The 50,918-nt window shown below is 34.6% G+C and carries 44 protein-coding genes and 1 pseudogene; 35 read left to right on the plus strand and 10 right to left on the minus strand.

Annotated features, from left to right (window positions below; all coding sequences use genetic code 11):
- The first annotated feature begins 199 nt into the window (after positions 1-199).
- The 5 genes from porK (at position 200) to ACFX5E_RS02690 (ending at position 5,989) form a co-directional block, all read left to right on the plus strand.
- The gene (gene porK / locus ACFX5E_RS02670; RefSeq protein WP_379853615.1) at positions 200-1,606 is read left to right on the plus strand and encodes a T9SS ring complex lipoprotein PorK/GldK; all 1,407 of its coding nucleotides are present in this window, start codon (positions 200-202) and stop codon (positions 1,604-1,606) included.
- A 49-nt stretch (positions 1,607-1,655) separates the two neighbouring features.
- Entirely contained in the window at positions 1,656-2,306 is a 651-nt protein-coding gene (gene porL, locus ACFX5E_RS02675) for a type IX secretion system motor protein PorL/GldL (RefSeq protein WP_379853616.1), read from the plus strand.
- Positions 2,307-2,351: 45 nt separating this feature from the next.
- A complete protein-coding gene (gene porM / locus ACFX5E_RS02680; protein ID WP_379853617.1) occupies positions 2,352-3,899 on the plus strand; it encodes a type IX secretion system motor protein PorM/GldM in 1,548 nt (515 codons plus the stop codon).
- A 50-nt stretch (positions 3,900-3,949) separates the two neighbouring features.
- On the plus strand, positions 3,950-4,840 hold the full coding sequence (porN, locus tag ACFX5E_RS02685) for a type IX secretion system ring subunit PorN/GldN (protein ID WP_379853664.1): 891 nt from the start codon (positions 3,950-3,952) through the stop codon (positions 4,838-4,840).
- 99 nt (positions 4,841-4,939) lie between these two features.
- A complete protein-coding gene (locus tag ACFX5E_RS02690; RefSeq protein ID WP_379853618.1) occupies positions 4,940-5,989 on the plus strand; it encodes an NAD(P)/FAD-dependent oxidoreductase in 1,050 nt (349 codons plus the stop codon).
- Between the two features lie 5 nt (positions 5,990-5,994).
- On the opposite strand, the gene ACFX5E_RS02695 is transcribed toward ACFX5E_RS02690, so the two are convergent.
- Entirely contained in the window at positions 5,995-6,378 is a 384-nt protein-coding gene (locus ACFX5E_RS02695; RefSeq protein WP_379853619.1) for a DUF983 domain-containing protein, read from the minus strand.
- Between the two features lie 65 nt (positions 6,379-6,443).
- Here ACFX5E_RS02695 and ACFX5E_RS02700 point away from each other — a divergent pair, with 65 nt between their 5' ends.
- Positions 6,444-8,354: an ABC-F family ATP-binding cassette domain-containing protein gene (locus ACFX5E_RS02700; RefSeq protein WP_379853620.1), complete on the plus strand. Its 1,911-nt coding sequence runs from the start codon at positions 6,444-6,446 to the stop codon at positions 8,352-8,354.
- Between the two features lie 167 nt (positions 8,355-8,521).
- Here ACFX5E_RS02700 and ACFX5E_RS02705 read toward each other — a convergent pair whose 3' ends face one another.
- Positions 8,522-9,487, minus strand: a complete 966-nt coding sequence (locus ACFX5E_RS02705; protein WP_379853621.1) for an App1 family protein — start codon at positions 9,485-9,487, stop codon at positions 8,522-8,524.
- 62 nt (positions 9,488-9,549) lie between these two features.
- Here ACFX5E_RS02705 and ACFX5E_RS02710 point away from each other — a divergent pair, with 62 nt between their 5' ends.
- Positions 9,550-10,419: a diacylglycerol/lipid kinase family protein gene (locus ACFX5E_RS02710; RefSeq protein ID WP_379853622.1), complete on the plus strand. Its 870-nt coding sequence runs from the start codon at positions 9,550-9,552 to the stop codon at positions 10,417-10,419.
- 15 nt (positions 10,420-10,434) lie between these two features.
- Here the strand turns inward: ACFX5E_RS02710 and ACFX5E_RS02715 are convergent, their stop codons facing one another.
- Entirely contained in the window at positions 10,435-11,583 is a 1,149-nt protein-coding gene (locus tag ACFX5E_RS02715; protein WP_379853623.1) for an 8-amino-7-oxononanoate synthase, read from the minus strand.
- 96 nt (positions 11,584-11,679) lie between these two features.
- Here ACFX5E_RS02715 and ACFX5E_RS02720 point away from each other — a divergent pair, with 96 nt between their 5' ends.
- Positions 11,680-11,958 carry a 4a-hydroxytetrahydrobiopterin dehydratase gene (locus tag ACFX5E_RS02720; RefSeq protein ID WP_379853624.1) on the plus strand — a complete coding sequence of 93 codons (279 nt, stop codon included), beginning with the start codon at positions 11,680-11,682 and terminating at the stop codon, positions 11,956-11,958.
- A 54-nt stretch (positions 11,959-12,012) separates the two neighbouring features.
- Here ACFX5E_RS02720 and ACFX5E_RS02725 read toward each other — a convergent pair whose 3' ends face one another.
- On the minus strand, positions 12,013-12,495 hold the full coding sequence (locus ACFX5E_RS02725; RefSeq protein WP_379853625.1) for a DUF1761 domain-containing protein: 483 nt from the start codon (positions 12,493-12,495) through the stop codon (positions 12,013-12,015).
- Between the two features lie 179 nt (positions 12,496-12,674).
- Between ACFX5E_RS02725 and ACFX5E_RS02730 the strand changes: the two genes are divergently transcribed.
- From ACFX5E_RS02730 to ACFX5E_RS02765, 8 genes and pseudogenes are all read left to right on the plus strand, one after another.
- Positions 12,675-13,529 (plus strand): leucine-rich repeat domain-containing protein, encoded by an 855-nt coding sequence (locus tag ACFX5E_RS02730; RefSeq protein ID WP_379853626.1) that lies wholly within the window; start codon positions 12,675-12,677, stop codon positions 13,527-13,529.
- Positions 13,530-14,608: 1,079 nt separating this feature from the next.
- Positions 14,609-15,037 (plus strand): ABC transporter permease, encoded by a 429-nt coding sequence (locus tag ACFX5E_RS02735; RefSeq protein WP_379853627.1) that lies wholly within the window; start codon positions 14,609-14,611, stop codon positions 15,035-15,037.
- Positions 15,007-15,153 (plus strand): annotated as a pseudogene (locus ACFX5E_RS02740) (ribosome biogenesis GTPase Der); the annotation flags it as partial. The gene ACFX5E_RS02735 and the pseudogene ACFX5E_RS02740, both read left to right, overlap by 31 nt.
- A 192-nt stretch (positions 15,154-15,345) precedes the next feature.
- A complete protein-coding gene (locus ACFX5E_RS02745; RefSeq protein ID WP_379853628.1) occupies positions 15,346-15,501 on the plus strand; it encodes a hypothetical protein in 156 nt (51 codons plus the stop codon).
- A 1,091-nt stretch (positions 15,502-16,592) separates the two neighbouring features.
- Positions 16,593-17,348, plus strand: coding sequence for a hypothetical protein (locus ACFX5E_RS02750; protein WP_379853629.1), 756 nt, complete (start codon positions 16,593-16,595; stop codon positions 17,346-17,348).
- 1 nt (position 17,349) lies between these two features.
- On the plus strand, positions 17,350-17,745 hold the full coding sequence (locus ACFX5E_RS02755) for a DUF5675 family protein (RefSeq protein ID WP_379853630.1): 396 nt from the start codon (positions 17,350-17,352) through the stop codon (positions 17,743-17,745).
- A gap of 11 nt (positions 17,746-17,756) precedes the next feature.
- Complete coding sequence (locus ACFX5E_RS02760; RefSeq protein WP_379853631.1) at positions 17,757-17,996, plus strand: hypothetical protein; 240 nt, start codon at positions 17,757-17,759, stop codon at positions 17,994-17,996.
- On the plus strand, positions 17,983-18,159 hold the full coding sequence (locus tag ACFX5E_RS02765) for a hypothetical protein (protein ID WP_379853632.1): 177 nt from the start codon (positions 17,983-17,985) through the stop codon (positions 18,157-18,159). Before ACFX5E_RS02760 ends, ACFX5E_RS02765 begins: the two co-directional genes overlap by 14 nt.
- A 2,671-nt stretch (positions 18,160-20,830) precedes the next feature.
- Here the strand turns inward: ACFX5E_RS02765 and ACFX5E_RS02770 are convergent.
- From ACFX5E_RS02770 to ACFX5E_RS02780, 3 genes are all read right to left on the minus strand, one after another.
- Positions 20,831-21,019, minus strand: coding sequence for a hypothetical protein (locus tag ACFX5E_RS02770; protein WP_379853633.1), 189 nt, complete (start codon positions 21,017-21,019; stop codon positions 20,831-20,833).
- Positions 21,020-21,128: 109 nt separating this feature from the next.
- A complete protein-coding gene (locus ACFX5E_RS02775; protein WP_379853634.1) occupies positions 21,129-21,449 on the minus strand; it encodes a hypothetical protein in 321 nt (106 codons plus the stop codon).
- Between the two features lie 358 nt (positions 21,450-21,807).
- Positions 21,808-24,261, minus strand: a complete 2,454-nt coding sequence (locus ACFX5E_RS02780) for an aminotransferase class I/II-fold pyridoxal phosphate-dependent enzyme (protein ID WP_379853635.1) — start codon at positions 24,259-24,261, stop codon at positions 21,808-21,810.
- Positions 24,262-24,494: 233 nt separating this feature from the next.
- Here ACFX5E_RS02780 and ACFX5E_RS02785 point away from each other — a divergent pair, with 233 nt between their 5' ends.
- The 6 genes from ACFX5E_RS02785 (at position 24,495) to ACFX5E_RS02810 (ending at position 29,375) form a co-directional block, all read left to right on the plus strand.
- Entirely contained in the window at positions 24,495-24,878 is a 384-nt protein-coding gene (locus ACFX5E_RS02785; RefSeq protein WP_379853636.1) for a DUF7793 family protein, read from the plus strand.
- 34 nt (positions 24,879-24,912) lie between these two features.
- The gene (locus tag ACFX5E_RS02790) at positions 24,913-25,827 is read left to right on the plus strand and encodes a helix-turn-helix domain-containing protein (RefSeq protein ID WP_379853637.1); all 915 of its coding nucleotides are present in this window, start codon (positions 24,913-24,915) and stop codon (positions 25,825-25,827) included.
- A 400-nt stretch (positions 25,828-26,227) separates the two neighbouring features.
- Entirely contained in the window at positions 26,228-27,136 is a 909-nt protein-coding gene (locus ACFX5E_RS02795) for an AraC family transcriptional regulator (protein WP_379853638.1), read from the plus strand.
- A 334-nt stretch (positions 27,137-27,470) separates the two neighbouring features.
- A complete protein-coding gene (locus ACFX5E_RS02800; RefSeq protein WP_379853639.1) occupies positions 27,471-27,926 on the plus strand; it encodes a MauE/DoxX family redox-associated membrane protein in 456 nt (151 codons plus the stop codon).
- Complete coding sequence (locus ACFX5E_RS02805) at positions 27,923-29,023, plus strand: hypothetical protein (protein ID WP_379853640.1); 1,101 nt, start codon at positions 27,923-27,925, stop codon at positions 29,021-29,023. Before ACFX5E_RS02800 ends, ACFX5E_RS02805 begins: the two co-directional genes overlap by 4 nt.
- A 79-nt stretch (positions 29,024-29,102) precedes the next feature.
- Entirely contained in the window at positions 29,103-29,375 is a 273-nt protein-coding gene (locus tag ACFX5E_RS02810) for a hypothetical protein (protein WP_379853641.1), read from the plus strand.
- 64 nt (positions 29,376-29,439) lie between these two features.
- Here ACFX5E_RS02810 and ACFX5E_RS02815 read toward each other — a convergent pair whose 3' ends face one another.
- The 3 genes from ACFX5E_RS02815 to ACFX5E_RS02825 all read right to left on the minus strand — a co-directional run bounded on the left by ACFX5E_RS02815 (position 29,440) and on the right by ACFX5E_RS02825 (position 36,993).
- The gene (locus tag ACFX5E_RS02815; protein ID WP_379853642.1) at positions 29,440-32,058 is read right to left on the minus strand and encodes an alpha/beta hydrolase family protein; all 2,619 of its coding nucleotides are present in this window, start codon (positions 32,056-32,058) and stop codon (positions 29,440-29,442) included.
- The gene (locus ACFX5E_RS02820; protein WP_379853643.1) at positions 32,058-33,482 is read right to left on the minus strand and encodes a RagB/SusD family nutrient uptake outer membrane protein; all 1,425 of its coding nucleotides are present in this window, start codon (positions 33,480-33,482) and stop codon (positions 32,058-32,060) included. The genes ACFX5E_RS02815 and ACFX5E_RS02820 overlap by 1 nt, the downstream gene beginning before the upstream one ends.
- Before the next feature lie 478 nt (positions 33,483-33,960).
- Positions 33,961-36,993, minus strand: coding sequence for a SusC/RagA family TonB-linked outer membrane protein (locus ACFX5E_RS02825; RefSeq protein ID WP_379853644.1), 3,033 nt, complete (start codon positions 36,991-36,993; stop codon positions 33,961-33,963).
- Positions 36,994-37,933: 940 nt separating this feature from the next.
- Between ACFX5E_RS02825 and ACFX5E_RS02830 the strand changes: the two genes are divergently transcribed.
- The 13 genes from ACFX5E_RS02830 to ACFX5E_RS02890 all read left to right on the plus strand — a co-directional run bounded on the left by ACFX5E_RS02830 (position 37,934) and on the right by ACFX5E_RS02890 (position 50,719).
- Entirely contained in the window at positions 37,934-38,212 is a 279-nt protein-coding gene (locus ACFX5E_RS02830; RefSeq protein ID WP_379853645.1) for a helix-turn-helix domain-containing protein, read from the plus strand.
- Positions 38,213-39,246: 1,034 nt separating this feature from the next.
- Complete coding sequence (locus tag ACFX5E_RS02835) at positions 39,247-40,116, plus strand: ABC transporter permease (protein ID WP_379853646.1); 870 nt, start codon at positions 39,247-39,249, stop codon at positions 40,114-40,116.
- Between the two features lie 281 nt (positions 40,117-40,397).
- The gene (locus tag ACFX5E_RS02840; protein ID WP_379853647.1) at positions 40,398-41,666 is read left to right on the plus strand and encodes an ABC transporter ATP-binding protein; all 1,269 of its coding nucleotides are present in this window, start codon (positions 40,398-40,400) and stop codon (positions 41,664-41,666) included.
- Positions 41,667-41,675: 9 nt separating this feature from the next.
- Positions 41,676-42,446 carry an FkbM family methyltransferase gene (locus tag ACFX5E_RS02845; protein ID WP_379853648.1) on the plus strand — a complete coding sequence of 257 codons (771 nt, stop codon included), beginning with the start codon at positions 41,676-41,678 and terminating at the stop codon, positions 42,444-42,446.
- A complete protein-coding gene (locus ACFX5E_RS02850) occupies positions 42,443-43,513 on the plus strand; it encodes a DegT/DnrJ/EryC1/StrS family aminotransferase (RefSeq protein WP_379853649.1) in 1,071 nt (356 codons plus the stop codon). Before ACFX5E_RS02845 ends, ACFX5E_RS02850 begins: the two co-directional genes overlap by 4 nt.
- 5 nt (positions 43,514-43,518) lie before the next feature.
- Entirely contained in the window at positions 43,519-44,223 is a 705-nt protein-coding gene (locus ACFX5E_RS02855) for a WbqC family protein (protein ID WP_379853650.1), read from the plus strand.
- Between the two features lies 1 nt (position 44,224).
- Positions 44,225-44,905, plus strand: coding sequence for an acetyltransferase (locus ACFX5E_RS02860; protein ID WP_379853651.1), 681 nt, complete (start codon positions 44,225-44,227; stop codon positions 44,903-44,905).
- Positions 44,906-44,907: 2 nt separating this feature from the next.
- The gene (locus ACFX5E_RS02865) at positions 44,908-45,837 is read left to right on the plus strand and encodes a hypothetical protein (protein ID WP_379853652.1); all 930 of its coding nucleotides are present in this window, start codon (positions 44,908-44,910) and stop codon (positions 45,835-45,837) included.
- Entirely contained in the window at positions 45,837-46,751 is a 915-nt protein-coding gene (locus tag ACFX5E_RS02870) for a glycosyltransferase family 2 protein (protein ID WP_379853653.1), read from the plus strand. Before ACFX5E_RS02865 ends, ACFX5E_RS02870 begins: the two co-directional genes overlap by 1 nt.
- A gap of 10 nt (positions 46,752-46,761) precedes the next feature.
- A complete protein-coding gene (locus tag ACFX5E_RS02875; RefSeq protein ID WP_379853654.1) occupies positions 46,762-47,652 on the plus strand; it encodes a glycosyltransferase in 891 nt (296 codons plus the stop codon).
- Between the two features lie 9 nt (positions 47,653-47,661).
- Complete coding sequence (locus ACFX5E_RS02880; protein ID WP_379853655.1) at positions 47,662-48,498, plus strand: glycosyltransferase family 2 protein; 837 nt, start codon at positions 47,662-47,664, stop codon at positions 48,496-48,498.
- Positions 48,495-49,439 carry a glycosyltransferase family 2 protein gene (locus ACFX5E_RS02885; RefSeq protein WP_379853656.1) on the plus strand — a complete coding sequence of 315 codons (945 nt, stop codon included), beginning with the start codon at positions 48,495-48,497 and terminating at the stop codon, positions 49,437-49,439. Before ACFX5E_RS02880 ends, ACFX5E_RS02885 begins: the two co-directional genes overlap by 4 nt.
- A 71-nt stretch (positions 49,440-49,510) precedes the next feature.
- Positions 49,511-50,719: a glycosyltransferase family protein gene (locus tag ACFX5E_RS02890; protein WP_379853657.1), complete on the plus strand. Its 1,209-nt coding sequence runs from the start codon at positions 49,511-49,513 to the stop codon at positions 50,717-50,719.
- The last annotated feature ends 199 nt before the right edge of the window (positions 50,720-50,918 follow it).

Raw genomic sequence — 50,918 nt, forward strand, 5'->3', positions numbered from 1 at the left:
CAAAATCTTTAAAAAAATCATTTTTTTTGCATCGTGTCGATTTTTTTTGACACTTTATCGACAAAATGTTTTTTTTGTATTTTATTTAACTTTATTTTTGGGCTTGAATTAATTAAAACAATGAAAAATATTGTTTTATTAATAAATATTAAATAGGTTTACGCAAATTTTAAGACAAGAATAGATAATCCAAATTTATATGAAGAATTTCATTGCATTTACGGCAATTTTAACCTTATTAATTGGCTGTGGTAAATCAAGCGACAAAGGAGAATTAGTTGGTATTAATGGAGGAAAATGGCATCCTGAAAAACCTTATGGGATGGCTTTAGTTCCTGGAGGTGCTTTTATTATGGGTAAATCGGATGACGATTTAGCAGATGTTGAGGATGCTCCTACAAAAACAGTGACTGTTCGTTCTTTTTACATGGATGAGACCGAAATCACTAATAAAGAATACCGTCAATTTGTAGAATGGGTAAAAGATTCTACTATGAGAGTTCGTTTGGCAATTCTTGCTGACGAAAGTGGGCAAAAAGCGGGAGAAGCAAAAGGTAAAGGTAAAAACGCCGGTAGTATTGGTGATTTTGCTTTTAACGATTCAGATCCTGAAAAAATGACTGCCTATGATAAATATATGTATGATAATTATTATAGTATAGGTACTGCTGACGATCCTTATGCCGGAAGAAAATTGAACAAAAAAGTGAAACTGATCAAAGATACTAAATTGTATCCGGATGAGTACTATTCTGAAGTGATGGATTCGATGTATCTGCCAATAGAGGCTTCCTATAATGGATTGCGTACAATTGACGTGAACAAATTAAAATTCCGTTACTCGTGGATGGATATTCAGGCTGCAGCCAAAGCTAAAGTTGGAAAAAGAAAAGATTTTATAAAAACAGAAGAAGTGAATGTGTATCCAGACACAACGGTTTGGATTAAAGATTTTGCTTACTCTTATAATGAGCCTATGCATAATGATTATTTCTGGCATAAAGCATACGGTGACTATCCAGTTGTAGGAGTGAAATGGACACAGGCCAAAGCTTTTTGCGCTTGGAGAACCTTAAATAAAAATACCTACATCAAATCTAAAAAGAAAGGTCGCGATTTGATTAACTCTTTCAGATTACCAACGGAAGCAGAATGGGAATATTCAGCAAGAGGGGGTTTAGAATCAGCTACTTATCCTTGGGGTGGGCCTTATACTAAAAATGACAGGGGTTGTTTTCTGGCTAATTTTAAACCCAACAGAGGTGATTATGCTGCAGATGAAGCTTTGTATACTGTAGAGGCAAAATCGTATGAGCCAAATGGTTATAATTTGTATAACATGGCAGGAAATGTGTCCGAATGGACGGATTCTTCTTATGATCCAAACGCCTACGAATACGTTTCTTCAATGAATCCAAATGTATTAGATGCTTCTAATAAGCGTAAAGTGGTTCGTGGAGGTTCTTGGAAAGATGTTTCTTACTTCTTACAAGTAAGTACGAGAGATTTTGAATATGCTGATTCAGCAAGAAGTTTTATCGGATTTAGAACTGTTCAAGATTACATGGGATTACAGACTACTGGAAACGGTAAAAAAGCAAAATAAAATAAACGGACCGTATCAATCTATCAAATAAACCTTAAAAAAAAATATCATGGGATTACTAAGCAAAAAACAAATGAATTTCGCATACGGAATGGGAGCAGCAGTTGTTATCATTGGAGCATTATTCAAAATAACTCACATAGAATTTGGAGTTATTACAGGGAATTTAATGTTGACGATAGGACTTGTTGTTGAGGCATTGATTTTTGCACTTTCAGCATTTGAACCAGTTGATGACGATTTAGACTGGACTTTAGTATATCCAGAATTAGCAAATGGTGTAAAAGGAACAGCACCAAAGAAAAAAGTAGAAACTCCTTCTGATGCTCAGGGATTGTTATCTCAGAAATTAGATGCGATGTTAAAAGACGCTAAAATTGACGGTGAATTAATGGCTAGTTTAGGAAGCAGCATTAAAAATTTCGAATCAGCTGCAAAAGGAATTGCTCCAACTGTAGATTCTATCAATTCAACTAAAAAATACAGTGAAGAGTTGACTTTGGCAGCAGCCCAAATGGAATCTTTAAATAGTTTGTATAAAATTCAATTGCAAAGTGCTTCAAGAAATGCACAAATAAACGAAGAAGTGGCTGAAAATAATTTAAAATTAAAAGACCAGATGCAGTCTTTGACATCTAACTTGTCATCGCTTAACAATGTATATGGTGGAATGCTTTCTGCAATGAATAACAAAGGATAATTAGTTTCGAACTATAAAAAAATAATAAACTAATTAGTAGAAAATATGGCAGGAGGAAAACTAACCCCTAGACAGAAGATGATTAACCTAATGTACCTGGTTTTTATCGCAATGTTAGCATTAAATATGTCCAAAGAAGTGTTATCAGCTTTTGGAATTTTGAATAACAAAATAGTAGAGTCTAACTCTTTAACAGATACTCGAAATCAATCTTCTTTTGATCAATTAACCCAAAAAGCGGTGGATCAGCCAGGTCAATTTGGCGATAAAAAAGCTAAAGTGGAGAAGATCAGAGCAGTTTCTAAAGAATTTAATGATTACATAGAAAACATTAAAACAGACGTAACTAAAAAATTCGTAAGAGATGCAGAAGGAAATCTGCCTTACGAACAAATGGATAAAGGAGATTTAATTGACAGAATGTTTTTTACAGGAGACAGAGTTTCTAAACAAGGTCAGGAGTTTTTGGATAAAGTAAATAATTATTCTGTTCAAATCAAACAAATTGGAGGAAGCTCAGTAGCGGAATCAGAAATGAAAAAAATCGAAGCTCGGTTTGCTACTAAACCAGTTTATTCTGAAAAAGCGGGTGCAAAATTAGCTTGGATCGATTATAATTACAAAGGATATCCACTTATTGCTACAATCACTAAATTGTCTCAATTGCAAGCGGATATTAAAACTACAGAAAGTGATGTTATGACTGGTATGTTTCAATCAGATTTGGTTGCTGCAGCTTCTCTTACGGCTTACCAACCGATAGTGGTTCTTGAAAAATCTGTTTTCTTTCAAGGTGAAGCTGTTAAAGGAAAAATTATCTTAGGAAAATTTGACCCTTCATTAAAAGCTAAATCTGTAATTGTAAACGGATCAAGTGTTGCGGCTCAAGCAGGTCAGGCTAATTTCTCTTTTGGAGCTGGTAATATTGGAGAACACCCAATAGGAGGTTCTTTTAATTTTGATGAAAACGGTAAAGTTGTAAGTTTGCCTATTAAAGATAAATACGTTGTTGTGGCAAGACCAAAGTCAGCTACAATCTCAGCTGATAAAATGAATGTGGTTTATAGAGGTGTTGTTAATCCTATGACTATTTCTTTTGCAGGGGTTTCAGCGGATAAAGTTTCAGCTTCTGCTCCAGGATTAAGTTCAGCGGGTGGTGGTAAATATAACATGAGTCCAGGCGGAGGAACAGAAACAGTTATTAATGTGACTGCAACACTTCCTGACGGTTCTAAAGTTTCTGATAGAAAATCTTTCAGAATTAAAGGTATTCCCGGTCCTGCTGGAACAATCAGAGGAGAAATGGGAGTGGTAAAAGGTCCTAAATCAAATTTAGAAATCGCAACTATTGGAGCAAAATTAGTTGATTTCGATTTTGAAGTTGGTTTAAATGTTGTTGGATTTAATTTTAAAGTTACTGGTCAGCCTACAGTAGTAGTTCCGGGTAATAAATTAAATGCACAATGTAAAGCGGTTCTTTCTAAAGTAGGAAGAGGTGATCAGGTTACTATTTCTGAAATTAAAACTAAACTGGTAGGTGCGGGTAGTTATTTATTGCCTAGAACTGCTCCGGTAATTTTTGAAATACAATAATAAGTACGTTTTAAGCAAAACATACTTCAATAACTTATTATGATATAATGATGAATGTAAGAAATTTTTTAATAGCTATTATCTCTATCACTTGGAGTTTTGCATCTGTAGCACAATCTAATTTGCTAAATGCCAAAACACCGGATCAAATAGGTCTAAAAACCGCTGCGCAGCTTATTTCGGATAATGACAAGCCTTTGGTATATGGTTATGTTCACGATAGAGACGTATTGATGGGTAAAACAACTTGGGAAATTATTGATTTAGGTGAGAAGATAAATTTCTCCTTGTATTTCCCAATTGATACTGCAAATATTGGCTCAGACAGACGCTCGTTGTATGATGTGCTGACTAAAGCGATGAAGAATGGAAAAATTACTGAAGTGTATACGGATAGTTATTTTAATACCAAAAAATCCATTAAGGATATCCAGGGTTCACTTTCCCGTGTTGATACGACAGATGTGGGTAGAGAACAAATAAATGCCGGGCAAGCAGTAGCGGCTGAAAATATTTTAAAACAAGATCTTACCGCACAAGATGTTACGCAATATAAAATCAAAGGATATTGGTATTTTGATAAACGTCAAAGTGAATTGAAATATCGTTTGCTTGGGATTTGTCCAGTTACACCAGATGTATATACGATGAACAGCGATGAGAAAGATTACATTGAATTGTTTTGGGTCTTTTTCCCATCTGCCAGAGATGTTTTGCATGAAGCGAAAGCTTTCAATGATAAAAATTCTGCAATGCCGGTTTCTTTTGATCAAATTCTAAATTCAAGGCGTTTCAATAGTACCATTTATAAAGAAGAAAATGTTTATGGAGACAGATCAATTGCTGAATACATGAAAGATAATGCTCAGAATCAATTATTAGAATCAGAAAGAGTGAAGGAAAAAATTCGCAACTTCGAACAAGATATGTGGAATTACTAAATTTTATATTTTAGATTACAAAAAACTCTTACTATATCGGTAAGAGTTTTTTTTATTTTAATAAACTACCTTTGTGTTTTTTAAAAGGTACCACAACAGATGATTGATTATTTAATAATAGGTTCGGGATTAGCAGGAATTTCATTTGCAGAAATGGCTTTGCAAAATGATAAATCCATCTATGTATTTGATAATAATTCTCAAAATTCATCAAAGATTGCCGGAGGGTTGTACAATCCTGTTATTTTAAAGCGTTTCAGTGAAGTATGGCTGGCTCAAGAGCAATTGCTTCTTATGAATGAATTCTATACTGTTTTAGAAGAAAAGTTGGAGTGTAAGGTAGATTTTAAGAAGCCAATTTTAAGAAAATTTTTCTCCGTTGAAGAGCAAAATAATTGGTTTGCTGCCTCAGATAAAATGGCGCTGGCTCCTTTTCTTTCCACTGAATTGATTTATAAAAAATACCAAGGAATTGATTCTGCCTATGATTATGGTGAAGTACTGCAAACGGGATATGTAGATACCGCATTGTTGCTGGATAAGTACAAAGAATATCTTATTAAAGAAAAATTATTTCAGCAAGAATCATTTGATTATGATACTTTACAGATAGAAAACGATAGTATTCGATATAAAAATATAGAGGCGAAATATATTATTTTTGCTGAAGGTTTTGGAATGCATTCTAATCCATTTTTCAAAAATTTACCATTAGACGGAACAAAAGGAGAACTTTTTATTATTAAAGCTCCTGGACTTGATTTGGATGTAATCATAAATACGAGTGTGTTTATTTTGCCCCTGGGTAATGATTTATTTAAAGTTGGCGCCACGTACAACTGGAAGGATAAAACGGATTTGCCTACCGAAGAAGGAAAAACAGAATTAATCGAAAGAATTAAAGAAATTATAACCTGCGATTTTGAAATTATGGAGCATTTTGCCGGAGTTCGACCAACAGTCAAAGACAGAAGACCATTGGTGGGAACACATTTCAATCATGACAGAGTTCATATCCTTAATGGTTTGGGAACCAGAGGGGTGATGTTGGGGCCTTCTATGGCCAAAGCGCTATTTGAATTTATCGAATATAAAATGCCCTTAAACAAGGAAATTGATATCAACCGATTTCTTGCTAAAAGAAAGTAAAAATATTATTTTTGATTTGTCTTTGGATCATAAGAAACAAACATATTGATGTAGATATTTCTTGACCATCGTAACACAAACGGGAATAATAATACAAGGGATACAATTATGGCGATAAATGCCACTTTTATGGAAGAACTAAAGATGATATAAGAGATTATAAAAGCGGCAATTCCAATAGCCACATTCAATCCGTAACTTACATACATTGCACCATAAAAAAACGAAGGCTCGATTTGATATTTTAAGCCACAATGACTGCAATTTTCATGCATAGCTAAAATTTTGTTCAGATGTAACGGATTTTTATCCAAATACATACTCTCATTCTGACATTTAGGACAAGTTCCTGTTAAAATGCTATTTAGTTTGGATCCTTTTTTTAACATTTGCAAAAATTTTTAACAAAGGTACAATTTTTGAAAGGGTACCGATGTAACATCAGTCACAAAATATGCTTAATATACACAATTTATCTGTTTCTTTCGGAGGTTCTTATTTGTTTGAAGAAGTCACTTTTCGTTTGGGTGCAGGTGATCGAGTTGGTCTCGTTGGTAAAAACGGTGCTGGAAAATCCACCATGCTTAAAATTTTAGCTAAAGATTTTGCTCCAGACTCTGGAAGCATCGCTCAGGAGAAAGAAGTCCGAATGGGATTCCTGCGTCAGGATATCGATTTTGAGCAAGGTAGAACGGTGCTTGAAGAAGCCTATGAAGCTTTTATTGATATTAAAATTGTAGAAAATAAACTGGCTGAAATTAATCATTTATTGGTCACCCGCACCGATTATGAAAGTGAGGAATACAGCCAAATTATTGAAGATTTATCCGATTACACCCACCGTTTTGAATTATTGGGCGGATACAATTATGTTGGAGACACAGAAAAAATTCTTCTTGGTCTAGGTTTTAAAAGAGAAGTGTTTAACAATCAAACCGAAACTTTCTCGGGAGGTTGGAGAATGCGAATCGAATTAGCTAAGCTTCTATTGCAGGCAAATGATGTTTTGTTGCTCGATGAGCCTACGAATCACTTGGATATCGAGAGTATCATTTGGCTGGAAAGTTTCCTTCGTAATTATCCTGGTGTTGTGGTGATTGTTTCACACGATAAAATGTTCTTGGATAATGTGACCAATAGAACTATCGAAATTTCCCTTGGAAAAGCGTACGATTTCAACAAACCCTATTCTCAATATTTAGAATTGCGCCATGAAATCAGGGAGAAACAATTGGCAACACAAAAAAATCAAGCCAAAAAAATTGAAGAAACCGAGAAATTAATCGAGAAATTCCGTGCCAAAGCTTCTAAAGCTTCGATGGCACAGTCGATGATTAAGAAACTCGATAAAATAGAACGCATCGAAGTTGACGAAGATGACAACTCGGTAATGAATATCACTTTTCCTGTTTCAAAAGAACCGGGTAGAGTAGTTGTCGAAGCTGAAAATGTGACCAAAAGCTATGGTGATAAGACTATCTTGAAAGACATCAATCTGTTAGTGGAGCGTGGGAGCAAAATTGCGTTCGTGGGACAAAACGGTCAGGGAAAATCAACCTTTATCAAAGCAATTGTAGATGAATTTGAATACCAGGGAACGATAAAGTTAGGGCATAATGTGCAGTTGGGTTATTTTGCGCAAAATCAAGCGGAATATCTGGATGGTGAAATTACCTTGTTACAAACCATGGAAGATGCTGCTGCAGATACCAACCGAATGAAAGTACGCGATATGCTGGGTTCTTTCTTGTTTCGTGGCGATGATGTCGATAAAAAGGTAAAGGTGCTTTCTGGGGGCGAAAGAAATCGTTTAGCGCTATGTAAATTGCTTTTGCAACCGATCAATGTTTTGTTGATGGATGAGCCTACCAATCACTTGGATATTAAATCCAAGAATGTTTTGAAAGCAGCTTTGCAAAAATTTGGCGGAACGCTATTGCTGGTTTCTCACGATAGAGATTTCTTGCAAGGCATGTCAAATTTGGTTTACGAATTTAAAGATCAAAAAATAAAAGAATATTTAGGCGACATCAATTATTTCCTGGAACAACGTAATTTGGAGAATATGCGTGAAGTCGAGAAAAAAGATGCGATAAAAGCTTCTGCCCCAAAAGAGAGCAATAAAACTTCCTATGAAGATCAGAAAAAGGGGAAAGCATTGCAAAATAAATTGAGTAAAGTGGAGAGCCAAATCAAGCAATTGGAAAGAGACATTCAGAACGACGATAAAATGTTAGCTTCTAATTATGATAAACATATTGAAGATGCTAAATTTTTCATGGCGTACAACAAGAAAAAAGCAGAATTAGAGAAACTGCTGCTGGATTGGGAAATTGTTCAGGAAGAAATTGATAATTTCAGCTAATCAAGCTTTACGTTTCAATTCCAAGACTTCGGGACTCAAAAAAAAAGTCAGGTTTCTAATGTTCATAAAAGAGTTTCTTTTAGTCGCTTTTTAAGAATAGGAAACCTGACTTTTTGTTAAGTTAAAATAAAATTGTTTTAAGAAATCTTGTTTGTGAATCAATTCTATTAAATCAATCCCATCATTTCTGAATGGGCAATGGCTTCTTTGCTGTTTTTGAAATAACAAACGGAGACTTTTAAACTCTCCAGATTTTTTAATATTACTTCCACTTTTTCTTTTTTATTTATTCCGGTTTGTCGGATATAAACTGCTTTTACGGTAACGGGGAAAATTTTGCAAATGGCCTCGTACAGGAAAGGATCGTGTTGAGAATCATCACCTAATAATACATATTCGAGATTGGGGTAAAATTCTAAAATGTGTTTTATTTTATCAAACTTATGATTGTGATTGCCTCTGCCGGTCATGAAAAAATCGGTGAGACTGGTTTTGATATCTTTCAATAATAAGACGGCTCTTGGCAATTGATGAATTTCGGTAAATTTCACGATGAATCGGTACAAATTCCATTCGCTGCTTGATACATAAAAGAAGGCATTTTGTTCTTCTTTATTATTTCTTCCTGCAGAACTCAACGCTTGGTAATGGGGTACAACATCTTCAAAAACTTTTCGCTTATCAATGTTTTTAAATAACAGAATGTATAATTTAATAAAGGGATTTTCAGTGTTAGATACCAAAAAAGTGTCGTCAATATCCGATATAATCCCTAAATTCCCTTTGTGTGGTCGAATGTAACTTTCGGTAGTTTCTATTGTCTCCTTATTGTGAATGATACTTACCTTGTAATCAATCCAGCCGTATTTTGTGTATTGATCTAGTGGGACGCAAAATTTAAAATAGCCGTCATTCAGCGTCTTTGTATGGATTTTTACATGGTTATGTTCTAAATACACATCAGCGTTTGCCTGTGTTTTTATTCGAAACATTCTGATTACCGAAGCAGCGTTCTTGAAGTTTTTTTTCTGAAAATTATAATCTTTCGTACTTGTTGGTCTGAAAACGTGTCCCATCACAATTAATTCCTGCTCATTTGCATAACCGCGATATAATTTTAAAATAGGCTTCATTTATTGTACTTTTGATGAGAATTATAAAATCAATTTTTTTTATCAATAAATGTAGCTAAATTTTGAGAAACAATGTCATTATGGTTGTAAATCCTATTTCAGGGGATGTTGATAAATCAGAACTGATAGAAGCTGCATTGTTTTTTGCTGAAAAAGAAAACCTGAATCTCGTGATTTATAATACTTCGGGAGTAAATGATGTTGTAAACATAAAAACGCTTTATAAAACATATAAACCAGAAAGAATCATTGTTGCTGGTGGTGACGGAACTATAAAAATGGTTGCGGAGGCAATGGAAAAAGAGGATGTAATCCTTGGGATTTTGCCTGCGGGTTCTTCCAATGGTCTGGCAGTCGATTTAGATTTGATGTTAACTCTTGAGGAAAATCTTAAAATCGCATTTTTGAACGATTATATAGAGATAGATGTTATTACCATAAATGATAAAATCAGTTTGCATTTGAGTGATTTAGGTCTTAATGCAGAACTTATTAAAAACTATGAGAATGCAACAATTCGAGGTAAATTGGGCTATGCTTTACAGGCAGTAAATACGTTAATTGATTTTGAGGGGCCTTTTACCGCAACAATAACGGCCAATAATGAAACTATAAATTGTGTTGCCAGAATGATTGTAATTGCCAATTCCAAAAAGTATGGGACCGGCGTTGTTATTAATCCGCATGGGGTAATGAATGACGGAATGTTTGAATTGGTGATTTTGAAAAACTTAGATTTATACGTTTTTGGACAAATCATAACAGGGAATATGCCCATTGAATCTAATGATGTTGAGATAATAGCAACGAATCAGGCAACTATAAAAACTAATTTTCCGGTTAGTTTTCAAATGGATGGTGAATATTGCGGCACGGAAACAGAATTCGATGTTCAAATCTTGCACAAACAAATGAAAGTTGCAATTCAATAGCTTTATAATTTTAAGCTATTTGAAAGGATTACGTTCCTGCCAGAGAGTTTCCGGTTCCAAATAACTAAAGATTTTACGCATTTGCGAATTAATCATCCGATTACTGTGTGCAATAAATCCATACATTTTTACTGGTTTTGCACCTACGGAACTTTTAATTTCCAATGCCGTTCGGGCAAAAACAATTTCCTTAAAACCTTTATTGATCGAATAAGCAATCATGTCGTACAGCATATTTAAATACAACATTTTTTCGCGTTGAATACTATCGTCGTAACCCAGAAAATAGGTGTCCATCACCTCGCCGTTTTTGATCAAGGTATTGAAGCCTATCAGTTTTTCATTGATAAAATAACCATAAAAAAGAAACTTGTCATGGAAAATTTCTTTGAATGTTCTAAAGTGATTTTTCGGCAGGAAAAAAGTATTAAAAGGCGCATTTTTCGCTACATGAATATACAGATCGTAAATAGTTTCTTCATGTGCGATTATGTCTGCTAAGCGCATCTTTCTTTTTTCAATCACATCCGCTTTTTTTCGAGCTCTTTTGTACTGATCTCTGTATTTTTTTGAAAGGGAATTTATGTAGTCTTGCTCTGATTTCCAAGCTTCATTTATGGTAAAAACCATATTGGGCTGTGTAGAAAATTGATAGTTATTTTTGAATTCTGAAATGTCAAAGTGTTTGATTTCTTCTTCATCAAAATCTTTAAATGAAGTGATATGTATTTTTTTATCTTTGGATTCAAATAATTTTTTTAATGCCGAGGAAGCTGTTTTTAAGGTTTTAACAGCTTCTTTTTTATCAATTTCATCTGAAAAAGCAAAAGCGTTTTGTCCGGTCAGCATATTATTTCCAATCAGTAAAACATTGGAACAAAAATTCTTGAAGGCAAAATTTCTCAGCGCAGTTTTGATGCATTTATCCCGTTCTCCAAAAGATCCCAGTTTATTCAAATCTAAAAATTGGGAAACGGCAATACCGGCTAACAAATCATTTTTAAAAATCCCTATAAAATGACAAATCATATTTTCTGGAGATGATTTTTCTAATACTTCCAGGTATTTTTTGGATAAAAAGATAGTCGATATAGCTAAATCATCCCAGTTTGCAGGAAGTTCATCTATTGAAGAGTAAATTTTATAAGAATAAGATGTATTCAAATTGGATTTTAATGTTTCGTCAAATTTAGTTAATAAAGTTAAAGTATTTTTATAGGAGTTGAAATTAACTAACTTTAGATAATAAATAAAAAAATTATGGAAAAGTTTACAGATGAAAAGATTCAATCCCAATTAAAAGAGCTGAAAGACTGGCAATTCATTGATAATGCAATCGAAAAAAAATTTAAATTTTCAGATTTCACGCAGGCTTTGGGATTCATAGTTCAAGTAGGGTTGATGGCCGAGAAAAGAAATCACCATCCGGAATTATTCAATGTTTACAATAAAGTCTCCATCCGACTGAATACACACGATGCCAATGGAGTCACTGAAAAAGATTTTGATCTGGCTAAAGCGATTGATCTGATTCCATAAAAAATCTCGTCTCCTTATAAGTAGGTGGACGAGATTAATTTGTATTTTTTTTTACTATTTCCAGGCACAAATGATCCCGCCCATAATCATAAAGCACACAATCCAGAAACCGCCGGTTACTAATGTGTATTTAAAACTTCGTCTTTCATATAATGCATTAGTCCCGATTATAGGTAAGGCTAAAAATAATCCTGCCATAAATCCATGCAATGCACCATGTTTGAAAGTTCTAAATGCCATTCCATAATCGGCCATAAAAGTGGCATAGGAAGGTTTGGCAATGCTGGCATCACCACCTACCATTCCTAAAGCGCCAAATTGATGGATTGTTAGGATTTGAAGAACAAAACTTATTAAAATGGCATAAATAAAGGATACTCCAAAAATCATAAGCATATTACCGCCTTTCATTTTTTCTTCGGTTAGTCCAGATTCTTTCATCCAGATTGTTCCAAAAACTTTTGGGTTATACCAAATAAATCCGACTACAAGCGTTGAAAAAGCGGCAACTAAAAGGGCATAAAAATTCATTTCCATAAAATTGATTTCAAAGGTTAGTGAATCAAATATAATAATTTTTATTAAAGAGCAATATTGATTATTTTGTAGGAAATACACTTGTGTAAATTGCGATATGGTGTATTTAGTCGATTATATTTGTCGATGAATGAAATAGTGTGTACTTTTAGGTGTGTGAAAAGTAAAAACTTCTGCTTATGAAAAATCTAACTACCCTATTTTTAACTGTTTTGTTTTCGTTTTCAATGTTTGCCAATGTTTCTGTTTCAGAGAGAGATGCTTTGGTGAAATTATATGAAAAAACAAATGGAAGTCAGTGGATCACAAAGTGGGATTTGTCAGCGCCCGTGTCTACATGGCATGGTGTGAAATTAGAGGGTAAAAAGGTTATTTCATTAAATTTATCCGATAATAATTTAGTTGGCGAAATTCCTAATGATATTGTCAATCTTGTTAGTTTGCAAGAATTAGATTTACACAAAAATCACCTGTCTGGAGAAATACCTTCAATTGTTGGGAATTTAAAAGAACTTAAAGTATTGGATATTTCGTTCAATAATTTATCAGGAGTTATTCCGGCATCTGTTTGTGAAATGAATAAGTTACAGCAGTTAGCGTTATATATGAACGGTCTTTCAGGCGAATTACCGGAACAAATTGGTAACTTAAAAAATTTAGAAGTACTTTCTTTATTCAATAATGAAATTACCGGTCAAATACCAAGTTCATTATATAATGTGAAAACATTGAAAGTGTTGCTTTTAAACAGTAATAAATTTATTGGAGAATTAGGGCCTGAAGTTGCAAATTTAAAATCTCTTGAGAACCTTAGTTTGTTTGATAATAAAATGAACGGAGAAATTCCAGCGGAGTTGGGAAAATTGAATAATTTGAAAGAAATGAATATTTCGTATAATATGTTTTACGGACAAGTGTCCAAAAGTCTGGCACTATTAGATACATTAAATATGACGATGTTAAATAATAATGGAGCTACTGTTTTATTAGATGTAAATCAAGATAAAAATAAAGCGATCGTTTCCGAAGATTAACAAGTTAAAAATAACCCTGTTCTCTTTAGTAATTTGATTTAATAATTTAGTTTTTTTTTAAGTAAGTTTTAATTAATTTAGTTGTTTGAAACCTGTAAAGTATTTATACTTTACAGGTTTTTTTTTTTGAATAAATAGTATCAGACATAAGGTAGGGACTTTAGTTTTTAATAAGTTTCGCAAAGAGTGAAAATAGTATATCCAAAAAAGCGCAAGATTTCCCTATTGTATTTTTGTTTTTAATTCGCATTCAATTTCGCCATCTTGTAAGTCTCTCTCTACCGTCACTTCGAGTGTTTTTGACTTGAATTTAAGTAGCAAGAAATGTGTAGTGTGGCAATTATTAAAAAGAGTTTTTGCAACAGATTGGAAGGATTAAAAAGATTTTTAAAGCTTCATGACGAATTAATCTGTGATAATCTGTGAAATCTGTGGCAAAGAAATTTAGAGCTTTATTAAAATACGACCTTAAATTTTAGCCATTACTCATGCATTTGAAAATAAGAATTTATTAAGTCAAAAATGTATCGAGAAGTTTAGGGAGTAAAATGGTTCTCGATACTCCCGACGCATCGGGATTAAAGCTTTTTGTGTCGTTTAATCAGGAATATTGGCTTAGCTTTAAAAACCACTCGAAGTGACGGTATTCAGAGGTACTGATACGTTTGAAAGCACGGATTTGTTAAGTCAAAAATGTATCGAGAAGTTTGGGGAATGCAACGGTTCTCGATATAATTTTTAAAGCTGGTTGTGTCGTTTAATCAGGAATATTGGCTTAGCTTTAAAAACCACTCGAACTGACGAATCGGTGCCTCTGAATACCGTCACTTCGAGTGTTTTTGACTTGTACTTATAGGTTTAGAAGTAAGAATTTATTAAGTCAAAAATGTATCGAGAAGTTTAGGGACTGCAACGGTTCTCGATACTCCCGACGCCTCGGGATTAAAGCTTTTTGTATCGTTTTGTGTCGACTTTTTTGATAAAAAATTAGGCTTTCCATTGATGTTTTTTAGAAAGTAAAAAATTATGCCTTACTGATTTTCTTTTTGCTTAATCAAAAAAGAAACAAAAAAATATTCATGGGTTATTATTGTTTTGTGGTATTCATGAATCTTCGATTTCAACCTCAATATTTTTATCCCAAAAATCATCGGACAAATTGCTCTATCGCGACCCCAGCCGCTCGTGCCTTTGGTGCTAATGCAGGTATTTTTTGCAAGGTATATTTTCCCAGACTGATTGTGTCTATCTCCACAGTGATTTCTAATTGGATTAAATTAGGAATTCAGTTTCTAATATTTAGAGCATTTTATGTTTTCTACTATCTAAAAGGAGCTACTGTCGGGCTGAATGGTTCCGTTGTATTCTTCCCTTTGTTAATTGTATTGATGGGTATTTTAGGATTGGGAATAGGGATGTTCATCTCTTTTTTGGTTACCAAATACCGGGATTTTAGTAATTTGATCCGTTCTGGTGTGCAATTGAACATGAGTATATCTGTGTCTTGATTATTGACGCTACTCGTGGATTGTAAGGTCAGGATCAAAGTGTTTTTTGGTTGGCTAAGAAAAACAGAAAAGGTATCGTAATCTTAGGGAACAAATGGGATTTAGTCGAAAAGAACCTTACACACTTTATCTGGAAAATAAAATTAGCGATAACTCAGAGCTTTTAGTTCTGTCGATCGATATTTATATCATAGAGAAGCAGTCTTTATTTCCATAATTATATTTAGAAAGTTGCTTGAGTTTGTAAAAGCTCAATCAACTTTTTTTTATGAAAAAAAAGGAATAGAATAAATGGCAAAGTTGTATGGGTGACTGGAGCTTCAAGCGGAATTGGGGAAGCTTTGGCTTATGAATTGGCTCATAGGAATTGTAAACTCATTCTTTTGGCATGTAACATAAAAGCTTTAGAATCTGTGAAATTTTATAATTCACAAGTATTCTCCTCCAATAAAAAAAATAAATAAAAAGATAATGAAGCGGTATTGTGTTTGTAATATCCCTGTCGAACTGAGGTCGGTAGACTTTGAAGAACTGGAGAAACGTTTTCAAAATTAGTCTTTATTGTAAGTTATTTGAAAGATAATTATCTTCGTGCATCTTTAAATAAGTACATTGTGCGATGTTACTTGCCCCCTATTATTTTTCATACACTATCCATACACTATCCATATACTATCCATATACTATCCATGCCTTAAATATGCCTCGTCCTAAAATGACTATACAGATTATTAAATAAATCCTATTATTGTTATGGTAATATAATTTTTAATCCTAAACTTACTATACAACTGCTTTTTCATAGTTAAAGTTTTTATTATAATCCTTCCCTCTTTTCTTCAAGTTCCCAGATTGTAAATGAGCTTGATTTTGGGTAATCACAAATTAACGCAGCCTATTTGAATTAATGCGTAATTGAATATTGCCTGGAGATTACTTGTTCTTTTTATTGAAAAACACTTGTTACTTACTTATTATGTTGTGATTAAGGTAGTTGTTTGAACTGCTTATTGAACAGGTGTTGCCATCTTAGAAAGGTACGTCAGCCATTTTAATTGCTTAAAACCCTATCCTATGATACAACGTAAAACATGTTCCATTTGAAGCCCTGAGTAGTCACAAAACTCCTCTATTGAGAGTAGATGATGTGGTTCCTTATTCAAGTTGGTTTTGATCTTATGCAGATATAACCTTGCTTGTCTGTATGTTTTACCGGTAATACGTTGTACATCTTTTGGATAAATGCATACCCTGATGTTACTTGCAATCACATTTTTTGTTTTTAATAGCTTATCAAAGTTTATAGACTTTGGTGATGTTTATCCCGTCTTAGGGTCTTTATTCTTTTATTTCGTGTAAAGTTATGAAAATTAATTACTTATGAAGTGACTAAAAGAGGTAATTGTAGGCTTTTTAGTGCCATTAGTGACATCTGCTTTTTGAAAAGTGATTTAATTGATTGAACCTTTGTTGAAATCATTCCCGATTTAGTTGCAACGAATATTCAGGATGACAGAGTAGTTCAAATATTTTTAAATTTAAATTTTAAACCATTATGGCAAAACAAAAAGGCATAATTAAATTGAAAGGTACTATCGGGGATATTACTTTTTACAAAACTAAGGATGGGTATATTGCCCGTGAGAAAGGTGGCATTGATGCCAAGAGAATTGCTAACGATCCTGCGTTCCAGAGAACACGCGAGAACGGTTCCGAATTCGGACGGGCAGGGAAGGCCGGTAAAACTTTGCGTTTGGCATTGCGGACTTTATTGTTGAATTCTTCAGACAGCAGAATGGTGAGCCGACTTACCCAATTGATGGTTAAAGTTATTCAAGCTGATTTGGTCAATGAACGAGGGCTTAGAAACGTAATTGACGGCGAGGCTGAATTACTTAACGGTTTTGACTTTAACATTACCGGGAAATTAGGAACAACTCTATTTGCTCCTTTTACTGGAACAATCGACAGGGTTTCGGGTGAAATTTCGGTAGATTTAGTATCGTTTATTCCTGCCAATATGATTGCAGCTCCAAGTGGAACCACTCATTTTAAAATTATATCAGCTGGTTCTGAAATTGATTTTGAAGCGGAAGTTTTCGTTACTTCAAATTCTGAAACAGCCATTCTTCCTTTGGATATGAATCCGACAGGAATCATCAATCATATGAATATGATAACACCAAACAGTACAAAACCTTTGTTTCTTGCTCTTGGAGTTGAGTTTTATCAAGGGGTGAATGGTAGAATGTATCCTTTGAAAAACGGCTCGTACAATCCACTAGCACTGGTGCAAGTTAGCGGTCTGTAAGATGGTTTTAGTGCTATTCAGAACTTATTTTCCTGAGGGAACTAATGGAAAACTTGCTTGTGACGGGCAATTCATCTGTTGTACCATTGAATTGCCCTGGCGAGAAAATGAAAAGTGGGTTTCCTGTATTCCCGAAGGATACTATTTATTGCGAAAGCGATACAGTCGTAAATTTCAATGGCATGTTGAGGTGGTTGCCGTAAAGAATAGAAATTCTATTTTGTTGCATCCTGCTAATAATGCCATGAAGGAATTGAATGGATGTATTGCTCCTGTAACAGAACTTTCCGGGGTCGGTTTGGGTTTGCAATCCCGACAGGCTTTTGCTAAAGTAAAAAATTTAGTTTATGAAGCTTTGGAGCAATCCGCAATAGTTTCATTAATTGTTCAATCTTAAAATTTATACTTATGAATATTGTAAAAAGAGTGAAAGCTCCAAGTCCGAAATTTTTTAAAGTGTTGCGAAATATCGGATTGGCACTGGCTGCCGTTGGTGGTGTTATTTTGACCGCACCCATTGCCTTGCCCGTAGTCATTGGTTCTATTGGGGGGTATTTGGCCGTTGTTGGTAGTGTACTATCTGCAGTAAGCCAACTTACTACCTCCTATGAGGAAAATCCTTATTCGGTGCAGGATGACAACGAGTAATCCTAAACTGATGGGTACTGTAGGAGGTACATTTTTGAGTGTTGTGCCGAATTTGCATTCGGAAGATGTTTTGAAAACTGTTTTGTTAGCTGCCGTTGGAGCGATTGTCAGTTTTGGAATATCGATGATGCTTAAATTTGTAATTAAGAAGTACAAACGGTAGTTTAGTTTTTGTAATAAAGAATTAGACAATTAAAGCCCAAACCGAAAGGAATGGGCTTTTTTTTGTTTATAAGGAAGGTTATAGGAAATAAGTTTATTGTTGCTATTGTTGTTTTTGTTGATGAAAAAAGTTTTTTCTTTTGTCTTGATTACACACGAGTTACTAATTTATTGGAGTTCGTGAATCTATGATTTCAAAAGAAACAAAAAATATTCATGGGTTAATATTGTTTTTTTTGTATTCATGAATCTTCGATTTCAACCTCAATATTTTTACCCCAAAAATCATCGGACGCATTTCCCTATCGCGACCCCAGCCGCTCGTGTTTCACACTCGACTCGGGGGGCGCTCCCCTCTGCCAGCGCATAAACCCAGGTTCCGCATTAGAAATCTACTGCATCTGAATTCTTCTTCAAAACCAAGCACTTACTCCCATTTTTAAAATCAAAATACAAAAGTATTCTTCATTTAAAAATAGTCCGTGAGCACTTGTTTTTTTTGAATAATCCAGCTTCGTAACGAAGTCTAATGCAGAATCTGGGTTAAATCCTTACCGTGATTTTTTGGTTCAAAAATATAAGGGCGAGTGGAGCGAGTTGTTACTATTGCTGTTTTTATTTTGAAGAACTTTTTTCTTTCGTCTTGATTACTCACGAGTTAATATTTTATTGCAGTTCGTGAATCTATGCACAATTTGAAAGCTCAGTTTAAAAAAATAAATGTTCCCTCAAAGAGAAACCGCTCATGTATTCCCCTCTTGAGAGGGGTTAGGGGTGTGTTTTTGTGGTTATAAATTCCTAAAAGTTAAATGATATCAGGAATGTAGTCCTTAAAACTATAAGGGTAAGTTGAAGACAATTTTTTCTTTTGCCTTGATGCAAAAGAAACAAAAGATCAAGCCTGAATATTTTTATCCCAAAAATCATCGGACGTATTTCCCTATCGCGACCCCAGCCGCTCGTGTTTCACACTCGACTCGGGGGTCACTCCCTTCTGCCAGGGCTGAAATCCTTACCGTGATTTTTTGGTTCAAAAATATAAGGGCGAGTGGAGCGAGTTGTTGCGTTTGCTATTTCTTCTTTGAAGACAATTTTTTTCTTGTTTATTATGCACATCAGTGTCAACGGGAGGTCGGAAGACCTCGAAGAGCAGTCTACAATTTGAAAGCTCAGTTTAAAAAAATAAATGTTCCCTCAAAGAGAAACCGCTCATGTATTCCCCTCTTCAGAGGGGTTAGGGGTGTGTTTTTGTGGTTATGAATTCCTAAAAGTTAAATGATATCAGGAATGTAGTCCTTAAAACTATAAGGGTAAGTTGAAGACAATTTTTTCTTTTGCCTTGATGCAAAAGAAACAAAAGATCAAGCCTGAATATTTTTATCCCAAAAATCATCGGACGTATTTCCCTATCCCGACCCCAGCCGCTCGTGTTTCACACTCGGCTCGGGGGTCACTCCCTTCTGCCAGGGCTGAAATCCTTACCGTGATTTTTTGGTTCAAAAATATAAGGGCGAGTGGAGCGAGTTGTTGCGTTTGCTATTTCTTCTTTGAAGACAATTTTTTTCTTGTTTATTATGCACATCAGTGTCAACGTGAGGTAGGAAGACCTCGAAGAGCAGTCTACAATTTGAAAGCTCAGTTTAAAAAAATAAATGTTCCCTCAAAGAGAAACCACTCACGTATTCCCCTCTTGAGAGGGGTTAGGGGTGTGTTTTTGTGGTTATGAATTCCTAAAAGTTAAATGATATCAGGAATGTAATCCTTAAAAATATAAGGGCGACTCGAGCGAGTTGTTTCGAGTGCTATTTTGTATTTAAAGAAATTTTTTCTTTTGCCTTGATGCAAAAGAAACAAAAGATCAAGCCTGAATATTTTTATCCCAAAAATCATCGGACGTATTTCCCTATCGCGACCCCAGCCGCTCGTGTTTCACACTCGGCTCGGGGGTCACTCCCTTCTGCCAGGGCTGAAATCCTTACCGTGATTTTTTGGTTCAAAAATATAAGGGCGAGAGGAGCGAGTTGTTGCGTTTGCTATTTCTTCTTTGAAGACAATTTTTTTCTTATTTATTATGCACATCAGTGTCAATGGGAGGTCGGAAGACCTCGAAGAGCAGTCTACAATTTGAAAGCTCAGTTTAAAAAAATAAATGTTCCCTCAAAGAGAAACCGCCCACGTATTCCCCTCTTGAGAGGGGTTAGGGGTGTGTTTTTGAGGTTATAAATTCTTAAAAGTTAAATGATATCAGGAATTTAATCCTTAAAACTATAAGGGTAAGTTGAGGATAGCTGATGCTATTAGTTGCCCGAGGTCCACCAAGGGTTTTCGTATTGTAAACGTTCTATTCGTTTGGATGTTGGAATAAAGGTATCAAAACTCATAATAGTTCTTATTTTTACACAATTGTAAAAATAAGTATATAAAAAATAGCTTATTTATTCAAAAATGTTGATTTAAGTAATTTTAAATATTTTTAAAAGCTTAATTTCACAGTTGCACTTAATGTGTTAGATAGAAGATGTCTGATTAATAATTAATTTTGTGGAGTCCTTAAACATGAGTTTAATATCTTGTAAAGACAGTCACTGAATGCAATGCCACGTACTTAGGGTTGGGATAATTGGTACTATTTTTATGATGAAGTTGTGCTCTATTCCCGAATTGAATAGTGGTTATAATTTAATTTTCCTTTTACTGTCTCTATAGATTGGTTTTGTAATTATGCGGTGAACGGTTGTTGCAAATACCGCAATAATGCGGTGATAAATTGAATTAATCGCCGCATCAAAACTACTTCCGAAATAGCGAAGCAAATACAAAACTTGCTGTGTTCCTACTGTTTTATTAAGGGAGCTTGTCATCTCGACGTGGGGGAGATGATATAGGTAGCTAGATAATTCTGGTAAATCTAATTTGTTTCTCTTTAACCTAATACGACTGATTTTTTATTTGAAGATAATTTTTTTGTCTTCACCCTTTTTTGAATTGGTTTTGATCTTCTGAAAAATTGAAAAGGATTACCATACTGCCTTTGAATGGATTGAACGAAGGCTCGTATTTAATGTATCCTTTTTCGTGTAGTTCTTTTATGCATTTGTGATATGTTGCTGGGGAGCAAATTTTACTGATGCGCATCACTTCTTCTCTGGTTATGCTTATTGGATTTTGGAAATGGTTTATGTTCCAATATTGGAATAATGTAATGTATAGACTAATGTGAGTAGGGTTGAGGTTCTGGTCTTGTATTATGCGGTCAAAGAAACCAGTGAGATGGTGTTTTATGTAGTTCATAAGGTTTAGAGATCAGTTTTTAATGGTTAGTGTTCAGTGTTCATTGATCAGTATTCAGTGATCAGTGGTCAGTGGTCAGTTTTTAGTATTCAGTACAAGGTGGTCAGTGTTCAGATTCAGTATTCAGTGATCCGTGTTCAGGTCGGAGCGTACGGTGTTTCGGGATGAGTGATTAGTATTCCGAGTTCTGTGTTACATGTTTAGCGTTTAGGATTCTGAGTGGCGTTTCATTAAATACATAAAATTGCATTTGACGAGATTACTTCATCAGTTGGCTCAAGGCGTCGTGTCCTCCTTTGTTGGAATTACAAAATGGAGGATATCGACGAATTCTAATATATTTTCGGTCTGTTATTTTTTAGTGTATTTTATCATCGTTTTGAAGCGTTCCCATCAATTCCATTGAAAAATTATCTCTGGCTTGGATGTAGGCTATTTTTGAAATTACTGTGGCGCCCAGTTTTCTTTTTTCGAAAGTTGCAGACACTCCGAAATCAATTCTATTTAATTTTAGTTCTCGAGCTCGTTTGATTGCCTGAAAAAGTAGTTGGCGGTAAAGTTGGAATTCTTTTGCGTAGGAATAATCCATTCCTATTAGCGCTGGAACATAAGTATGATTTGTGTTTTTATAACAAAATAAGATACCGATTGGTAGGTTTAAACTACTCTGTTGATCCCTATTATTATTATTATTATTATTATTGAGATATAATAGTATGAATTCCCAATGATGATGATTTTCCATTTTTTGGAACACTTCTATGGGATAGGTAAATGTATTTATAGCATGATTGTTGTTTTTTACATTTTGATATAGTTTATAGGCCTGTTCTGATTCTTCTTTTGTTAATTTCTCTTTTATTACAATATCGAAAGCCTTTTCAAAAGGTAGCACTTCTTTCATAAAATGTTTTCTAGAGCGGGAGGACAGGGTAGCTGAAAATTCTTCCATACTATCCCATTTGTTATTTTGTATGATGCAAGTTTCGGGCATATTTATTTTTAAAAAACCATGATTGTTAAAAATATGATTCAATTGTTCGTCTTCCTCGAAATCCCTTAATACAAGCATATCTGCGTTTAATTGATGGTACAATGTTTCTACTTGTTCCAGTAAAAGCATTATGGCTTCTTCTGCTAAAGGGTGTGTTTTATTAATATAACAATGATTGCCCTCTGTAAATAAGGAGCCCATTCCTAAAACTTTTGATGTAAGGTATAATGGATTTTGTTTTCTTTTCTCTTCCAATTGAAGCGAAATTGATTCTGATGCCAACATATCGTCTTTCCATAATCCATACGTAAAAAAAGTTGTCAGTACCGGAATTCCGTTTTTGTCTGTTATCACATAATAATGAAAGTCCCAGTTATTTTTAGCGCAATCTGTATTCGTGAAAGCATTCTCCAAGAATAATAATCCTTCCCAGTCAAAAGTGCTCTGTTTTCCTAAAAGTTCGTCCCAGGTTTGCTTATTTATTTTTACTATGGATGTTTCGTACTGTATTACTAAGGTCGTTTCTTGTTCCCTGTTTTCTATTTGTGGAATTGTTTCTGCGATACGAAAAGCTTTTTTTACTTTGTATTTACTATTGCCTGATTCTTCTAGGGCTTTTGGGAAATGGAATTTCATTGCTTCTACTAATGCTTTTATTTCTTCTTTTTGGTTGTGGCGAGAAAGTGTGATTCGAATACCAGTGTTTTTGATTGGAACAGCGGGATATATTGCGGGGTTTACATAAAAGCCATCGTTAAAGAGCCTTTGTACCATTTTGTAGGCCGTTAAAGGCATGGCGGTACCCAAGAAAAATACCGGGGAGTTGTTCAGAGCAATCATAGGAAGATCGGTTTTTTCCAATAATGATTTGAAGTATTCTATTTTTTCTGATAAATCAGATTGTAAGCTTAGAATTTCGGTGGAAAGATGAATGTCAGCCGAAGCAATTGCAGCTGCAACGGAAGCGGGTTCCAGTTGTGCAGAAAAAGTTAGGGGTCCGCCAAAATTTTTGATTTTATCTCTCAGTTTTTGATTCTTGCAAAATATTGTTGCACCACTTGCTCCGAAGGTTTTACTTAGGGTGCTTACCACAATACAATTTTCAGGTAATTCTCCAATAGCGTCAAATATAAAACCAGTTCCGTTTTTGCCTTTCCAACTCATTCCATGAACATCATCAAAATAAAGGTATAATTGTGTATATTTTTGCGACAAAGTCAACAATTCCGGAATTGGGGCATAATCACCAAACATGGAATATACACCATCAGCCATGTACCAGATTTTGTTGCATTTTGAGGATAGCTGTCTGATTTTATCTTCTAACATTTCCAAATTGCTATGTCTTATCATTTCTACCGGAATTCCGCGTAACTTTAAAAGTTGACAGGCATTTTGAACACTCCAATGTACTTGATGATCCATTATTACGGCATCTTCATCTCTTATGAGTGTTGGAATTATGGCTAAATGCCCCAGTGTGCTATTTTTGGTTATGATTGGTGGAATGCCATACATTTGCTCGATTTTACTTTCTAATTCATAGTATAATGGATGTGAAATGTATGATTTTGAAAGTGGAAATTGTGTGCCATAGTCGCGAATTGCTTGGATAGCCGCATCTTTTAGTCTGATGTCTTGTTCTAAACCCAAGTATCCAGTTGTGCCAAAATGAAACATTTCCTTACCATTGATTTGGATGGTTCTACCCGTCAACACTTTGTCTTCTGCATATAGATGTACTACACCTTCTTTTTTTGCTCCTGCGATTACCTCATCGACCGTATCAATGAAATTGTTATGTTTGATTTTTGCCATATTATTTAAGATGAAGTTATTTAGATTTAATTATAGTTTGATATTTATTGGGTAAAATTCTGAATAAATATTTGATAACATCACCTGAATAAATAGAAAATCCCAATATGATAACTTATACTCCCGATTTGATAACTTTCATTTTATTTTCTATCAATTATGTGATTTTGATGATTTTTGTAATACTTTTAACGTTATTTTAATTTAAATACTACTATTTTATTCAAAATACTATGAAACTCACAACTAATTACTATGAGAATGAGTATGCCCAATTCTGGATAAAGGATGATATTCTTTTTTTTGAATACAGACCTAATGTTGTTATTGATTTGACCATAGCCCATCGAATCGTAGCTGATCGAATAAAAATGCAAAATGAGAAATCTTATCCTGTATTATGCGACATTAGAGGTGTTGTAGATTCCGACAAAGCTGCTAGAGACTATTTAGCCCAATCCGGTTCCGTTTTGGCGAAAGCGGTTAGCATTGTTACAAATCAGAGTGTTTCCTTAATTATGACCTCTTTTTATCTCAAAATATGTAAACCAAGCGTTCCCACAAAGATTTTTACGGACGATTCATCCGCCCTAGCTTTTTTGGAAGCCTATAAATAATTAAACTCACCCTTTTTTAAGACTATACAGTGTCATGCAAGAAGAAATCGATCAACAGCGCATTCAAAAGATGTATCAAATGCTTCTTGAAATGGCGGGAGGTAATTTTACAAATCGGATTCAACGATCTGAAAAGGATGATGAACTGGAAGCCTTAGTTGTGCTGATGAACATGGTTGCTGAAGAAATGAAGGAATCTGTTTTTCATTCGGGTTTTATCAATCCGCATTATTCCTATAGCAATCTAGTACAAACCACTTTTATCTTGGATGAAGATTTTATTATCCGAAGTTATAATTCAACTGTTCCTACAGTATTGGGTTTCACATCTGACAGGCTTTATGGTATCCCTTTTGCTAATTTACTTTCAAAGGAATCCGAAGCGGTATGGAATTCTCTTGCAGCAGTTTTATTTCAAGATATTACTTACAATGGTACTACGTCTCTTGTTTATATTACCCGAGAGCAATTGCTGGTGCCTTGTTTATGTACCATTGCCAGATTGATGCATAGTACGGATATTCTTATTAGTTCTGTTACTACCGTCATTACGGAACCTTTGAAAACTTTGGTTTCTTCGGAAAACACTACCTTATTTGTTGGGCCTAATAGCTATTCGGATGTGCAATTGATTCAACAGTTATATGATTATATTTTGAATAATTTAAATTCTCCACTACCTTCTTCAAAAGAACTCTCTCGAATTTTTGGATCTAATGATTATAAATTGAAATCTGGATTTAAGCATTTATTTAAAACGAGTATCTACCAGTTTTACACTAATGAACGGATGAAAAGAGCCCAACTTTTAATTCAGCAAACAAGAATTCCTTTAAAAAGTATAGCTATTACTAATGGATTTACGAGTTATCCTAATTTTTCAAGAGCCTTTAAAAAACATTTTGGATATACACCAAAGGACATTAAAAAGAGGCTTCCTGAGTTATGAGTTAATCACTCGACTAGAATTCCATTAACTTGTAAAAAATCTCTTAAAATATTTTAGATAACAATTTTAGAATTTGTAAATGACTCATAAAGGAGATTTTTTACTTTTTTACTTTTTAATTTACATTTTCCAGAAAAATTAAAGATCGTTAATCGTCATTCATAAATTTTAGCATAATGACATTTGCCCGTGACTGCATTTTGTCTAGGCTATCAATTTCATTAGATGACAGTTTACGATCATCTGTTATACGTTAAAAAATCCCGAATTGATAAGTTATAATCCTGAATTGATACGTTTAATACTACATGGTTATTTATTATTGCATTTTCCTTTATTATCTATTATTAAAAAAGTATTGGAAGTTTTAGTTTAGAAATGAAAGTGTAATTATGACATTATGGATCAGGAAATCAATCAACAGCGAATAAAGAATATTGGGCAAATGCTTATGGAAATGGCCGCAGGAAATTTTGCTTACCGTATCCCCAGGACTGATTATGACGATGAACTGGAAGGATTAACCTTGCTTGTAAATTGGGTGGCTGAAGAAATGCGGGAATCAATTTTTCATGGGGGGTATCTCAATCCTCATTATAGTTACCGATATGTGATTCAAAGTAGCTACATTCTAGATTCTAATTTTACGATCAAAGATGTTAGTGCTGATGTTCCCAGCCTTTTGGGGTTTGATTGCGACGAACTTTTAGGAAAAGACTTTACAGAAATCCTTACAAAAAAATCAGCACTTATATGGAAAGCTATAAAGGACGAAATTGTGCAGCATGAAACTTATCAAATTACTGTACTACTAGAGTTCTTTACTTTTTATAAATTACTTATTCCAGTCTATTGCAGCATTTCAAGCCTGTGGCAAAAGACAGAAATTATTATAAGTTCGTTTTCCGTTGTTATAGATGAAGTGAAGGGAAAGGAATCGTTATTGAAGGAGTTATTTTCTGCTGAAGAGCAGAAAATTCATAATTATTTGGATGTAAAATCAACACAAGCAGTTTATGATTATGTATTGGCAAATATGGATTCTACACTGCCAACTTTAAAAGAACTTTCCAAGATTTTTGGCACTAATGAATACAAATTAAAAAATGGTTTTAGGCAATTGTTTAAAATAACTATTCAGCAATTTTATAATAATGAAAGGCTTAAGCGATCCCAACTTCTGATAAAGGAAACAAAAATCCCATTAAAAACAATTGCTGTCATGGCAGGATTTAGCACCTATCCCAATTTTTCAAGGGCTTTTAAGATTAAATTTGGTTATTCCCCAACTAAGATGGAAAGACGATAACCTTTACTTTTTATTGCTTCTCGAGATAATTTTAAGTATTAAAGCTATTGAATTTATACTTAAAATTACGATGATTAACGTTTTTATTAAAAATATTGATTAAAACCACCCTGCCCTTCGGGCACCCCTCCAAAGGAGGGGAATTATTGACCTATTTCTCAAAACCTCATTTTATATTGGTGTTAATGGTATTTAGAAATTTTTATATTGGATGCTTCAAACTCGTATAAATTTAAAGTAATCCTGATTTGATAAGTTAATATCCTGATTTGATAACACTTATGTTGTTCCGTTTTTGGAATTTTACTCTAGTAAATAAAAATAACTAAGTGAGATGAAAAGTAATACTAAAATAAGAAATAATATTGTAAGTATCATATGCTGTTTGTATGCTTTACTATTCACCTATGCTGCTACAAGCAAATTATTGGATTTTGAAAACTTCCGGATACAATTGGGTCAATCTCCCATATTGAGCTCTTTTGCCAGTTGGATTTTGTTCGCAGTTCCTGCCGTGGAAATTCTCATTGCGATATTATTATTGATTCGAAATTGTAGACTTCTAGGCCTTTTTGCCGCTTACACTTTAATGATTTTGTTCACGGCATATATATACATCATATTAAATTATAGTGCTTTTGTACCGTGTTCTTGTGGTGGCGTAATACAAAAATTGTCTTGGGGCCAACATATTATCTTCAATATCTGTTTTATCTTATTAGCAGGGATTGCTGTGATATTATTTTCTGATAGCAATACTTTAAATAACCGCCAAACTGCAAAGCCATGAAATTAAAAGTAAAAATACTATTCCTTGTAATTTTTGGAACCTTTGGCGGCGCTTCAATGGCTTTGCTCTTTACTATTTCAGAAAATATCACCCATTACCATAATCGTTTTATCCGCCGTTTTCCTCAGCATGTCGCCCAAGAAGTGCACCAAGCGAATTTAAAGTATAATTCCTATTATTTTGCGGGAAGCGGAGAAGGCAAAATTTATTTAGGCAATTACACCGCACCTTTGCAGGTGATGGTTTTGGATTCGACATTACAAACAAAAACAATTTATCACATTAAGCTCAAACAAAGTAATCTTCCATTCCGTGGACCGCAAATCAGAGTACTTGACAATAGTTTTTATGTGTTTGAGGGTATTGTACCATATGTATTTAAAGGAGATGTTACCGATTGGAGTGCGAGTTTAAGAATAAAAAACGGCAATGCGTTTTCTCACTTGATACCAATGGATTCCCTAAATATGGCAGTGCGTTACATTTCTCCGAAAGGAGGAGAGAGCATTATCGGTACGCTAAATCTGGGAGGCAGCACAAAAGCAAAATACGGAAGTTCCTTATTGCAAAAACAATTTGATGGAGTTTTTGATACCGATGGGAGCATGATGTTCAATACTACCTTAAATCGTATCGTTTATGTTTATACTTATAGGAACGAATATATAGTGGCAGACCCAAAGCTAAAATTAGACTATCGTGGCAAAACAATTGATACAACCAGTCATGCCCATATTAAACTCGCAAGAATTAAAAATACTAATCTGAAAACATTTGCCGAACCGCCTCTTATTGTAAATAAAACGAGCGCAGTCAATGGACGCTTTCTCTATGTTAATTCTCAGTTGCCTGGTCAGTACGAATCTGAAGGCATTTGGAAAACGGCAGCCATTATTGACGTTTATGATTTGACTACTAAAACCTATCGCTCTAGTTTTCCTATCTATAACATCGGTGGAACAAAATTGCGAAGCATACTCGTAGACCGTAAACTATTCTATGCTTTGATTGGTGAAAAAATAGTGTGCTACAAACTACGCGACTATATCAATCAAAATAAAACAGTAAGCTATGTTTCAAAATACAAAAGCGATTAAAAATTTACCGGCCGGTATCAGGGATACGATCGAAAACCTGTAAAAAAGAGTAGATCAAATTAATTTAAATAGTAATATTATGATAGCAAATTTTTTCAAAAAGCTCATGATGCCATTGGCAGTAATGGTATTGGGCATCGCAACCGCTTTTACAACTACTTCGATGAGTAGCACCAAAGCGCTTACTCTAGTGCAGGGATATAAATTTATCTCCCAGGCAGACCCGTGTCACATTGACACTATGTGCAGTAACGTTGTTACTCCAAATATTTGTACATCGGGTACTACGCAGTTATGGGGCAAATTGTCACCAAATGCACCAACTTGTGACGTGAAACTTTACAGACCTTAAAAGCGGTGTAAAGTGTTTAAAAGCAATGCAGTTCTGTTAAAGTCAGAACTGCATTGTTTTTTTATTATTGTACCTCAAACCATGTCGGTCTTTTTCCGCCTTTCAAGTAATAGCCAAACCAATCCGAAATTCGATTCGTTAAATCAATTTGATTTTCTTCTTTGTCAATGACATGATCGTCGCCAGGATACAATACCATAATATGTTCCTTATTCAATCGCCGTAAGGCAAGGTAAAATTCTATAGTTTGATTCGCGCTCACTTGTGTGTCATCAATACCGGTATAAGATAATATCGGTTTCATAGTATTTGAAGCATAAGTGATTGGTGAATTGCTGTGATACCGTTCATAATCTTCAAACAAAGAGGTTCCCATTCTTAACTGTTGGTATTCAAAGCGCCACCCATCAAATTTTTTTTCATTGGGATTGACCGATAAATAGCAACTTACAAAATCTGTGATCGCGGAACCCGCAATCCCCGCGGCAAACATATCAGTTTGTGTCATGATAAAATCCGTCTCAAAACCGCCAAACGAATGCCCGGTTAATCCAATTTTGCTTCTGTCTATAGGTGCTATCGCAATTGCAGCATTGGTAGCAGCGATTACACAATCAGTAGCAGAAAATCCCGGACTTCCAACGGAATAGGCAATATCCGGATATAAGATAAAATAACCCTGACTGGCAAAAATACTGGCATTAAATCCTGAACCGTTCAACAGGGTTGGATTGTTATATGTATGCAGTTTATAAGTCTGCCTCTGATAAATATACACAATCATCGGATACTGCTTTGTAGGATTATAATCGGAAGGATATATCAGTACCCCTTTCAAATCCAAATTTTTAGCATTTTTATATGCTATTGTTTTTGAAGTGCCCCAGCCGTACTGGTTGTGCTGTGAATTACTTTGAAAAATTGCTTTTGGTGGAGCGGTAGCCGTTTTTATAATTAATGATGGTGGTGCATTAAAATCTTCACTCAAATACATATAACAATTAGTTGCGTTTGCTTTATGAAGCGCACTGATCCGTTTTTCGGAATAGACAATAGGTTGCAATTTTTGGCTTTTATCTAACGTAAAATATCCCGAAAAGCTATTATCTAGGGTATTCGATTTCAGAATTAACGTTTTATCATCCATTGCATTTCCCTTTGCTACAATCCCATCTGCGTATCCATTTGCATTTTCAATAATCCTGAAAATCTGATTGCCTTCCCGCCCGTTGGTCCGTCTGTCTGCTTTCCCGTTTTCAGGATTAATTTGCCAAAGGTCAAATTGGTCGTATATCAATAGCATTCCATCAATACCTGACCAGCCCGCAAGCCCGTAGGGCTGTATTTCAGCCATGTCAATAGAATCATCATGAAATACAATGCCCGTTTTTTTAGTGGTGTTTGTATGTGTCTGTTTTTCGATGGAGTAAACCCACCAATCAAGATCTCTAAAATAAGCGATGTATTTCCCATCAGGCGAAAGACTTAGATTGCCTATGGCACCCGGCTGCTGTTTTAAAAACAGGGTCTTTTCACCCGTGTTTAAATCAAATAGATAATAGTCCCTGTCAGCCTCTTGCTTCCATGAAGGTTTATTATCGTTCAGATCATACAGTATTGCGAAATGTTGATCGCCATTCAAGATTGCAGTGGAGTATATACTGTCACCAACGGCGGTACACTTTCCAGTCTTTGGCGACCATGTTGCAAGGCGGGACTGATTTTCTTTGTTCCATTTATCGCGCATAGGAAACAAATCTTTATCAGCGGCATTCCACACTTGAATTCCTGAATTATTTTGTACTGCAGCGCCATCATTTTTCTTCATCATAAAAAACACCCGCTCCCCATCATCCGAAATCCCAAGCGATGAGGTATAACTAGCATTCAATACCATATCCTTCGGCCAGTTTGCAGCAGTCGTCGTATCATACTGAAATAATTTGTGGTCGTCAATCACATAGTACAAAACGGTATCGGCCATAAAGGATTCTGCAGTAACAGCACGACCAACAAAAGCAAATGATTTTCCATCACTTTTCCACACCACATTTTCAAACTGTTTTACCGTGCTTTGTGTAATTATTGCCTTGGTAATCTTTTTTCCAAATTGCAGCAATCCAACATTATTTCCAGTGGGTTCTGCCGTGCAATACCCTAGTGCATCCCGTTTTTTATTCATAGTAAATGAAATCACATTATCAATGCGCGCAACGGTATCTCCTTTTAAGTTTTGAATAACAATGTTCGTTTTACTTTCTTTATCATTACAATAAAGAATTACATAATCGATATCGTTCACAAAGTCATAATTTTGTACGTTATCGAAATTCTGTACTTTCCCGTTATTCAGATTCACCAAGTGGAAATTATTGTTTGGCAATAAGCATCCAAACCATGAATCACCAACAAACTTTCCTCCATATCCTTTTGGAAAAGCAAATTTTTTGGCAGTACTGGTATTTTTGACGAAGAGTGTATCCAGCCCTGATTCATACGATAGTGAATAACTCACCCACTTACCATAATCGGAAATACTTTCCGCACTTAGCGTACTCCATAAATGGTAATCGGCCGCTGTCAGTTGCCTTGTTTTTTTTGCCTGTGCGTTTACCGGACAGGTCATCAAAAACAAAATATAACTGATCCACATTATTTTGCAATTGTCTATTATAGTATTCATCAGTATCCTGGATTTTGAGGTAGTAATTTTGGGTTAAGACTCAATTCTGCTTCCGGAATGGGAAACAAATCGTCGTGCGCATCCCATCCTGGTTTTGCAGCAGACAAAACAGACTGTGTCCTGTTGAACCGTTTCAGGTCAAAAAAACGATGTCCGAACTCGGTAAACAATTCCAGACGGCGTTCCTGCAGAATAGCGTCAAGAATTTCATCCTGTGTATTGGCCGAAGTATCCGCTAATCCGGCAGTATGTCTAATAGTATTCAAATCTTCTTTTGCTCCTATTAGATCACCGGAATGCGCTTTGGCTTCTGCACGAATCAGGTACATTTCCGCCAATCGAAAGATGACAGAATATTCACTGGAAGTCCCGCTATCCGAATGTTTATATTTAAATGGATGGTACCAGGTCGTTGTGCCATTTGAAACCGCTTGTGTCCAATGTACTTTTCGCTGGTCATCAGCGGTAAAAGCAGCCATAAAATCATCCGTTAAAGCAGATATTGGAGGTGGACCACTTGTGAAATTAAAGGTAAGAGCCTCCAATGTATTGCCACTTGAAAAGCCAGGAGCAAGCTGCCAGATTGTCGATGTAGCTTCTTTTTCGAAAATTTTATCAAGATCTTCCTCATATACATATATTCCAGTATTGTTGATTACAGCCGAGGCTTCGCTAGAAGCTTCACTCCACAAACCGGCGTACAAATCTACCCTTGCCAGCAGTGCATGAGCAACATATTTATTGGGACGCACCCGGTCGGATGGTACGTACGCTGCAGGTAACAGTTTTATCGCCTGTTCTAAATCGGCCTTTGCATTGGCATATACTGTAGCAACAGGAATTCGCACAGCAACACGATTTACGGCATAATCAGTGGTCGTTATGTAAGGCACATTGCCATATACGTTTGCAAGATAAAAATGAAGCAATGCGCGAACAAATAACGCTTCGCCAGTGAGTTGCTCCCGGTCGACGGCAGGAAGTTTGAATGAATGTGCCACACCATCAATGACGGCATTAGCCATATAAATCTGATTGTAGCTATTGTTCCACAACTCTTTTACATCCGGATTAGAAGCTATTAGCGAATTGTTGTACCAAGCGGATCCGCCTGGCATCGTACCATAAAAATCCAGTTCATCGGTATAAATGCCTAGTGAGTGAGTGAGTCCGCTTGGTGAACCACTTAACAGTCCTGTATCCCTGATTTTGGAATAGATGTCCGTCATTGCGGCATTGGCCGTTGCTTTTTCTTCAAAAACGGCGCTAACGGTGAGTTGTGATTTGGGCAACTCCACATCCACAAAATTATCACAAGCACTCATCAGGGATGTAATTATAAGTATACACAAAGCGTTAAATACGATTCCCCAAAGCGAATTTTTGGTATTCCATATATAAAAATTGGTATTGAAATTTTTCATAATGTTTATGTTATTTGTTAAAGGTCATATCTGGTATCGCTTTTATTTATTGGTGTTTGTTTGCAACAAACTTATTGTTAGTGGCGATTTCATAACGACTGTATTATTTGGTTTTTCGAGTTACTTACATAAATATTAACACTAAGTGTAATGAACTCTAACTAGGCTTTTTTAAGGTCTATTGAATATTTTAAAAGGGTCTTAAATTGTTATGTATTATTTATGACAAAAACACACCCCTAGCCCCTCTCAAGAGGGAATAGGATTCTGCAACACTAAGAGTAATGAACTTTTACCAGGCTTTTTTAAGGTCTATTGAATATTTTAAAAGGGTCTTAAATTGTTATGTATTATTCATGACAAAAAACACATCCCTAACCTCCCGTACTAAAAACGGGACAGGCTCTCTCAAGAGGGGAATTCGATTACGGTAACATTCAACCTTTAGTTGTTTTTAGGTAAATAAGTCGATTTTAAATTAAAAACTAAACTGTACTCCGGCTGACAGGATTCGCAAAGGCGGCAAATACCCCGCAGATTTAAACTCAGGGTCAGCGCCATTATACTGCGTGAGGGTCCATACGTTTTGCCCTTCAAAAAATAGTTTGCATTGCGCATCTTTCAATGGTACATCATAGTAGAGCGATATGTTTTTCAACCGCACATAGGAGGCATCACTTATAGCGCCATCACTTTCATAGTATTTATAGGAAGCATCAACAGCAGCACTGTTTGCCCCATCCGTGTAGATTTGATATGATGCATTATCGCCCGGTTGTTGCCAGTGGTTGCGTACTGCGGTGGGCTGATTGCTTAGTGAACCGGGAAAGCCAAAAAAAGCTGCCGAATTATAGTTGATTTGCTTCACAAACTGAAAAAGAAAATCCAATTGCCAGTGTTTGTATTTCACGGTGTTTTGCAATCCACCATAATACTTCGGATTGAAATCCTTGATCGTGGTTTTGTCTTCTCTGCTTGTCAGCATACCATCACCATTTACATCTTCAAAAGTATACAGACCAGTTAGGGCGTCCACACCTGTAAAATGATATATTTTTTGGATATTCAGGGGTTGTCCGATTACAAATTGATTGGCGTAAGGGGAACTTTCCAAGTCCGGAAACTGCAAAAGTTTATTCTTTGCCATCGTTAAATTGACGTTGGTTGTCCAAGAAAAATCTTTTGAATGAATGTTCACTGTGTGCAAAGTCAGCTCTATACCACGGTTTTGAACTGTCGCATCCAGGTTGGCTTGCAAAGAGGTAAATCCTGTCGTTCCCGGCAGCGGAATGCCGGTCAATTGGTTCGAGGATTTGTTGTCATATCCTGCGATGGTAAAAAACACGCGGTCGTTAAAGAAGCCTGCTTCCAAGGCTACTTCAAACTTTTTATTAGTCTCCCAACCATATTCAGGGTTAAACAATCGTATCGGTTGCAATCCCACAATCCCACCATAATTTACACCCGAGGAACTGTACGTATCGAGGAATTGATAATCTCCTATTTGGTCGTTACCGGTAATTCCATAACTGGATCGTAACTTTCCGAAGCTTAAAATATTATTATTATTACTATTATTATTGAATTTTTCTTTGGAGAATATCCATGCTGCGCCAATGGCTCCAAAGGTTGCAAATTGTTTTCCGGGTCCAAAACGGCTCGATCCGTCACGTCGACCGGTTGCGTTCAAGATGTATTTTTCCTTCCAGTTGTAATTTACACGCCCAAAAATAGCTTGGTATTTGTATATGGATTCTTCACTAACTAATGTCAAAACAGTGGCCGCTGAAGCTAAATTATAAATAAGGCTGTTGCTGGAAAAACCATAAGCATATTGTGACAATTGGCTGCCTTTTTGCAACTGGAAAGTGCTTCCTGCTAATACATCGAGTTTTCCTTTCCCAATCGGTTTATTCCAGTTCAGTTGCGGCTCAATAATCCACGATTTGCGTTCTGTATTGCTTGCTATCAGCGTGGCGTATTCTGGTCCAATACCATAAGCTGGATTGTATCGAGTGGATGGATTAAATGTAATTTCTTTATTGGTAAGGGCGGTATAGCCAAAATTTGATTTCAGTTGCAGATCCTCCGTTAATTGATAGGTCATCATTGCATTCCCTATAAGGTCGTTTGTTTTAGCAAGATATTTTCCTTCCAGATTTCGCAGCGGGTTGTTAAAGGTGTTATTTTCCCAGTTTAATGTGCCGTCCGGATTGTTTAAGGCGGGAGCATTGGGAGCAATGGTAACCGCTTCGCGCATTAAGTCACCACGTGCCTGATCATTATCCTGCACTGTATATCCTGCAGATAGTGTAGTTTTAAATTTTTTATTGTCCGATTCATGATTTACGTTCAGGTGTACATTCCCTTTTTTATATTGAAAATCACTTGGTAAAACCGTTGTCTGCTTGTTGTAGTTGCCACTCAATAAAAATTGCGTCTGTGCAGACCCACCCGATAACGAAGACTGCATATTAGTAATCTCGGCTGTACCGCCCATCAGTTTCTTCTGCCAATCTGTATGTCTGTTTTGATCCCAAGTTCCGTTTATGTCATACGCATAATCAGGAATTGGATTGATACCATCATTGGCAAAAGCTTCTCGTCTCATTGCGATATATTGTTGCGTATCCAGTAAATCCATAAAGCGCGTTACCGTTCCTGTACCTGTTGAAAGATTAGCGGTAAACCTAGTTTTTCCTGCTTTTCCTTTTTTGGTAGTAATTAATACCACACCGTTGGCACCACGCGAGCCGTAAATGGCCGTTGCATCGGCATCTTTCAATACTTCAATACTTTCAATCTGATCCGGGTTGATACTGTTCAATGGACTTGGTTGGGTTGGCAGTCCCGCTGAATTAATTCCAGTCCCGATAGGATCTGATGCATACGGGACGCCATCAATAATATACAACGGATTGTTACCATTACTGCGCAAACTGTTTTGCCCGCGTATCTCTATCTCAAAACCCCCACCGGGCGTTCCTGTGGTCTGAGTAATGTTAACTCCCGCCATTCGTCCCTGCATCGTTGCAAGTACATTGGTAACAGGTTGCTTTTCGATATCTTTTGAGGTAATTTTAGAAATGCTTCCGGTGCGTTCGCTTTCTTTGACGGAATAGTATCCCGCATTGATTTTGACCTCCTGCAACATAGTCGCATCTTCCCGTAATTGTATGTTGATTATCTTGCGTCCGTTTATGGGAACTATGGCTGTTTTGAATCCCATAAAAGAGACCGTCAAGGTATCATTAGGAGCAGCTAGCAGGCTGTATTGCCCGTTGAAATCAGAGATAGCAACATTATTTTTATTCCCTTTTACGGCCACGGTAACACCCGGTAAGGGAGTAGTGCCATCAGTAATGATACCGCTTATTTGAGTTTGTTGAGGTAACGAAGGCATTGGCCTCAGTACCGTTTTTGCTGGAACAGGGGTGTAGGTTAATAAGAACCCAAAAAGAATCAGGTACCAAAAAGCCGAACCACCCTTGTAAAATGAAAATTTATTCATAATATTGGGGTTAGTTAATTGAAACGTTAGTTTTGTTAGCGATGGCCCTCTATTCGTCCGCCAAGAAGAGTTAGAGGGCCTTTTTTTTGTTCTACTTAGGAAGATCTATTTCGGTGAAACAATGGCAACTATAAAGCCACAGGCACATCGTTACTATAAAAAGTATAATTATTCCTATTTGTATTTGTTTGTAGTATTTCATAGGCATTTTTTTTATTTACTGGTTAAGGGTTAAAGGTTATGAGTTGCTGTTGCGGCTAAATAACCTGCACCTTTTATTAACAAATTCAAATTAAATTAACTAGGTGTTTTATTCAAAGGACCTTTCGGTGCAGGTGTCTTTTATTTAGTCTTAAAGTCTGGGGTTGTGTCTTTATTTAGTCATAGGCGTTTTTTTTTAAGTTTTCAGTCTTAGTTTTTAGTTAAGCATAGGAATCTTGCGCCAGTTACGAAAAGGGCGTTTTCTTAACTGGGATTTTATGCGGTTTAGTGATTGAAACCACTGCTAAGGTTTAGCTTAAACTGTTTTAAATGTGCGTTTTTATTTTACTCATAGGCATGGGGGTTTTAGCGTGTTAAACTGCTGCGAGACTATGAAAAATGAAAAAGCGGTGCTAAGAATTGAAGTTGAGTTTTGGCAAAAATATTGGCCAAAAAAATGGCATGGAACTCAGCTTATATCGTTTTTCAAGGTACTGGTATACCCTACGCACGAATAAGTGAGCCCACGCCATGGGACGTGAGCATCTTACTTATCATCTCGAGCGTTTAAAAATTACCAGTTTTTGAAAACGAGATTCAAAGCGAATGCTTCAAATATTTTATATGAAGAATCGCAAAAATAATACTAATTCTAATAGAATGTGGGTATAAAGATAAAAAATAAAATGACAAATACGTCATTGTGTAAAAATATTTTTCTGATTCAATTTGAAATATTATGGAACAGATAAAAAATGAAAGATTATTAAGTGCAGTAAAGCTAGTTTTAAAAGAACTTCGTGCTAAGACTGGCTTGACTCAAGAGCAGGTAGCAAACAATATAAAAGCGAATAAAGATTTGTCAATTCATATTGGCCGTAATGAAACCGGAAATCAGAATATGACTGTCAGTACTCTCTATGAATTGTGTGAATATTATAAAGTGTCAATATCTGAGTTTTTCAAACGAGTTGAAGAAGTTGACAAAGGATTAAAAATAAAAGATATAAATAAGTAAGATGCTGATAGCATCTTTTTTTATTTTCGAGCAAAACAGAAGTCTTATCAATTCAGGATTAAAACTTATCAATTCGGGATTATTTGATTTCATGCTAAATAAGTAAGTTTCTATGCTTTCTATATTTGAGGCATGGAATGGTATGAAATAATTATAGTGATTTTTATTATCCCGGTGGGAGCTTATATACGAGGGAAAATATATGAGTTTAGGAGGGATTATAATAAAAATGATAGTTGGAAGAGTAGGAGTAAGAGATGAAATATACAGATCATAGAATGCCCCCAAAAAGTATCTAACTTTTTGGGGGCATTTTTTTAGTAGAAAATCAAGTATGATATTGACTTTAAAAAGTCGCTATTTATTGCATTAACGGCATAATTTTCGTTTTACCCTGAGCCTAAAGAGAGCCGAAAATTTTGAACTAGTAGTGATTTTCGTTTTACCCCGGCCCTAAAGGGAGCCGAAAATCTGCAACTATCCTATTCTGTCAATATGGCAAACGTTCTCGATACTCCCGACGCCTCAGGACTAAAGCTATTTGTGTCGTGTGATTAAGAATATTATATTAGCTATAAAAATCATTCGAACCGGCTCTATCAAGATTGATTTAGTAAGGTAAAAACAGATGAATACGCGTGGAATGTGCCAATGTTGTCGATTGATTGTTAATTATTGTTATTATTTATAAAGGAATAGTATATTCGCTGACAAACTACTCTTATTAACAAATTGGCATTGCCTTAAACTGTTAGTTAGAGTCGCGAAGCGTATCCGGAAGTTTCGTTTTTTACTGTGATTCTTATTCTATGCAGCAACTAAATAAAAGATGATTCCAAAAACTAAATATGGTACGAGGTTCTTTTTAATGCATCTCAAGTAAATTATTTATATTTGCTTCGAAATGATATATTTAGTGAGTAAAAAGGTCTCTCGACTGCGCTCGAGATGACGCGCTTCTTAAGAGAAGCATGAAATTACACTCTCTCGACTGCGCTCGAGATCACACAATAAACAAAAGTATTTTAGCATAAATGAGCAACAACGAACATACCAATACCACGTGGCTGTTTGAAATAACACCAAAAAATAAATTCTTCTCGCTTAATCTCAAGGAAGTTTGGCAATACCGTGATTTGCTGATGCTTTTTGTAAAGAGAGATGTGGTTACCGTTTATAAACAAACCGTTTTAGGACCGTTGTGGTATCTGATTCAGCCTTTGTTTACTTCGATTACCTTCACGATTATATTTAATAATGTGGCAGGAATCAGTACGGGAACGGTGCCTCCTTTTTTGTTTAATTTAGCTGGAATCACCGTTTGGAACTATTTTACGGCTTGTCTTAACGATACTTCTGATACATTCAAGAAGAATGCTGCTATTTTTGGAAAAGTTTATTTCCCTAGAATTATTATGCCGTTATCAGTAGTGATATCTAATTTATTAAAATTTGGAATTCAATTCTTTATATTTATTGCCTTTTATATTTATTACTATTATCAAGGTGCTGCCATTAGTATAAATTTAACCGCTTTATTTTTTCCTTTATTAATTGCTTTAATGGGTGTTTTAGGATTGGGTTTAGGATTGATAATCTCTTCCTTAGTTACAAAATATAGAGATTTTAGTTACCTGATCAGTTTTGGAGTTCAACTGTTGATGTATGTGTCAGCGGTGATGTATCCTATGGCATTAATAAAAGAAAAACTTCCTAATTATGGGTGGCTGATTCAATATAACCCGTTAGCTTATGTTATTGAAACCATACGCTATATGTTGCTTAATGTAGGACAGGTTTCTATTCTGGGTTTAAGCTATACCTTCTTAGTAACGGTAATCGTATTTTTTGTAGGATTGTTGATTTTTAATAAGACCGAGAAGAGTTTTATAGATACTGTTTAGGGAGAAGTGATCAGTAAAAAAAAAGTGGTCAGTATTCAGTGGTCAGTGTTCAGTTCAAAAAAAAGTGATTAGTAATCAGTGATCAGTGGTCAGTTCTAAAAAAAGTGGTCAGTGTTCAGTTCTAAAAAAAGGGATTGGTATTCAGTAATCAGTGGTCAGTTCTAAACAAAAGTGATCAGTGTTCCGTTTTTACTGATCAGAATTAAGTTTCAGATTAAGATTTATTATTATTAATTGGTATTGTCAACATAAATCCATTACACGATTAAACTATTTCAACTTTGAAAAAAGATATTATATTAAAAGCCGAGAATATTTCTAAGCAATATCGATTGGGACAGGTAGGCACGGGTACTATGGCACACGATTTGAACCGTTGGTGGCATCAGATACGTGGTAAAGAAAATCCGTATTTAAAAATTGGGGATACCAATGACCGCAGTACTAAAGGAACGAGCGATTACGTTTGGGCTCTGCAAGACATTAATTTTGAAGTGGAACGTGGAGAAGTTTTGGGTATTATAGGCAAAAACGGAGCGGGAAAATCGACGCTATTGAAAATATTATCTAAGGTCACCGCGCCCACCACCGGAAGCATCAAGTCAAGAGGACGCATTGCTTCTTTGCTAGAAGTGGGTACCGGTTTTAATGGAGAAATGACTGGTAGAGAAAATATTTACCTGAATGGAGCTATTTTAGGGATGACCAAAAAAGAAATTGTCTCAAAATTAGATGAAATTATTGATTTCTCGGGCTGTGAGCGCTACATTGACACTCCTGTAAAGCGCTATAGCAGCGGAATGACGGTGCGTTTGGCCTTTGCTGTTGCTGCTTTCTTGGAACCGGAAATCTTGGTTATTGATGAGGTACTTGCAGTAGGAGATGCTGAGTTTCAGAAAAAAGCGATTGGAAAAATGCAAGATATCTCCAGAACTGGAGGTAGGACAGTTTTGTTTGTGAGCCATAATATGGCGGCGGTAAAAAGTTTGTGTACTAGGGGGGTTGTGATGGAAAATGGCAAAGTAAAATTTGATGGTAAAATAGAAAATGCCGTAAGTTATTATCTAAGCGGTGACTCAGAATCCCAAAATAAAAAGGTATTTTCATCGGATTACGATAAAAAAGAGTTCACGCTGCATGAGATTAGTTTAAATCCTATTGGAAAATCTTCGGACGATGCATTGGATGAATACCAAAAAATCGAAATTAATACGGTAATCACTTTAAATGCAATAAATAAAAATTTACATGTCACTTTTGTTTTAAATAACGAATCAGGTGAGGCTCTATTTACTTTTTCGCATGTGAGCAACAATCTGAAATTAAACAAGGGTTTGAATAAAATAAAATGTACATTGCCTGAAGGGTTCCTGAATATTGGGGCTTATTATTTATCGGTTTATGTAATTGAAAATTCCAAAACAACCTTGTTTGTCGAAAAAGATATTATGTCATTCAATATCCAGGAAGGGGAAAGAGCCATTGGGACATGGATGGGAAAAGAACCGGGTTTTATTAAACCAAAATTTGATTGGTCAATAGAGGTATAGCTATAAAAAATGAATAAGATTGTAAAGAAAATAATTAAAAAAGCATTTATAAAATTCGGATATAAATTAAAAAAAATAGGTACTGATGTTAAATTGGCACCTACCAATAACAAGGATTATTTATTGTTCAATTTGTATAATACCTTAAAACAGTTTAATTTTTATCCGAAACATATTGTTGATATCGGTGCCAATCACGGTACCTGGACCAGAGAAGCGTTACAGCATTTTCCGGATGCTTATTACACTTTGTTAGAACCGCAACATTGGCTGAAAGCTTCTTTACAAGATATTTTAGAAACCAATCCTAAAGTTCAGTTTTATCCGGTTGGCGCCGGAGAACAAGAGGGATCTTTTCAATTTACTATTGTCGACAGAGACGACAGTTGTTCGTTTTGTTACACCGAAGCAGAAGCTAAAGCGGCAGGATTTGAACAAATTGAAATTCCTGTGGTTACGTTGAATAATTTATTATCCAATAGCGAATTACCCATACCGGATATTATTAAAATTGACGCAGAGGGATTGGATATCGAAGTCCTGAAAGGCGCCAGTAATTATTTTGGAATAACCGAAATATTTATGGTCGAGGCGGGCATTGTCAATAAATTATTTGATAATAGTTTTTTGAACTTAATTAATTTCATGGATAATAATGGGTATCGATTGTTTGAAATCACCGATTTAAACAGACCTTTTGAAATACAAGTGCTGTGGCTGGTAGAATTGGTATTTGTAAAAAAGGACGGATTTATTGACTCGCAAGTAATCGTATCATGATTACAGTAACCAAAACCTTTCTTCCGCCAATAGAAGAATACAACAAACAAGTACAACGTGCTTGGGATAATCAATGGTTAACCAACCGCGGAGAATTAGTATTGGAATTAGAAGAAAAGTTAAAACAATATTTAAAGGTTTCCAATATCATCATAACCACTAACGGAACCATCCCGCTACAGATTGCCTTAAAACTATTAGGCAACGGCGGTGAAATTATAACGACACCCTTTTCCTATGTTGCTACCACAGCGGCCATCGTATGGGAAAACTGCACACCGGTATTTGTAGATATTCATCCAGAGTACCTCACCCTAGATGAAAACAAAATTGAAGCGGCCATTACTGATAAAACAACCGCTATCTTGGCCACCCACGTTTTTGGTAATCCCTGCCAGGTGGAAGCGATTGAAGCAATTGCAAAAAAACATAACCTGAAAGTGATTTATGATGCAGCTCATTGTTTTGGAGTGACCTATAAAGATAAATCCATTTTTGATTATGGTGATGTCAGCACCTGTAGTTTTCATGCAACAAAATTATTTCATACCGGAGAAGGCGGCGCTATGTTTACCAAGGATGCGGCTTTACAGCACCAATTGTTTTACAGCCATAATTTTGGACATAAAACGGTATTAGATTTTCATGGATTAGGTATCAATGGTAAGATTTCTGAATTACAAGCTGCTATGGGATTAGCGGTGTTTCCATATATCGAGACTATAGTTGAGGAAAGAAAAAAAATAGTGAATTTTTATAATGCTCTTTTGGATTTTTCTAGATTAGATAAAATAAAAATAAGAGAAAATACAGAATGGAATTATAGTTATTATCCAGTTTTATTGAAAAATGAAGCTACTTTGTTAGATATTCAAGCTAGATTATTATCTGAAAATATCATTCCAAGAAGGTATTTTAATCCTTCATTAAATAATTTGCCCTATTGCAAAAATGTTAAAATGCCTATTTCAGAAAATATTTCAGAAAGGGTTTTATGTTTGCCTTTATATGTTGGACTAAAAACCGAAGATTTAGATAAAATCTGTAAAATTATTAATGCAAAATAATTGAAATGAAACTAGCCATAATGCAACCTTATTTATTTCCGTATTTTGGTTATTATCAATTAATTAATGCGGTGGATAAATTTGTTGTTTATGATGATGTAAATTTCATCAAGCAAGGATGGATTAACAGAAATAATATTTTGGTTAATGGAAATTCTTATTTATTCACTGTGCCACTTAATAATCAGAGTTCTTTCAACAAGATCAATGTCACAACAGTTAATGAAAAAATTTATTTTTCTTGGACCAATAAATTTTTAAAAACAATTGAACAAAACTATAACAAAGCACCATTTTATGACGAAGTATTTCCGCTTTTGAAAAAGGTATTTCAAATTGATGAGAATCATATTTCATCTATTGCAGTGAAAAGTTTAAAATTAATTTCTGATTATATTGGAATTGACACCATTTTTGAGGATTCTTCTGAAAAATATAAAAACCAATATCTGTCTTCTCAAGAAAGAGTTTTAGATATTTGTATAAAAGAACAAACAAATCATTATATCAATCCAATTGGAGGACTTGATTTGTACTCAAAACAAGATTTTTCAGAAAAAGGAATTCTTTTAAATTTTATAAAATCAAAAAAGGTGGAGTACATACAATTTAATGATAAGTTTGTTCCTAATTTATCTATAATCGATATGTTGATGTTTAATGATATTTCAAGTATTAAAATTTTTATCAATGAATACGAATTAATATAAAATGGAAAAGATAGTAATTTTCGGAACAAGCCAATTAGCAAGTTTAGCTCACTTTTATTTCGATAATGATTCTCCTCATCAAGTGGTGGCTTTTACAGTGGATAAAAATTATATTACTGAAAACGAATTTAGAGGATTACCCGTAATAGCTTTTGAAGAGGTCGAAAAACATTTTCCACCCTCAGAATATAAGATGTTTTTGCCTATTAGTTTTAAACAAATGAATTTTTTCAGAAAAGCTAAATTTGATGAAGCTAAGATAAAAGGATACCAATGCGTAAGTTATGTTTCTTCAAAAGCAACCACTTGGCCTGACTTAAATATTGGAGAAAATTGTTTTATTTTTGAAGATAATACTATTCAACCCTTTGTAAAAATAGGAAACAATTGTGTGCTTTGGAGCGGTAATCATATTGGTCATCACTCAGAAATTAAAGATCATGTTTTTATAACTTCACAAGTTGTAATTTCAGGTTGCTGTGAAATTGGCGAAAATTCTTTTTTTGGTGTGAATGCTACAATTAGAGATGAAACGGTTATTGGAAAAGCTTCATTAATAGGGATGGGAGCAATTATTACAAAAGACACACCTGAATTTAGTATTTGGGTGGGTGCAAAATCAACAATGCGTGAAGGAAAAAGCATTGATATCGACAGTATTTCGCATAAAACAAACGGATAATCATGTGGTCTAAAAAAGGAGTTTTGCTCAATATTGAAAATTATAATGATTGGATGGTATCACATGCCTGTGTGCCGACTGCATTAAATATAGATGAAAATACGATAAGGATTTATTATGCACCCAGAAATAAAAAAGGAAAAAGCATTCCGACTTATTTTGATGTAGAAGCAAATAATCCATTAAAAATAAAATACATTCATGACCAGCCTATTTTAGATTTAGGAGAATTAGGCACATTTGACGATGACGGAATTATGCCCTGTTCAGCTGTCAGAATATCTGAAAGCTGTATTTATTTATATTATGTAGGATGGAATCCAAGTGTGTCAGTCCCTTATAGAAATGCGATTGGACTTGCCATTAGCAATGATAACGGTAAAACATTTACTAAAGCTTTTAAAGGAGCAATTGTTGAAAGAAATAAAGCAGAACCTTTTTTTACAGCTTCACCTTTTGTTTTAAAGGAGGATAAAAAATGGCATTTATGGTATGCCTCAAGTACTGGTTTTGTCCTTGTAAATGGGAAACCGGAACCTTTATATGAAATAAAATACGCTTATTCCAATGACGGAATTGATTGGATAAGACCAAATATTACTTGTATTCCTCCTGCTGAAAGATACCAATGCACAGCGCGACCCACTGTGATTAAAGAAAATGGATTGTATAAAATGTGGTTTACTTTCCGTGGTTCCTTTGATTATCGTGATGGAAAAGAAAGTTACAAAATAGGTTATGCTGAATCAATAGATGCTATAAACTGGAATAGATTAGATGGAAAATCTGGAATTCAATTATCTAAATTTGGTTGGGATAGCAAAATGCAGACTTATCCTTCAGTTATTAAAATTAAAGAGAAAAAATATTTATTTTATAATGGTAATGGTTTTGGAAAAACAGGAATAGGTTTAGCAGAATGGATAGAGTAATGAAAAAAAAAATAAGTTGTCATATAATAACCTACAATCAAAAAGAATACATCTCACAATGCATTGAAGGTGTCTTGATGCAAAAAACTAATTTTTCTATTGAAATAATCATCGGTGACGATAATTCAACAGATGGTACAAGAGAAATACTTAAAGAGTATGCGCGTAAATATCCAGATTTAATAAAGTTTAATTTACGGGAAGTTAGAGGCATAGGTATTCCAGGGAAACAAAATTTTTTAACCACTTTGGAGCTATGTACCGGAGAATATATTTCCTTATGTGATGGTGACGACTACTGGACGGATCCTTTAAAACTCCAAAAACAAGTAGATTTTCTGGAAGCTAATCCCGATTATGTGTTGTGTTTTCATCAGGTTAGTATATTAAAAACCAATGGCGAAATTGTAGATGATTTTATCACCAAAGTACCCGAAAATTATGAAACGATTGAAACGCTGGCCCGATTAGGGAATTATATACATACGCCATCGGTAGTTTTTAGAAATGTAATTAAAGATTTTCCTTTTGAGTTTCAGCATACACCAATAGGTGATTATTTCTTGTATATGATGCTTGCCGAACATGGGAAACTAAAATATTTAGAAGAAAAAATGTGCGTGTATAGATATGGCGTTGGAATTTTTTCAGGAAATTCTAGACTGAACATGGCCAAAACCAATCTTAAGTTATTCACCTGTTTACTGTCGTACTTAAAAGACGATGAAATAAAAAAGATTATTTTTGACAGACAGTTATATGCAGTTGCTCATTTAGAAAAAATACTCGATGAGTTATACAATGGCTGTTTTGTATCCAATCATATTTTTTTTAGAGCTGTTAAATACACCCAGACTAATTTGAAAAATCCTTCAAAAATCCTTCAAAAGATAATCTTTAAATTTAAAAAATAAAACAGTATTGATGTTAGCCATTGTTATTCCTTATTATAAACTGACATTCTTTGAACAGACATTAGAGTCATTAGCCAATCAAACGGATAAACGATTTAAGGTATATATAGGAAATGATGCCAGCCCTGAAAATCTAGTAGATTTATTGGAAAAATATGAAGGAAAGTTTGATTTTGCGTACCATCGATTTGAAGAGAATCTTGGAGGAACATCATTGGTTCAGCAGTGGGAACGTTGTATTGAACTTTCAAGAAATGAAGAATGGATTATGATTTTGGGTGATGATGATGTTTTAGGGGAAACAGTAGTTGCAAGTTGGTATGAAAATTATGAGTATTTTAATTTAAAATCTAATTTGGTACGGTTTGCTAGTAAATTGATTTTTGAAAAATCTAATACTATCTCGAGTATATATACACATCCTGATTGGGAAATTGCAACAGATTCTTTTTATAGAAAATTAAGAGAAGTGTCACGTAGCTCCCTTTCAGAATATACTTTTTCCAGAGAATCCTATGAAAAATATGGTTTTTATGATTATCCTTTAGCTTGGAATAGTGATGATCGAGCCTGGCTTGAATTTTCAGATGATAAACCCATCTATACAATTAACAGCAGTGTTGTTTTTGTTAGAATGTCATCACTAAACATAACAGGTAATAGAGATAATATTCTTCATAAGAATTTATCAGAAATTCAATTTTATAAATTTTTGATTTCTAATAAATTTAAGTTTTATGATAATAAGGAGAGGTTAGAAATAATTAAAAAATACGGTAAAGAAATAAAAAGAACTAGAGACTTAAATTTCTTAGAATGGATTTTTATTGTTTATTATTGCTTGATTTTTTTTAATGTTGGTTATTTAAAAAAGGGATTTAGTATGTTGTTTAATAAATAAAAAAGCATTTTGGAAAAAGTTTCAGTCATAATTCCATGTTATAATCAGGCTTCCTTTTTAAACGAAGCTATTCAATCTATTATGGACCAAACTCATGAAAATTGGGAATGTATTATTGTTAATGATGGAAGTCCAGATGATACAGAAGGTGTAGCTCAGACCTGGTGTAGTAAAGATTCAAGAATTAAATATATTTACCAGAAGAATCATGGATTATCAAGTGCAAGAAATTTTGGAATTCAAAATGCAATAAGTAATTTTATTTTAACTCTTGACGCGGATGATAAATATGCTCCAACTTTTATTGAAAAAGGATTAAAAATTCTAAATGAAAATCAAAAAATAGGCGTAGTAAGTAGTTGGATATTAAGATTTAGAGATGATAAAGAAATTTGTGTTATTAAACCCAATGGAAAAACAATTCAAGATTTTATGTTTCAAAACGCTTCTAATGGTACTTCATTATTTAGAAAAAAATGCTGGCTGGATGTGGGAGGGTATGATGAAAAAATGAAAACTGGTTATGAAGATTGGGATTTTTATATAGGAGTTTGCGCCTTTGGTTGGAATGTTCATGTCATACCAGAAGTTTTGTTTTTTTACAGACAACATGATTTTTCCATGCGATTGGATGCTTATGCTAATCATGATAAAAATATCAAAATGTATATGTATTCAAAGCATAAACAATTATATTTAAATCATTATGAAGACATGGTTACTTATTTTTTAAATACAATAGATTTAGAAAAACGTAATAATATTAAAACCAGAAATAAAATTGATTATAAAATAGGTTTTTTGTTATTGAAACCATTTAGGAAGTTAAAATCATTATTTAGATGAGTAATAATCCAAAAGTAACTATTATAATGGCGACCTATAACAGGGCTCATTTTATAGAGGAAACGCTTTTATCCATTCAAAATCAAACTTTTTCGGAATGGGAATGTTTGATAATTGACGATGGAGGATCAGACAATACCAAGGAAGTAATAGCTGAAATCTTAATTCAGGACAAGCGATTTCAGTTTCTAAAACGGCCGGATAGTTATATAAAAGGCTTGTCGGGTTGCAGGAACCATGGGTTGGATTTGGCTAAAGGAGAATATATTATCTTTTTTGATGATGATGATATTGTGCATCCCCAAAACCTGGAATGCTGTGTAGATGAGTTATCTAAAAAAGACATTTCTTTTTGCAGGTACATTCGCGATGCTTTTTTTGGGGATTTTGACTATGCATTTGATTACTCTAAAACCTATACTTCTTTTTACATTGATAAAAAAGATGTGGAAAAAATGTTAAGAAATGAACTCCAGTTTAATTCTTGTGCCATAATGTGGAAGGCAGGGTGTTTTGAAAGGAATCGCTTTGCCGAAAACTTGATGTATTGCGAAGACTGGGAATTGTACTCCAGAATAGTGTCATCAGGTTATAGTGGGATTTCAATTGCGAAATCTTTGTTTTTTGGAAGAAAGCATGCAGAGTCAATGACAGGAGAGTTTTATCGTAATGACCCCATTAGAAGAGAATCATTCACTGAAGCTATTTTGTTGGTACTACAAAGCCTGAAAGAAAAGCAGTTACTTACTTATTCTTTAAAACGATATTTTATTGCCACAGCAATAGAATTTAAGGAATATAATCTATATGAAAAGACTTTGAATATCCTCGAATTGCCTAAATTTGAAAAAATGAAATGGCAAATTTTCTACGCCATATTGCCTTTAAGATTGACACTATATCGAATGAAAAAAGTAATAAAAAAGAAGATTAATCAGTGATTTTTCGGATTAGAACTTTGCGAAAGAAAATTAAAGCTAATGTTGTTCTAAATTTAAATAATGAATAAATAATGAGGTTTTTAGTAATAGAACAAGATTTAAGAGTATGGGGAACCAGTCAAGGGATTATTTCACGTTCTTTTTTGGCAAAATTAAGAAAAGCCTATCCCCAATCCATAATTGATGTGGTGTATTTAAAGCAAAGTGATAGCGAAGACCGACTGGATTTATTGCCGGTTAATTCTATTAAGGCATATGTTTTAGATTTGAAAATTCCTTTTTATACCAAATGGGTCAATAAATTTTATTGGCGGTTTTTTCATGTTTCATTGACCAGAAATCACATTCACAAAATATTCGGATCTTATATAGCCAAAATTGACTACCGCCAATACGACCATATTTTTATTCGAAGTGCGGGATTGGATTGTGAAACCATCTTGGGAACTAAAGATTTGCCCATTCTTAAAAAATCCATTATTACTTTCAATGAGCCTTATCCTTCTTTTTGGTGCACAGGTTCAACAAGTCCATTGACTAATTTAGAACTTTTTAAAGTAAAGGAAATGTTTGAAGTGGTCAGTCAGGCAAAATCATGTATGGCTACTGAAATTTTGTCGGAAGATTTGCAATATTTATATGGTTCGAGAAAGAAATTTTACAATTTGCCCCATCAATACGACGAGAGTGTTTTTGATTTGTCGGATGTTGATAATGTTTTTAAAAAGAATTCAAAAATCATGATTTCTTATCAGGGTGCGATTCAGTTTGGTAGAAATGTGAAAATTCTTTTAGACGCTTATCAAGAGTTGTTAGAAAACAATCCGCTGTATAGCGAAAATACGGAGTTTGTTTTGCGATTAAAAGGGACAGACAGGAAGAAATTAGTAGACAAGTATTTAAAGTGTCCCAACATTAAAATCTTAAATTTTGCAAGTTTTTCTGATTCTTGTAATGAGCAAATGCATGAAGCCGATATTAACATTATCTTGGAGAATGGTCCTTTGTATTGTAATGTTTTGGTAGGTAAAGCACCCTTTCTTGCAGCAACACAGAAACCAATTCTCTCGATTTCTCCTGAAAGAAGCGAAATGCGAAGGTTAATATCAGACCCTAAATACATTGCCAATTGCAATGACAAGGAAGAAATAAAACAAAAATTGGAAAATTTGATTATCAACAGGATGAGATCAGATGAAGCGGCATATCCTTTTGGGGATTATTTTAGTGATGAAAATTTTAAAGTCATGTTGGATAAAGTTTTATTTGGCACAAGCTAAAAAACGTTGGTGAAGTCACAACGGCTTTAGCAGAGTAAAATTATATTATAAATAATTAAAACAACTTCAGGTTTATTTTAAATACTAGATTCAACTAATTAATGCAACTTTAGGGAAAAGATAAAGATATTTTTTCAAAAGAAAGGACTTTAAAGTCCTCTCTCTCGAATGGAATAAATGTTCTTTATTTGCTCCTGAC

Origin of the sequence: Flavobacterium xylosi (genome assembly GCF_042787345.1) — a bacterium.
Classification (GTDB): domain Bacteria; phylum Bacteroidota; class Bacteroidia; order Flavobacteriales; family Flavobacteriaceae; genus Flavobacterium; species Flavobacterium xylosi.

Excerpts from the sequence above, each read along its gene's own strand:
- porK (WP_379853615.1), top strand. The coding sequence starts at position 200 with ATGAAGAATTTCATTGCATTTACGGCAATTTTAACCTTATTAATTGGC.
- porL (WP_379853616.1), top strand. The coding sequence starts at position 1,656 with ATGGGATTACTAAGCAAAAAACAAATGAATTTCGCATACGGAATGGGA.
- porM (WP_379853617.1), top strand. The coding sequence starts at position 2,352 with ATGGCAGGAGGAAAACTAACCCCTAGACAGAAGATGATTAACCTAATG.
- porN (WP_379853664.1), top strand. The coding sequence starts at position 3,950 with ATGAATGTAAGAAATTTTTTAATAGCTATTATCTCTATCACTTGGAGT.
- ACFX5E_RS02690 (WP_379853618.1), top strand. The coding sequence starts at position 4,940 with ATGATTGATTATTTAATAATAGGTTCGGGATTAGCAGGAATTTCATTT.
- ACFX5E_RS02695 (WP_379853619.1), bottom strand. The coding sequence starts at position 6,378 with ATGTTAAAAAAAGGATCCAAACTAAATAGCATTTTAACAGGAACTTGT.
- ACFX5E_RS02700 (WP_379853620.1), top strand. The coding sequence starts at position 6,444 with ATGCTTAATATACACAATTTATCTGTTTCTTTCGGAGGTTCTTATTTG.
- ACFX5E_RS02705 (WP_379853621.1), bottom strand. The coding sequence starts at position 9,487 with ATGAAGCCTATTTTAAAATTATATCGCGGTTATGCAAATGAGCAGGAA.
- ACFX5E_RS02720 (WP_379853624.1), top strand. The coding sequence starts at position 11,680 with ATGGAAAAGTTTACAGATGAAAAGATTCAATCCCAATTAAAAGAGCTG.
- ACFX5E_RS02725 (WP_379853625.1), bottom strand. The coding sequence starts at position 12,495 with ATGGAAATGAATTTTTATGCCCTTTTAGTTGCCGCTTTTTCAACGCTT.
- ACFX5E_RS02730 (WP_379853626.1), top strand. The coding sequence starts at position 12,675 with ATGAAAAATCTAACTACCCTATTTTTAACTGTTTTGTTTTCGTTTTCA.
- ACFX5E_RS02735 (WP_379853627.1), top strand. The coding sequence starts at position 14,609 with ATGGGTTATTATTGTTTTGTGGTATTCATGAATCTTCGATTTCAACCT.
- ACFX5E_RS02750 (WP_379853629.1), top strand. The coding sequence starts at position 16,593 with ATGGCAAAACAAAAAGGCATAATTAAATTGAAAGGTACTATCGGGGAT.
- ACFX5E_RS02755 (WP_379853630.1), top strand. The coding sequence starts at position 17,350 with ATGGTTTTAGTGCTATTCAGAACTTATTTTCCTGAGGGAACTAATGGA.
- ACFX5E_RS02760 (WP_379853631.1), top strand. The coding sequence starts at position 17,757 with ATGAATATTGTAAAAAGAGTGAAAGCTCCAAGTCCGAAATTTTTTAAA.
- ACFX5E_RS02765 (WP_379853632.1), top strand. The coding sequence starts at position 17,983 with ATGACAACGAGTAATCCTAAACTGATGGGTACTGTAGGAGGTACATTT.
- ACFX5E_RS02770 (WP_379853633.1), bottom strand. The coding sequence starts at position 21,019 with ATGACAAGCTCCCTTAATAAAACAGTAGGAACACAGCAAGTTTTGTAT.
- ACFX5E_RS02775 (WP_379853634.1), bottom strand. The coding sequence starts at position 21,449 with ATGAACTACATAAAACACCATCTCACTGGTTTCTTTGACCGCATAATA.
- ACFX5E_RS02780 (WP_379853635.1), bottom strand. The coding sequence starts at position 24,261 with ATGGCAAAAATCAAACATAACAATTTCATTGATACGGTCGATGAGGTA.
- ACFX5E_RS02785 (WP_379853636.1), top strand. The coding sequence starts at position 24,495 with ATGAAACTCACAACTAATTACTATGAGAATGAGTATGCCCAATTCTGG.
- ACFX5E_RS02790 (WP_379853637.1), top strand. The coding sequence starts at position 24,913 with ATGCAAGAAGAAATCGATCAACAGCGCATTCAAAAGATGTATCAAATG.
- ACFX5E_RS02795 (WP_379853638.1), top strand. The coding sequence starts at position 26,228 with ATGGATCAGGAAATCAATCAACAGCGAATAAAGAATATTGGGCAAATG.
- ACFX5E_RS02800 (WP_379853639.1), top strand. The coding sequence starts at position 27,471 with ATGAAAAGTAATACTAAAATAAGAAATAATATTGTAAGTATCATATGC.
- ACFX5E_RS02805 (WP_379853640.1), top strand. The coding sequence starts at position 27,923 with ATGAAATTAAAAGTAAAAATACTATTCCTTGTAATTTTTGGAACCTTT.
- ACFX5E_RS02810 (WP_379853641.1), top strand. The coding sequence starts at position 29,103 with ATGATAGCAAATTTTTTCAAAAAGCTCATGATGCCATTGGCAGTAATG.
- ACFX5E_RS02815 (WP_379853642.1), bottom strand. The coding sequence starts at position 32,058 with ATGAATACTATAATAGACAATTGCAAAATAATGTGGATCAGTTATATT.
- ACFX5E_RS02820 (WP_379853643.1), bottom strand. The coding sequence starts at position 33,482 with ATGAAAAATTTCAATACCAATTTTTATATATGGAATACCAAAAATTCG.
- ACFX5E_RS02825 (WP_379853644.1), bottom strand. The coding sequence starts at position 36,993 with ATGAATAAATTTTCATTTTACAAGGGTGGTTCGGCTTTTTGGTACCTG.
- ACFX5E_RS02830 (WP_379853645.1), top strand. The coding sequence starts at position 37,934 with ATGGAACAGATAAAAAATGAAAGATTATTAAGTGCAGTAAAGCTAGTT.
- ACFX5E_RS02835 (WP_379853646.1), top strand. The coding sequence starts at position 39,247 with ATGAGCAACAACGAACATACCAATACCACGTGGCTGTTTGAAATAACA.
- ACFX5E_RS02845 (WP_379853648.1), top strand. The coding sequence starts at position 41,676 with ATGAATAAGATTGTAAAGAAAATAATTAAAAAAGCATTTATAAAATTC.
- ACFX5E_RS02850 (WP_379853649.1), top strand. The coding sequence starts at position 42,443 with ATGATTACAGTAACCAAAACCTTTCTTCCGCCAATAGAAGAATACAAC.
- ACFX5E_RS02855 (WP_379853650.1), top strand. The coding sequence starts at position 43,519 with ATGAAACTAGCCATAATGCAACCTTATTTATTTCCGTATTTTGGTTAT.
- ACFX5E_RS02860 (WP_379853651.1), top strand. The coding sequence starts at position 44,225 with ATGGAAAAGATAGTAATTTTCGGAACAAGCCAATTAGCAAGTTTAGCT.
- ACFX5E_RS02865 (WP_379853652.1), top strand. The coding sequence starts at position 44,908 with ATGTGGTCTAAAAAAGGAGTTTTGCTCAATATTGAAAATTATAATGAT.
- ACFX5E_RS02870 (WP_379853653.1), top strand. The coding sequence starts at position 45,837 with ATGAAAAAAAAAATAAGTTGTCATATAATAACCTACAATCAAAAAGAA.
- ACFX5E_RS02875 (WP_379853654.1), top strand. The coding sequence starts at position 46,762 with ATGTTAGCCATTGTTATTCCTTATTATAAACTGACATTCTTTGAACAG.
- ACFX5E_RS02885 (WP_379853656.1), top strand. The coding sequence starts at position 48,495 with ATGAGTAATAATCCAAAAGTAACTATTATAATGGCGACCTATAACAGG.
- ACFX5E_RS02890 (WP_379853657.1), top strand. The coding sequence starts at position 49,511 with ATGAGGTTTTTAGTAATAGAACAAGATTTAAGAGTATGGGGAACCAGT.